The following is a 43,498-nucleotide window of genomic DNA, read 5'->3' on the forward strand; positions in this document are numbered from 1 at the left end:
TTTAGTGAATCGTGGGCTCAAGAACGTACCGTATCGGGTAAGGTGACTTCCGCAGATGATGGAAGTAGCCTCCCTGGCGTGAACATAGTGCTAAAGGGCACTACTATAGGAACCGTCTCGGACATTGACGGTAATTATCAAATCTCTATACCCCAAGGTGGAGGTACGCTAACCTTTTCTTTTATTGGAATGACAGAGGTGACAGAGGTAGTTGGCAGTCGCTCAGTTATTAATGTGAATATGATTTCTGATGCCACACAATTATCAGAAGTTTTAGTTGTAGCATATGGTGAGAGTACAAAAGAAGCATTTACTGGTTCAGCCGATGTTATTGATTCTGAGATTCTGCTTACTAGAAATGTGACTTCACCGATTTCTGCCATTGAAGGTAACGCAACTGGTGTACAGTTCACTTCACCAGCAGGCCCAGGCGATTCTCCTGGCATCGTAATTAGAGGTGTTGGAACTTTGAATGGTTCGTCTACTCCATTGTATATTGTTGATGGAGTACAATATAACGCGCCAATTAACACTCTAAATCAAGATGATATCGCATCATTCACTGTTTTGAAAGATGCAGCTTCAACTTCTCTTTATGGTTCTAGAGCCGCTAATGGGGTAGTCATGATTACAACTAAAAAAGGAAAAAAAGATGGAATAAGAGTCAATGCTTCAGCACAAACTGGTGCGGTATCTAGAGGTCTTCCTTTTTATGATCAAGTTTCACCTGGGCAGTATTACGAGGGTATGTGGGAGGCACTAAGAAACACAAGCGCGGCCGGTGGAGATGCACAATATGCGACAGATAACATTTATGGACAATTAGGTTACAACCCTTTTAATGTTCCAAATGATCAAATTGTTGGGACTGATGGCCGTCTGAACCCGAATGCTAATGTTATTTACAATGGTTTAGATTGGTTTGATGCATTGCAGCGCACAGGAGTTAGAACAAATTATAATGTAAATGTTGCGGGTGGTGGTGAAGATCACTCGGTATTTTTCTCAGCATCGTATTTAGACGATGAAAGTTATGCAGTACGTTCCGGATTTGATCGATTAACCACACGATTGAAAGCTGAGTACAATATTAACGATCGTTTTACCATTGGAGGTGGTGCCAATGTAGCACTTACCGAAACCAGAGGCCCTAGTTCAGCGGGAACAGGTAGTATTGTAAACCCATTTAGTTTCTCACAAAATATGGGGTCCATTTATCCTGTTTTTGTAAATGACTTGCAGGGAAATATCGTGTATAGTTCACCTGGTGTTCCTGTGTATGATAATGGTGAGGGATATTCACAATATAATATTGGTTCTAGACCTACAAACCAGGGACGTCACGCCATTCAAGAGTTAATGTTAAACAATGAATATGATCAAGATAACACCTACGGTTTCAGATTCTTTGGAGATGTTGAAATTATTGATGGACTTAACCTGAGAGTTAACTATGGTGGAGACTTTGTTGATTATTTTGAAAATGAGTACGAAAACCCAGTAATTGGAGATGCTCAACCTGATGGGAGACTAAGTCAGACAAGAAGACGAGTTGCATCTACTACCTTCAACCAGATTCTGAGTTATAGCAAAACTTTTGGAATACATAATTTAGAACTTACGGCTGGACATGAAAGTTACGAGGTAGAAGATTCAGATATGAGTGGATTAGCTACTGTTCAATCTGCTAATGGCATTTACGAATTTGCCAACTTCTCTAATATTGTTCGTCTTAACGGGTCAACATTCGATAGGGCACTTGAAGGTTACTTTTTTAGAGCCAACTATGACTATGATGGCAAATATTATATCAGTGGATCTGTTAGAAGTGATGGATCTTCAAGTTTTGACTCAGAAAATAGATGGGGTACTTTTTATTCAGTTGGTGCATCTTGGAGATTGGATCAAGAAGCATTTATTAGTGATATCAGTTGGATAAACAAGTTGAAGTTACGTGCTTCTTATGGTGAAGTTGGTAACGATAACTTAGGGAATGACGCTAATGGAAACCCTCAATGGTATGTATCACAACCATTATTTGGTATTACTTCAAATGCAGCAAATCCTGCTATTTTGCTTTCTTCTATTGGTAACGCAGCTTTACAGTGGGAGACATCTTCAAATTATGACGTAGCCTTAGAGTTTGGTTTATTTAATAATTTTATAGATGGTTCTATTGAATATTATAGAAGAAACTCTACAGATCTTTTATATCAACTTCCAATAGCCCCAAGTAATGGAATTAATGAAGTTCCAGTTAATGCGGCTTCTATGTACAACGCTGGTATAGAGATCGGATTGACAGCTCATGTACTTTCTAAAGGAGATTTAAAATGGGATGTTACGGTACTTGGTAGCACATTGAAAAATGAGATTACCGACATACCTTCACCTTTTATTAACGGAAGTAAAAGATGGGACACAGGAAGATCGAGATATGATTTCTTTCTATACGAATCAGCAGGTGTAGATCCGCAGACTGGAGATCAGTTGTATTATCAATATGATTTTGATGAAAACAATCAGAGTGTACCAGTTCTAGATGGCGATGGTAATCATGCCACTACCACAGATTGGTCAACCACACAAAGAGGATATGTTGGTGCTTCTTCAGTGCCGGATTTTCTAGGTTCTATTAGTAATAGATTAAGCTACAAAGGTTTTGATTTAAGCCTATTAATCACTTATGGTATAGGTGGTGAAATATTGGACAATGCCTATGCTGGTATGATGCATTCAGGTAATTATGGTCGTTCATGGCACCCAGATATCTTGAAGGCATGGAAACAACCTGGTGATGTAACTGATGTTCCTAGATTGGAAAATGGAAATCCAGACTTAGTTCAAACACAATCAAGTAGATTTATTACTGATGCAACTTACTGGGCTGTTAGAAATGCAAGTTTAGGTTATAATTTCAGTCCTAATATGCTGGAAAAAATTGGCCTTAATAGTTTAAGACTCTCTGTTACTGGTGAGAACTTATTCGTGAAAAGTAAAAGAGATGGTTTGGATCCACAATATAGCTTGGCAGGTACAGCACCTGGAGATGACTTTGTGCCAGGCAGAATCCTTTCTGTTGGTTTGAACTTGTCATTTTAATCCATAAAAAATATTTAATTATGACACATATATTAAAAAAATCGTTTTTGGTGTTTTTTATCTTTGTCTTGGCATCATGTCAAGAGGATTTTCTTGAAAGAACACCCACAGATGCAATTTCTGCAACTTCTGCACTATCTAGTGTAGAAAACATGCAGCTAGTACTTAATGGGGTACATAGAGGTTTATACTCCCAGTCTCAAACTGTATTTCCAGGCGGTAATACCGCAAGAGCCAATAACCATTATTGGGTACCTCTTGGTGATAATATGACAGGGATTCTTATACATACTGCCAATGCTAATAATTTAGGATGGCGAGATGCTATGCAGTGGAATGAGCATACAGTTCCCACTTCACTTACTAGTGAATTAATGTGGTATCACCGCTATAATATCATTGCACATGCTAACCTTCTAATCAATGGTATTACTGAAGGTGGATTTACAGAAACTCCGGAATTATTTGAAGTTTTGGGTCAAGCATATACCTACAGAGCTTATGCCTATTTAGAATTGGTGCAGCATTATGCTCGAGGCTACTTGATAGGTAATCCTGCGTCAGACCCTGGTGTTCCATTGCTATTTTCAACAGAATCTCCTTTTACTAGTCAGCCAAGATCTACAGTTCAGGAAATATATGACCAAATAGAGGCTGATTTAGATGACGCTATTACTGCCTTTGCTTCCGGAACTGGAAGAACTGGTAGTGGTGCTGAAGCTAAGTCTCAATTGAGCGTTAATGTTGCTCATGGCTTAAAGGCTAGAATGGCTTTATCAATGGGCGACTGGGCTCAGGCAGCTGAATCAGCTATCGCTGCTAGAGACGGATTCCCTTTAATGGGAGAAGCGGATTGGCTTTCTGGATTTAATTCGAATACATTATCAGAGGTGATCTGGGGTAGCAATGTAATAGGTGCTGAAACTACATTCTTCCGTTCTTATTTCTATTTGGCGAGTAATACCTTCAATGGTAGTCAAATAAGAAATAATCCTAAAATTGCAGATCGAAGAATGGTTGATCGTATACCTGCTACCGATTTTAGGGGGCAAGTATTTCTTCCTGATGCACCAAATACCAACTCATCTGCTGCTAATGGTGAAGGTGGATGGGCTAATAACACAAACCCACTCTACACGACTGAAGAAGAATTTGATGCTGCGGAAGCAGCCATCAAAGCTCAATATGGTATGGTATCAGGTCACAACACCCACCCTTACCAGGCTTTTAAGTTAAAGCAAGCTAATCCAGGATCTATTGATCCTGACGATGTTATCTATATGCGCTCGGCAGAGATGTATCTGATAGAGGCTGAAGCTGAAGCAATGCAGGGTAACATTGCTGCTTCACAAGCGGCTCTTCAGGCGTTAGTTGGTACAAGAGATACAGGATTTGACGCTACTGCGTATGGTACTCAAGCCGCTTTAATGGATGAAATCAAGTTTCAAAGACATTTAGAGCTTTGGGGCGAAGGTTTTGGTTATACTGATCATATACGTTGGGACGAAGGTGTTGACCATGCTGCAAATGGTGGTTCAGGAGCTGCTGAAGTATTATATCAAAATGCTTTCCAGATAGAAAGACCTTCTGTTAATGACGAATGGATTTTCAAAATTCCACAAGCGGAGATTGACGCTAATCCTAACTTGTCAGGAGCCGATCAAAATTAAGAACTATCTTAATAAATCTAAAAAGAGAGGCTATTAGGCCTCTCTTTTTTTTATGATTCTTTAAAGGCAAACTGCAGTAGGTTAGGTCAATTTAGCCATCAGAATACTCCTAAACCCACTTTGACTTTATTTCTTTGTATCTGGTTCTGCCAATTGGAAGAAACTCACCGCTGTTAAGTTCAACTTCATATTTACTACCGGATTTTACTATGATCTCTTTTACCTCAGACATCTTCACAAGGTAAGATTTGTGAATACGCTCAAAAGTAGGAGACAGGAGCTGTTCTAATTTTTCAAGAGACTTATCATGCAGCTCCTTATTTCCATTCATTAGATAGAGCTCAGTATAGGCACCAGCACCTTTTATGTAAAGAATGTCTTCAACTGGTACTAGTTGGATGTTTCCTCTTTTCTTAACCGCTAGAAATTTGATAGAGCTGGCATCTGTTTTTTCCTGTGAAGTAACTCGCTCAAAGGCTTGCTCTAGTCTTTCTATGTTGAATGGTTTAGGTACAAAATCCAAAACCCCGTATTCAAAGGCAGTAATGGCCTGGTCCTTATAAGCTGAAATGATAATGGTATGAAAAGATTCAGAAACAGCTGATTTAAGCATATCAAATCCATTCTCACCGTTAAGGTTTAAATCAAGAAGAACAAGATCCAATGGGTTGTTTTCAAGAAACTCCATAGCTTCTTGGAGTGTGTTAATATGCCTTAGCGATTGAATAGCATTACCTAAAATATCTCGCGTCATGCGTTCAATTCTTTTGGCAATTCTAGATTCGTCTTCTATGATTAAGATATTCATCGTCCTCAATAATAGATTATAATCTCATTTTTCCAGCCACTGTCAGTCGCTTCTGAGGTAAAACTCCATTTTGACTGATAACTCTCTTCTAATCTGGCCTTTACATACTTAATTCCAGTACCTTCAATGGGCTCTTTTTTACTATTTTCTTTAGCAAAGGTCAAGAAAGTATATCTTCTGAATTCATTGTTGGCATCGTAACACAACTTAAACATTATAATATTATCATCCTGAGGTAGGCTATGGGTAATACCATTTTCAAGTAAAGTATGCAGTATGCCGGGAGGGATTTTTTCTGACGAATCTATTCCTTCATCTTCCCATACATAGTTTATTTCCTTGCGGTATTCCATTATCTCCAAATGCGTTTTACAGAGCTCAATTTCCTGATTAACAGGTATCAGCGTGTGGTTTTCCATCTGATTAACAAGATCAAACTCTTTGGCAAGAGCCTCAATAAATAAAACGCCTTTTTTCGGTGACTCCTCAACCCAATCTATCAACGATGTTAGGGTATTCATAAGGAAATGAGGCTGTATATTCTTTTTAAGCAACTCTAGCTGAAGGCGTGTAGATTGAACCAATGAGTTTTCATAAGCCAATCTTTGGTCTTTAATTCTTAGCGCCACTAAGTACAACATACCTAGCAGAATCAGGCCCAAGCCAGCATACAAACTGATAACAAAGCCAAAAGTCAGAAAGATTATCATTGATAAAAGTAATGTTGCGAGAACTAGTCTTGCACCTTTTATATGATTGTAAGCTCCATAAGTTACTACACAAAACGAAAAACACCACATACTTAACACCATACCAACGGCTTTGAAATCAAAAGCATCATGTCTGAATAAGAAAATGAATACTAAAACGGCAGCATATAGAATTAGCAACAACCTCTGCCTGGGATAGGGAAATTGCATACTAAAGTAGAGAGGAATCAAAAATGAAATACCTAACAAAAATGAGCTGATAATCTGTAATCTGATGACATGTACACTGTAATGTATGGGTATATAATCTGTGCTAAAAACTGTCAATGCTAGCGCAAAAATCAAGAAGCAACAGATGCTAAAAATGAGTGTAGGGTACTCTTTCTTATTATTCAGAAAAAGGAAAAGAAAATATAATGAGATGATGAGAAAGGCGCCTGCAAAGACATGCATGTATGAATTTTGAATTAGGCTATCAGTTAGTAAATTATCATAATAATCTAAGTTCAGACTCCATATACCTGTATGATCAGGAAAATAATAAAGACTCCCGCGTATGGCCAACAGATGTTCACCCTTTCTTGCCTGGTGTTCAGGAATGATAAAAGTAGCCCATATTTTACCTTCGGGTGCTCGTGTTGCTTCTAGTCCGGGGTTTCCATTTTTTCCAATCAAAATACCATCCCAAAAAACCTCATACTCTCCATAGATTTCTAACCTAATGCCATATGGGTTTGGTCTTTCAGGGTCTTGCAGAATATCGATTGGTGTTCTTAACCAGAAAACTCTACCATCATCTAAAATTGGATCTCCCTTTTTCCAGTCCTTATCATCCCAATCTTTTGAGGCCCATGTCTGTTGATCACCTATTTTATAGACCGTCTCATATTTCTTAAAAACAGGTGCTTTAGCACATGATATCATTAAAAATATCAAACTGATGTAATGAAAAAGCTGTCTAAGTCTAAAGTTCATTTAATAGGTTTTACTGATGCAAACTAACCATTATTAATGGTTTCTTGGAGCAGTTCATTTATATATAGAGCAGTTGGCAAATTAAACGATACACTTCCAAAACTTCCATAATAATATTGGTGTATAACTTCCAACAACTCAAATACAGTTTATGACAACTACAGTTCAACAAATCAAAAATGTCTATAAAACAGGATTGATAATCAAAATACTATTACTAATTAATCTCACAGCCTCTGGACAAGAAAATACAGAAGCTGATATCACATTTCCTCTGTTAGAAGGTCCTTATATGGGTCAAAAACCTCCTGGTAATGTTGCAGAGCCATTTGCTCCAGGCATCATCTCTAAAGAAGGCTGGGAGCTGGAGGGTGTATTTGCTCCAGATATGAAAGAGTTTTACTTCACTACTTCTCAGGAGGAGCCTTTCAGTCCAACAGTTATAGGCTTTCGCCAGGAAGGTAAAATCTGGAAGAAGTTTACAGAATATAAACGCAGAGGAGAAACCGCATTTTCACCTGATGGCAAGCGCATGCACACGGCTGAAGGGTTTAGAGACCGAATAGGAGATGGCTGGTCAGAGCGCAAAAGTCTTGGGCCAATGTTTGACCGTGAGGACTGGGGAATCATGCGTTTGACTGCTTCGGCAAAAGGTACCTATGTGTTTGATGATTATAAAAGTGGCGATACTATCAGAATCTCTACAGTTGTAGATGGTAAGCGCCAAGAACCGGTTAAAATGGGACCTGTTGTTAACTCTGGTAAAATGACGGCACATCCATTCATCGCTCCAGATGAAAGCTATTTGATTTGGGATAGCGAGCGAGAAGGTGGATTTGGTGACTCTGATCTCTATATCAGTTTTAAACAAAATGATGGCTCTTGGGGGTCAGCCATTAATATGGGCGCAGCAGTTAATACCGATAAGTGGGAAGCCTTTGCAAGTGTAACGTCCGATGGCAAATATATGCTATTTAACAGGGGAGTAGATTTAGAAAATGATAACGTAGATATCTACTGGGTGGATACAAAGGTTATTGAGGAACTGCAATATGAATCTAACCGGCCACCTTTAAAGGATCGCTATCTTGGACAAAATCCCCCAGGCTTGACTCCTGAAGTATTTGCACCTGGACTTGTTTCTACAGAGTCATATGAACTTTTTAGTGCATTTTCACCCGACATGAAAGAGTTTTATTTTGTCAGGAGAGAGGAGAATAATAAGTCAAGCATGAATGTTCTCAAATTTCAAGATAATCAATGGCATGAGTCTACAATAGGACCAAGAGTTGGAGAACCATTTATCTCATTTGACGGTAAGATCATGTATTTAGGTAAGCGCTACATGGAGAGAATTGATAATGGCTGGTCTGAACTAAAAAGCCTTGATAAACCCTTTAGTGAGTTCAATATTATGCGACTTACTTCCTCTTCTAATGGTACCTATTATTTTGATACGATTGGCGAAGAACCTATTCGCTATTCAAAATTAGTCGATGGTAAGCGAGAAGAGCCAAAAAAGTTAGAGGTGGACTTGGGAATATATAACGCTCATCCATGGATTGCTCCAGATGAGTCTTACTTGTTATGGGATGATCAAAGAGAAAGCGGATATGGCAAGGCAGATATTTACATCAGTTTCAAGCAAGAGGATGGCTCATGGGGACCAGCGATTAATATGGGTGATAAAATCAATTCTGAAGGAGGAGAATCATATCCAACTATCACACCAGATGGCAAATATCTCCTTTTCAACAAATCCATTGATGAAAGTAAGGCTGACATCTACTGGGTAGATGCAAAGATTATTGAGGAGCTGCGATATGAATCTAATCGGCCACCTTTAAAGGATCGCTACTTTGGAGAAGAACCTCCTGGTCTAACCCCTAAGCCTTTTGCTCCTGATTTTGTTTCTCCCGATGGACTTTTTGAAGAAGGTTCTTATACACCGGATATGAAGACATACTATTTCACCAGAAAGAATAAAACTTATGATAAACGTAAATTCTTTGTTATTCGATATGAAAATAATAAATGGGGTAACGAGTCTGAGACTGAAATAAGATGGCCTAATTTCTCAGAAGATGGCAATACGATGTATCTTGGAAAGGAGTACAGACAAAGAACCGAGACAGGGTGGTCTGAACTCAAGAGTCATGGAGATTTCTTAAAGGATCAGGCACATGGTATGGCTGTTTCACCTAAAGGAACCTTTTATTTTGCTGTTTACAAAGAGGAAGACGAGGGGATTAATGGTTCACTTTATTATTCTCGTTTTGTAGACGGTAAACAAGAAATACCAGTTAAAATGAGCTCTGAGATTAATACGGGTATATACATTGCTCACCCTTACGTATCATCAGATGAATCCTATCTGATTTGGGATGTTGAGAGGAAGGAAGGCTACGGACAATCGGATATCTACATCAGTTTTCGAGATACGGATGGCAACTGGCAACCAGCCAAGAATATGGGCCATCTAATAAACACGAGTATACAGGAAAGCAGTCCAAGAGTTACTCCTGATGGTAAATACTTCTTTTTTATAAGGGGTGAGTGGAAGGAGAGAACTGATGGCAGCACCTATTATGTAGGAAAACAGCATTGGGTTGATGCCAAGGTAATTGAGAACCTCAGGCCTTAGGATTAATAGAAATATGATCAGAATATTCATATCAATTATGCTACTAAGTGTCCTTTCAAGTGGTACAGTCTTCGGGCAGGAACCTAAAACAATTCCGGAGAGAATTAATTTTGTGTTACCGAAGATTCAAGTAATCCCTATAACAGATGCACAGCATGGAAGAAGTTATGACTTATATGTTAAACTACCAGAATCTTATTCAGGTGGTGAGGAATTAAGATATCCTGTAATCTATTATACAGACGCACTATGGCACATTGAAATGCTATCCGGCACCACCGAATACCAAATGGAGAATGTCATTCTGGTAGGTATATCATGGCAAAAGGATTTGGATAATAAGTTGTTGAAAGAAGCAGGAGCTCATGTAAGCAGATACAGAGATTATTCAATAAAACCATCGAGTAATCCTGAATATCAGGAGAAATACCAATTTGGCCATGCAAAAGATCATCTGGCATTCATTCGAAATGATGTGATACCTTATATTGAAAGCAATTATAGAACAGCGCCAAACAATAGGACATACTTTGGCTATTCTCTCGGAGGGGAATTTGGAGCCTATGCATTATTGACACAACAAAATACTTTTAACAATTACATATTAGGTAGTCCTTCACTCAAAGGAGAAATACCTTTCCTTTCTGAAATTCAACCTGTTAGCACATTGAGTCAAAATGCTTTAAAAGCCAATATTTTTGTTTCCTATGGTAATCTTGAAGATGAGTTAGGCAAACATACTGATGCATTTATTAGTCTCTTAGAAAATAAAAATGATGCAACACTATCACTAACCCATGAAATTATTGAAGGTACGCATCAGACGGCCTTTCCTTTAACGGTAGTGCGCAGTATAAGCTGGCTGTCCAACCTGATGAAAGAGTAACTACAATGGATAAGTAACCGATATTGATAGCAATTCGGATTGTAGAGAATGGAGGGCATAAGGTCCGGTTTCTGCTGAATGAAAATCTAATTCATCTAATGATTCAAGCTTAAGCTGTAGCGCATAAAAATATTTTTTAGTAATATGCATAACAAAGTACCAAGTAATACATTATAATAAAATGAAAAGAGCAAAAATTCAAATTTTATTTGTCCTAGCAGTAGCTATATTCCTTAGCAGCTGCCAAGGCAATGGCGAACAACACATAAACAAGGGAAAAACTGTAAGTAATAACAGCTCCTTTAACGCTTCAAAACTTGATAGTCTGTTCGATATACTCGATCAACAAAACAAGTTTATGGGAACCATATCCTTATCACATCATGGGAATGTTATTTATTCCAGATCTGTAGGATATGATGATCTTGAAAGTAATAAATTATCTACATCCGAGTCCATATATAGAATTGCTTCAATCTCAAAAATGTATACGGCCACTTTGGTTTTTAAGGCCATAGAAGAAAACAAAGTGAATCTCCACCAAACCATTGAAGAATTCTTTCCAACTATTGAAAACGCAGATAAGATTACAGTAGGTAATTTATTAAATCATAGAAGTGGTATCCACAGTTTCACCAAGGATAAGGCATTTTTTGAGTATCGCACAGAGCCCAAAACTAGAAAAGAGATGATTGAAATTATTGCTAACTATCCTATCGACTTTGAACCTAATAGTCAAAGTGAATATAGCAATTCCAATTATTACTTACTTTCAATAATTCTCGAAGAATTATATGACACGAATTATGAAAATATTCTTTCAGAAAAAATCATTTCTCCTTTAAAGCTTAATCAGACCTACTACGGAGGCAAAATAAAGTTAGATAACAACGAGGTAAACTCTTACAACTTTTCAGATACATGGGTAAAGCAAAAACCAACAGATTTATCTATTCCGATGGGTGCGGGTGCATTGGTGTCCTCTGCAGGCGATCTTAACAAGTTTATTGAGGCCCTTTTTGATGAAAAACTAATCACAAAAGAAAGTCTTGATTTGATGACTAACATAGAAGATAACTTTGGAATGGGAATGATGAATTTTTCCTTAAAGGACCATGTAGGTTACGGGCATGGTGGAAATATTGAAGGATTTAATGCCAAATCCCTGTACTTCCCAAAAGAGGATTTAGCTGTAGGTATAGTTTCAAACGGTATAAATTACGATATCAATAGACTGACAGTAGAGGTACTAAAATGCTATTTCAATGAACCATTTGAGCTTCCTAATTTTGAGCAGGTAGAAATAACTGCAAGTGAATTAGGAAAATACGTTGGCATATATGCAGGCGAAAGTTTACCAGGGAAATTCATAATATCTCAGGAAGGTAATATATTGTACGCACAATTAAATGACTTACCAAAAGAACCTTTGGTATACAAAGGGAAAGATAAGTTTACCAATGAAGAGATCGGAGCAAACTTTTTATTTAATCCTGAGAAAAACCAGTTAGGTCTGGAGCAAAGTGGTATTCCTGATATTTATATGTATACGAAGCAGTAAGTGCGCACAAAAGTTTAATGAATAAATAAAGTTCTGCTATTGAGGATTTTATTATTATAATATCCAAAAATGACATCAAAGTCTTCCATTAAAATATTAATAGGACTCACAAGTTTGACCATCCTATTTCATATCGCAATCTTGCTGGGTATCATGTCCCCAAAATTGGTATGGGGTGGCAGGGTAGACCTTGAAAGGGAATTATATATCATGGAAATCATGTCCCTGCTTGTAAGCCTTTATTTCCTAATTATCTTATTGATCCATAGCGGCTTTATCCGACCTATGCTCAATACAAAAGTGATCAGGGTTTCGCTCTGGGTTTTTCTCGTTTTCTTCAGTCTAAACACTCTCGGAAATGTTCTAGCCACCACAAACATTGAAAAGCTATTTGCGCTCCCTACATTAGTAATGAGTATTCTACTATGGATAATATTACGAAAATCATCGAGAACAGGATGAAATAGTATGTTTAATTGGCAATACAGTTCTTTTATTAATATTTTCAATTTTAATCAGAGTGGTTTACCATGTTCGGATTTTTCAAAATAACACCACGGCCTAATTACAATCTTTTTAATACAGAAATTGATAAGTATAGACATCTAATCAATTGGATTAAAATCAGCCTGGATAAGCACATGCTGGTTTATCATTTTGATAATACACAAAATGAGGCGGAGCAGCTGCTTAAAGCAGCTCAATTAGAGTATTCAAAGGATATAAACTCTGGAAGCAAGGTATTACTAATTGATGCTGAATCACTTTTAAAAGGAAGCTGGCCTTTGGACTATTGGGTAATAGTGCTGGAAATTTATCCAGTGACAAACCGTGAACAAACTTTGATGCAGCGTGCTAAGGAGCATTCCCATTCATTGGAATTTTATGCTGCCATTGACAGCCCCTTCTTTAAGCTTTTTGGTGGAGAGCAGCATGCAGCCTTCATACAAAAAAATAATGCTGATAAAGACGAGGCAATGAGTCACCCCTTGATTAATAGAGCCATAGTCAAATCCCAGAAAAAAGTAGAAGATAAACTTCAACTTGAAGTTACCGAGCGAGAGAGCATTGAGCAGTGGATTCAGGTTAATGGTATTGATAGGGAGTAATACGCATTAGCACCTTCAACTTGCTCATCTACATTATGATCACTGAAATTGCGAAAGACATCAAATGCTAAGTCAGGTAGATATAACTCAATTGTTTCCATTGGACCATCTCTGCAACGGCTAATCAAGGCAAGACAAAAGAAACGGACAAAGACTATATAGCTCTTACAGATATAGAGAACAGTTTAATCTCGGTTAAAGCTAATGTCTGATCAATTTAACGTACCTAAAGAATCAAGACATTTGTCATAACGGACATTGATCATCCTCATAAAATAGGCATCAATCATTATGTATTTTTGATTCACACCCAAATCAAAAGTCATGGATATTAAAACTGATTCAAAACACAAAATCGCTGAAGAATTCTTCCAGAAAGCTAGCGAAGGGTTATATAAGCCAGAAGAAGACGTTGTAGCTTACAGCGTATGTAAGAACGCATTTTATGCAGCAAAAAACTACCTCATTAGTTTTCTTGAAGAGCAAGGAATAGAAAATAGCGAAGACGATAGCCTCGAAGAATTGCTTAATAAGTGCAGGTCAGTGAATGATAAATTTGCAGACCTTCATTTGTCACCTATGTATCATCCTACTGATACAGAAGATGTTTGGATGAACGTGGATGCAGCTAGCGATTATGTAAAAATGGCTGAGAATACACGTCAGGTAATTCTAAAAAAATAATCCAGAATTCAATTCTAATGGACAAACCTAATAAACCCAAATACCCTGGTGTGCGCTCAGCATTGGATGGTAATACTGCTGCCATCATGTGTGAACGAGAATCATCAGATGCAGCTGGAGCCTATCCTATAACACCTTCTACACAAATGGGTGAATACTGGGCAGAAGAAGCAGCAAAAGGTCATTTAAACATCTCAAATAGGCCCCTTATCTTTATTGAACCTGAAGGAGAACATGCAGCAGCAGCGGTAACAGCTGGTTTATCAATGACAGGACTACGGTCTTCTAACTTTTCATCTGGTCAGGGTATTGCCTATATGCACGAATCATTATATGCAGCCGTAGGGAAGCGACTGACCTATGTATTGAATGTTGGAGCCCGGGCTATGACGAAGTCTACCCTAAATGTGCATGCAGGGCATGATGACTATCATGCCATTGATGACACAGGTTTTTTTCAAATGTTTGCAAAAAATGCTCAGCATGTAGCTGACCTAAATGTTATCTCGCATAGAATTGCTGAATTGGCCTTGACTCCTGGTGTAATAGCACAAGATGGTTTTCTTACCACACACTTAATAGAGTCACTTTTAATTCCTGAACGTGAATTGATCAAAGAGTTTTTGGGAAGACCTGATGATATAATTGACACGCCAACACCTGCACAAAACATAATTTTTGGAGAAAAACGCAGAAGAATACCTGTAATGTGGGATGTGGATAATCCAATGATGACTGGAATAGTTCAGAATCAAGATTCTTACATGCAGAGTGTTGCGGCTCAACGGCCCTTCTTTTTCGATCATATAAAGGAATTAGCAGATCAGGCTTTTAAAGAGTATGGGGAACTAACCGGACGATATTACAACCGTGTATTGTCCTATAACGCAGATGACGCAGATTATTTAATTGTTGGACAGGGTAGTGTGGTTACAAGTGCTGAGGCTGTGGTAGACTACCTAAGAAAAACAAGGAAACTCAAGGTTGGCGTCATTGATTTAGTAATGTTCAGACCATTTCCTGATGACTTTATCGGGAAGCTATTGAAAGGAAAAAAAGGGGTAGTGATTCTTGAGCGATTGGATCAGCCACTAGCCACTGACCTACCAATTGCTAGAGAGATTCGATCTGTTATATCTAAATGTGTGGAGAATGGGGCATCACCGAAGCACCCATCATATCCAGCACTACCAAGTTACGCTCCTAAGGATATACCGGCCATCTATTCCGGTTCTTTCGGTATGGGTAGCCGTGACCTTCAGCCAGAAGGTATTATAGGTGCTGTTGAGAATATGTTGCCAGATGGAAAACATAAAAAGCAATTTTATTTGTCTATAGATTTCATTAGAAACACGGCATTTAATCCGAAACAAAAACTTTATCAGGAAACTGTAGAAGAAGCCTATCCTAAAGTAAAGGAATTGGCAATTCGAGGTTCCGAAAACCCTGATCTTATGCCAAAAGGTGCTACCACAGTTCGGTTTCACTCGGTTGGAGGTTGGGGTGCCATGACTACTGGTAAAAATCTGGCAATGACCCTCTTTGATTTGTTAGGGTACGATATTAAAGCCAATCCGAAATATGGCTCGGAGAAGAAAGGGCAACCTACAACTTACTACTTGGCTGCAGCTCCAGAGCCTATAAGAATGAATTGCGAATTTTTCTTCGTGGATGTGGTACTCTCACCAGACCCGAATGTATTTAAGCATACTAATGCTTTGGCTGGATTGAAAGAGAACGGCTGTTTCATTATCCAAAGTGATAAAGGTAGTCCTGAAGAAGTATGGAAGGACATACCAAAGCAGTATCAGAAAATTATTATTAAAGAGAATATACAAGTTTACTTTATTGACGGTTTTAAAATAGCCAGAGAAGAAGCCACCGACCCTGAATTACAATTGAGGATGCAGGGCATTGCCTTTCAAGGGGCCTTTTTTGCTGCTTCACCATTAATGAAAAAGGCAAACCTCACTGATGAGGGTTTATTAAAAGCAATAGAAGATCAATTAACCCACAAGTTTGGAGGAAAAGGACAAAGGGTTGTTGATGATAATATGAGAGTGGTGAAGCGTGGCTTCACAGAAGTTCGTGAAATTACCATTAAAGAAATTGACAACACGGCTGCTTCGAAATCCAATGGTACGGTAGGGGTACCTCTTCCAGAAATGATGAAACGCTTGCCACAGAGTAAATCAAACCTAAGTGACATACATCGCTTTTGGGAACAAACAGGTAATTTTTATGCACAAGGGATGGGGAATGATAACCTTACAGACCCATTTATTGGGTTAAGTGTTATGCCTGCTGTTTCCTCTGTTTTTCGTGACATGACAGGTATTCGATTTGAACACCCTGAATGGATTCCTAATAATTGCACAGCTTGTGGCAAATGCTATACGGCCTGTCCGGACACTGCCATACCTGGATTAGTAAGTGAATTGACGGATGTATTAGATACCGTAGTTAAACGAGTACGAAAAAATCATGATAAGATTTCAGTGCTGCCTAAGGCAGTACGAAAGATGGAAGGCAAGATCCGTACACTTTTCAAATCATCAACTAACGGTGCCACAGTCAACAGCCTTATGCATGATACTATATACCAAATGCTGGCTGAGGATAAGGACAACAAAGAACTTGCTGAAGAATTCGGATGGTTTAGAGACGAGTTGGGAGATTTTCAGTTTGCATTAACCCGTCCATACTTCGACTTGCATGAGAAAAAGTCGCCAAATAGCGGAGGTTTATTTAGCATTACTATTAATCCAAACACCTGCAAAGGGTGCAATGAGTGCATTGCTGTATGTGAAGATGATGCGTTACGCCCAATAATTCAAACAGAAGGATCAGTAGCGAAATTGAGGGAGGATTGGGATTTTTGGAATGACCTACCCACAACTCCTGAAAAATTCAACCGCATTGATGATTTAGAAGAAAAAATAGGCCCGTTAGAAACCATTTTATTGAATAAAGAAGCATACCTGAATTTTGCCAGTGGTGATGGGGCTTGTTTGGGTTGTTCAGAGAAATCAGTTGTTCATTTATTTACTGCTACTATAGAGTCCCTGATGCAGCCACGGATCAAAAAACATGTGGCACATATTGAGAATCTTATTGAAAAGCTACAGCAACATATGCAGGCTAGACTGATAAGCTCAGTTCACATTGATGATACTGATGCACTATCAAAAATCCTAAGTGAGACAATGGATACTGACCTGACCATGTCAGGAATCACCAGCAAACTCGAAGCACAACAGGAAATCGAACCGATAGATCAGCACTGGTTAAAAGAAATAACCCAGCTAATAGCTCAGCTAAAACAGTTAAAATGGAATTATACTGAAGGTGTTACTGGCAAGGGTAGATCCTCTATGGGTATGACCAATGCCACAGGTTGTACCTCTGTTTGGGGCAGTACCTATCCTTATAACCCGTATCCTTTTCCTTGGGCCAATCACTTGTTTCAAGATTCTACTTCTATGGCCATGGGTATTTTTGAAGGGCACATGTCAAAAATGGCCGATGGTTTCAAAGCTATTCGTAAAGCTGAATTGGAACTGCAAGGAAAATATAAGCCTCAGGAACATGATGAGTTCTTTACCTACTTCAATTGGCACCAATTTACCGATGAAGAATGGTTGCTTTGTCCTCCTGTTGTAGCGTTAGGTGGTGATGGCGCCATGTACGACATTGGTTTTCAAAACCTTTCAAGAATGATGGCTTCTGGCAAACCTATAAAGGTTATCGTAGTCGATACGCAGGTGTACTCCAATACTGGTGGTCAAGCCTGTACTTCTGGGTTCATAGGTCAGATTTCAGATATGGCTCAATATGGTAAGGTATGGAAAGGAAAACCAGAGCCAAGAAAAGAGATCGGCCTCATTGCTATGGCACATCGCAATACCTATGTGCTACAGGCGACTTTAGCTAATACCAGCCAGATGATTGAAGGGTTTATTGACGGCCTCATGACTAAACGTCCAGCGTTATTTAACCTTTATACTACCTGTCAGCCAGAGCATGGCGTAGCAGATGATTTAGGAGTACATCAGGCTAAACTGGCGGTAGAATCACGTGCCTATCCAATATTTAAGTACAATCCGGATGAAGGCATTAAAACACATGAAGCATTAGATATAACCGGAAACCCTGCCATAGACCAATTATGGCCAACCTACAAATTAAAATATGTGGAAAATGGGTCAGAAAAAACAATGGAAGTGCCCATGACCTTTGCTGATTTTGCGATTACTGAAGGAAGATTTAGAAAACATTTTAGGAATGCACCTCCAAATACCTGGAATGATTCAATGGTGCCATTAACCGATTTTCTAGAAATGGATACTTCTGAGCGAGAGGATAAATTTCCATATATCTGGGCTGTAGATCGAAAGCAGCAATTAACGAGAGTGCTGGTAGCTCAGGAAATAGTCGCTTCATGTGAAGAAAGAAGAGATTTCTGGATCATGCTTAGAGACCTGGCTCGAGTAGAAGAAGGAGGTAAAGAGGATGTAAACATTGAACAAAAAATCAGGAAAGAGATTGTTAACAAAATGGCTCAAAAGCTGATGTCAATCGCTGGAGGGAATGGCAACAGTCCTTCATTTTCTATGGATCCACTTTCAACAACCAGCAGTGAGCAAGAAAAACCTTCCGAAGCACCAAGTGGTGATGGAATGGCTCCCTGGATTGAAACTGACGAGTGCACGTCTTGTGATGAATGTATTAACATAAACCCTAGGGTATTTGCCTATAATAACGACAAGAAGGCCTATATCAAAGATCCGAAAGCTGGGTCTTATAAGGAGCTGGTTATGGCAGCAGAAAAATGTACTGCTCAGGTAATTCATCCCGGGCTTCCGGCAGATAAATCTGAAAAAGATATAGAAAAGTGGATTAAAAGAGGCGATAAATACAACTAAGCAAGTGCTGAAACTGCATCGACATACCTTCAAACATGGTGTTCATCCTCCGGAAAACAAAACAGAGACTAATGGCCAGCCTATTCGCCAGTTTCCTTTTGCTCCATTACTTATTTTACCTATTGCACAAAACATTGGAGCTCCTTCTAAAGTAATTGTTAAAGAAGGTCAGGAAGTAGTACGTGGGCAGCAACTGGCAGAGGCAGACGGTTATCTTTCTGTTCCTTTACATTCCCCGGCTTCAGGTAAAATTAGAAAAATCTCAAATGTGCCTACAATCTCAGGCAAGATGACGTCAGGTATCTATTTAGAGCCTTTTCCATCTTCAACTCAGGAAGTACAGGAAGGCACCCCTATAGATGTAGAATCAGCAATACCTGAAGAGATTCTTAATGGCATTCAAAATGCCGGAATTGTAGGATTAGGAGGTGCAGCATTTCCAACACACGCCAAACTCAAAATACCCGAAGGAAAATATTGCGATGTATTGATTATCAACGGTATAGAATGCGAGCCTTACCTCACTACTGACCATCGTGTGATGCTCGAACAACCTGAAGATATCCTACTAGGAATCAAGTACTTATTAAAAGCTACTAAAGCTAATCGTGCAATTATAGGCATTGAAGCTAATAAACAGGATGCTGCTGATTTTCTTAGCAATTATCTAAAATCTGAAGACTTAATATCGGTAGAAGTAGTACCAGTGAAGTACCCCCAGGGTGCTGAAAAAATGCTGATCACTTCACTTTTAAACAAAGAGGTGCCTTCAGGAGGATTACCTATAGATGTGAACGCTGTGGTGGTGAATGTTGCTACTACAGCTGAGATAGGACGTTTATTACCACATGGTCGTGGTATACAAGAGCGTGTAATAACCATTACTGGCTCAGGAGTAAAGAAAAAAGGCAACTATCTAATACCTATAGGTACCCCACTCAGGTATGTGTTAGATCAGGTTGGTGTGGAAGAGTCCATAAGCGAAGTTTATATGGGTGGACCAATGATGGGAGTTGCGGTATCCAATTTGGACATCTCCATTGTCAAAGGCACCTCCGGTATAGTAGTATTTAACAATAACCATGTAAAAAGGGCTGAGCGGATTTATCCATGTATCAAGTGCGGTGCTTGTGTAGATGCCTGTCCTTTATCTCTAAATCCGTCAAAACTGGGTATTTTGGCCAAGTTTGAGGAATACGATCAGATGGCTGCCGATTACCATCTTATGGACTGCTTTGAATGCGGTTCGTGTTCTTATGTATGCCCTTCACACATACCTCTGGTTCAATATTTCAGACTATCAAAATCCATAGTCAGGAAACGAAAAGCAGCAGCATGTTAGGCAAGACACTAAATATTAGCACCTCACCACACCTAACAAAAGGTATAAGTGTGGAAGTCATCATGCGAAATGTTGTATATGCCTTAATGCCTACAGCTCTCTTTAGTGTTTATTCTTTTGGCATAAATGCCGCATTGGTATTGATCACAGCTGTTACATCCAGCTTACTAACAGAACACTTCTTATGTCGCATTACCAAAAAATCCAGTACTGTTTCAGATTGGTCAGCCGTTATAACAGGCTTATTGTTGGGATTGACACTCCCTCCAATCTTTCCGCTATGGATGACCTTTTTGGGTGGTATGGTGGCCATTGCAATGGGAAAATTCCTTTTCGGTGGACTTGGCTATAACGTCTTCAACCCAGCTTTAGTAGGTCGAGCAGTGTTGCAGGCTGCCTTTCCGGTTGCCATCACTACTTGGTATGCAGGATTTATGGATGATCGCTTTTCAACCATCCATTCTTCCATTTTAACACTTCCTTTTATGGAGCCTATTATTGATGGTTTTTCAGGTGCAACACCCTTGTCTGCCTTCAAATTTGATGGAGTAACTACAGATACTACAGATCTAGCTTTAGGACTCACAAGTGGATCAGCAGGTGAAACCAGTGCTGTTTTGATCCTTTTAGGAGGTACTTATCTGGTTATCAGAAATTTTATGAATTGGCGAATACCGATAGCCATTTTGATAACAGTGCTTCTTTTTAGTGGCATCCTTTACTGGATTGATCCTGGCCAATATCCATCGCCATTCTTTATGCTTTTCTCAGGAGGATTAATGCTTGGAGCTGTATTTATGGCTACAGACATGGTTGCTTCACCAATTACATCAGCAGGAGTGATACTCTATGGCGTTATTATAGGGGTATTGGTGGTAGTGATCCGTATTTGGGGAGGTCTTCCTGAAGGTGTGATGTATGCCATTTTATTGGCTAACGCAATGTCTCCACACATTGATCGTCTGATACAATATCGGGTATATGGCACAAAAACAAAAACCTCATGACGAATCAGGAGACCATACCGACCGCCAATAGCTTTCACATGCTTCGTGCCATGGTGGGTATAGGAACACTTTGCGGATTACTGATTGTATTGACCTATGAAGGCACACTCCCCAGGATAGAGCAACTGAGGGCTCAAGCATTGCAAGAGGCAATTTTTAAGGTATTACCCGGCATTTCTGACACTCGTGCATATGCATACAAGGATGGTGCTTTTCAATTGGCAGCTGATGATGACCAAGTGATTGTCTATGCCGGCTATGATGATACTGGCACTTTCAAAGGAGTAGCAATTGAAGCCAGCGGTCAGGGATATGCAGATGTCATTCGGATATTATATGGATATAGTCCAGACAAACTGAAAGTTGTAGGATTTTATGTACTGGAAAGCAAGGAAACACCAGGTCTTGGGGATAAAATTGAGATCGACCCTCAGTTTCTTTCCAATTTTTCGGCACTTGAAGTATCTCTCAATAAAGGATTAGATGCACTTGAGAATGCTGTGATTACAGTTAAAAGTGGTACTAAAGTCAATCCATGGGAAATTGATGGTATTACTGGTGCCACCATTTCATCACGGGCCATTGGTGAAATAATGGGTAGGAGCACTGAGGAATGGGTGCCAATTATTTATAAAAATCAAGAGGTTTTTAAACTAAAAGCTAATGAGTAACCCTAGCGATAATGCAGCCCAGAACAATCTAGCACCTTCATCAACCGATGAGTTTATCAAAGGGTTGTGGCGTGAAAATCCAGTGTTTGTTCAGGTACTTGGTATGTGCCCGGTATTGGCGGTCTCTAATACAGCATTAAATGCTCTGGCCATGGGCCTGGCCACGGCATTCGTATTACTTATGTCCAATATACTGGTATCCCTACTGCGCAATTTTATCCCAAAGGAGGTAAGAATTGCCTCCTACATTTTGATCATAGCCACATTTGTAACAATGATAGATTATGCCATTCAAGCTATCAGCGTGGATTTGCATAAAAGTTTGGGTGCTTTTATTTCACTCATTGTAGTGAACTGCCTGATACTAAGTAGGGCAGAGGCCTTCGCTTCTAAGAATACTGTGGGAAAATCGATTTTAGATGCATTGGGCATGGGTATAGGTTTTACCATCGGTCTTTTCAGTCTTGGAGCCATTAGAGAGGTACTCGGTAATGGCTCATTCTTCGGGTATAGTCTTTTTCCTGTACAATTTCAGGAGTGGGTTGTAATGATACTACCAGCAGGTGGCTTTTTCACACTAGCTGCATGGTTGCTCTTATTCAATGTAATTAAGAAGAAAAATTCAAAGGCATGAATCAGGCATCACTTACCCAAATATTTATTAATGCCTGTCTGGTTAATAATTTCGTATTGGCTTATTTCTTAGGTATTTGCCCCTTTTTAGGTGTTTCAGGTAAGATTGACACGGCAAGCAAAATGGGAGGAGCTGTCACCTTTGTAATGCTAATTAGCTCTATGGCCGCTTATGGCATAAATAGTTTGCTGATAGCCATCAATGCTCCCTTTCTACAGCTAATTAGCTACATTGTTGTCATCGCTTCAACGGTACAACTGGTAGAAATGATGGTAAAAAAGATGAGCCCGTCACTCTTTAGGGCTTTAGGGATTTTCCTGCCATTGATAACGACTAACTGTGCTATCCTGGGGTTAGCACTATTTCAAACCAATAAAGGATATGATTTCATCCAAAGTATAGTGTATGCATTAGGTGCAGGGGCGGGCTTTACTTTAGCATTAGTACTTATTGCGGGGTTTAGAGAGCAACTGGAGCTTGCTGAAGTTCCTGAGGTCATTAGAGGAACAGTTCTTACCCTTATTGTTGCAGGCATCTTGTCGCTGGCATTTATGGGATTTTCAGGTTTAGGAAGTTAAAAAGTATTGAATGATGGAAAAATATGCAATTGGGATACTTGGAATTATAGGAATGATGCTTATCTGGACAGTAGTCCAGCGCGCATGGAAAAAGGCCTTTCCAGATCATCATATCAATGAAGATGTGTTGGCTGGAAGGTCGGATTGTGGTAGTTGTGGTTGCACTACAAAATGTATAAATAAAAATTCAGAATTAAGGAATAAAGGATAACGCCATGGCACATTTATCAGATTACGATATCAGGAAACAATATTTTGCAACGGTAAAGAAGACAAGAAGGCTAAGCCCTGAAAACACTGAGGAAGTACGGGAGATCATCATAGAATTGAAAGACCCAGCCTTTGAATGCGAAATAGATCAGAGCTTTGGTGTATTACTAGATCATAAAGATGAATTTGGTAATACGCTTCATCACCGGCTATACAGTGTGGCCGATTTACCATCTAAAAGTAAGAACAAAACCAGAATTACGATGCTTGTAAAGCGTTGTAATTATGTAGATGCATTTAGTGGTGAGCAACAGAAAGGTATTGCCTCTAACTATCTATGTGATCGGAAGGTGGGTGACGAAATAAGGATCACAGGACCTTATCCACTTCCCTTTTCTGTTCCTGAAGATAAGGAATCAAACCTCGTCCTTATTGGAATGGGAACAGGCATTGCACCATTCAGAGCTTTCATAAAGCATATTTATAATAATGTGAAAGACTGGAAAGGCAGGATCTTACTGTTCTATGGAGCGCAAAGCGGTCTTGAACTTCTCTATCAAAATGAAATTGATGATGACCTCACCAATTATTATAGTGAAGAGACGTTTAAGGCGATTCATGCATTCAGTCCCCGCCCATTATGGCATGACCCGGTAGTGCTGGAACAAACAATTGAAGAAAGGGCTGAAGAGATTGCAGAAATGCTTGAGGTACTAAACACTTACATCTACGTTTCAGGTCATGAAAAAGTTAAAGAGGGACTTGATAAAGCCTTTGCACATGTAATGGGTTCCCAAGAGAAATGGGAAGTACGCAAAGCAGAATTGATAGCAGGAAAAAAATGGGTTGAGCTTATTTACTAATTAATGAATAGATGTCAATATTAATTGCGGTAGCTGCACTCGGGGGACTGACCCTTTTACTGGCCATCATGTTAGTGATTGCTCAGCGAAAGCTGTACGTCTATGAAGATCCTCGCATTGATGTTGTCGAGGATTTATTGCCGCATGCCAATTGCGGTGCTTGTGGATTTCCTGGCTGCAGACCATTTGCTGAAGCATTGGTGAGTGGTGAAGTGTTGCCAGGCAAGTGTACCGTTAGCTCGGATGAGGGAAGAGAAAATATTGCTTCCTACTTAGGTGTTTTGCTCGGCAGTGAAGAAAAACAAGTAGCCAGATTGGCCTGCGCTGGCGGTACCAATGTAGCTAGAAACAAGGCTAACTATAAAGGATTAGAAACATGTACCGCTGCCTCACTGGTTTCAGGAGGTGGTAAGGGATGTTTTTGGGGGTGCCTGGGGATGGGTGACTGTAAGACCGTCTGCGATTTTGATGCCATTCATATGGATGAGCATTCACTACCAGTGGTAGATATTAATAAATGTACCGCTTGTGGTGATTGTGTAGAAGTTTGCCCTAAGGATCTATTTTCAATTCAGCCAGTAAGTCACCAATTATGGGTGGCTTGTAAGAACCTTGAAAAAGGCGATGAGATTCTGGAAGAATGCCAGGTAGGATGTACTGCGTGTGGTCGTTGTGCCATGGATGCTCCAGGAGATCTCATTACTATGATAAATAACCTTCCGGTGGTCAATTACACCCTTGAGCATCAAAACCAAATGCCTATTGAAAGATGTCCAACCGGTGCCATAGTTTGGTTGGATAAAAAATTAGGAGCTATTAAAGGTAAAGAAAGCAAAAGCATTATTCGTAAGGGAGAACGCGAGACCGGTTATTCTTAAATAATTGTGTTGCGAGAAGTTGATTCATAAATGACCTTAACAAAAAGGGGAATTCACTCAAAGAAAACTATCGCTACCGAGTTGACATAACTCTTTCTATTAACTGATTTTCATCACCTAAATAGAACAATATACTTCGTTATTTAGTTGAGCACAAAGAATTTATCATGCAAAGCACTTCCAACACAACCACAACAAAAACGGATATAATCTTTGATCGTAAAACCATTAAAGAAGCAGTTGTAGAAATTGTGAGTGATTCCGGTGAGGGAGCTCAAAAGTGCGGCCAGAGCCTTGGTGCTATTTCTGCTAAAATGGGCAACGGAGTCTGGACGGTTGAAATTATTCCAGCAGAAATTCAACCTCCGGCAAGGTCTAAAGCCGGAGCCTCAGGTATCAGGGTCAGGATGGGCAGCAACAAAGTAACCAATATGGGCGACCATGCAGATATAGTTGTTGCCTTAAATGAACAGGTACTTTATGGTAGAATTGATCAAAATGCTTATAAATCAGGCACTTATCTTCTTATAGAGAATAAATGGGCTACACATACTCCAGAAACTCAAAAGGCATATGAAGAGTCACTAGCACAATTCAAGGAGCTCGGCTATATCATTCATGAAATACCTATGGAAAAGGAATGCCTTAAGCATGTAAGTGATGCGAGAAAGGGCAAGAATATGTGGGTATTGGGCTTGCTCTGCAATATTTATGATAGAGACCTTGAAATTGCAGCTAATCAAATAAAATATGTATTCCGCAAAAAGAGCGATAAAATCATCCAGAGTAATCTGGATTTGTTACATGCCGGTTATGCATGGGCTAATGAGAATCTGCCCATGCACTTCACGATACCAAGCCGATTGAGTGATGAAGATTTTGTTGTGATGAATGGAAATGAGGCCCTTAGTTTAGGGGTTATGGCTGCTGATATAGAGGTATGTTCAATGTACCCAATTACACCAGCTACCTCGGCTACACATGCTATGGCTGAAACTATTGAATCTGCCGGAGGCATTATTCATCAGGCTGAAGATGAAATAGCAGCGATAGGTTTTGCAATTGGCGCTTCCTATGCTGGAAAAACGGCAGTGACAATAACCTCAGGACCAGGAATAGCTCTAAAAACGGAATTTATTGGTTTGGCCGTTATGGCCGAAATACCACTTGTAATTATAGATGTACAGCGAGGCGGCCCATCAACTGGCCTGCCAACCAAGGTGGAGCAGGGTGATCTATTGGCCGTACTGTATGGAGCTGCAGGAGATGCTCCTAAGATTGTTTTGGCACCATCTACTATTGAAGAATGCTTTCACTATATCATCCTTGCAAGAAAACTGGCTGACTCTTTTAGATCACCGGTATTTGTACTAACCGATGCTAACCTGGCTACCGGTGTTCAGCCATTTCCAAGACCAACTATTAAACCAGATTGGTTTACTGGCCCCGCAAATCAGGCTCCATGGAAAAAAGGAGTAAAAGCATATGATTGGGATGCAGAAACCGGACTTAGTGATCGCCCTATTCCAGGCCAAAAAGGAGGGATGTATACCTTAACTGGCTTGGCGCATGATGAGGAAAGTCATGTGGCCTATGACCCTTCTATTAATCAGCGCGCAGCAGAAAGCAGAAGTAGAAAGCTGGCGGCATTACATAAGACACTTAAAGTACCAGTAGTTAATGGAAGCGAAACCGGGGATTTATTACTTGTTGGCTGGGGTTCTACACGTGGGGCCATAGAAGAGGCTGTTGAACGGGCGAGGGAAAAAGGCGCTAATGTAAGTAGTCTGCATTTACACTTTTTAAGTCCAATAGAACCCGGGTTAAAAGGCATATTTTCAAAATTTAAAAAGGTAATGACTGTGGAAATCAACTACAGTGATACTATTGGAAACCCTTTGATCACCGAAGAAAACAGGCGTTATGCTCAATTAGCATGGTACCTAAGGGCACATACCCTTATGGATGTAGACTGCTTTAGCAACGTTTATGGGCAGCCACTTAGCCCTATACAAATATTGAAAATGATGGAGAAGCAACTCGATTTAACTTTAATTGATTAACAGATGATTGCCTTACAACCAGATTTTTGTGACATCGCACTTCCAGAAGGAGAGCATTATAGTATAGAAGACTATGCAAGTAGCAAGGCAAGATGGTGTTCCGGATGCGGTGCGCATACCATATTAAACTCCGTTCAAAAATTATGTAATGATAAGCAATTGCCACCCGAGAAGACTGTTTTCGTATCAGGAATCGGCTGTAGTAGCCGTTTTCCTCACTATATGAAAACCTATGGCTTTCATGGTTTACATGGGCGTGCATTTCCTGTAGCATGTGGTGTGAAGTTCAGAAGACCTGATTTAAACGTATTCGTTATAACTGGTGATGGCGATTGCTGCTCTATTGGTGCGGGCCATTGGGTGCATGCCATTCGTTACAACATGAAGATGGTAGTATTGCTCTTTGATAACGCTATTTATGGATTAACAAAGAAGCAAACTTCACCTACTAGTCCTTTTGGCACAGTTTCAAATACGCATCCCGCGGGTTCGGTACTTCCACCGATCAATCCTATTCAGGCCACACTAGGCTTACCAAATGTATCTTTTGTAGCACAAACCGTGGACTGGAAACCTGCCCACCTGAACGCTACTCTTAAAAAGGCATTCGATCATCCTGGACTTGCGTTTGTCAGAATTGTGCAAAGGTGTCCTATCTGGATGCGTGACAGCTACGAGCCGACAGTTAAAGACCCTGATGCCATCACGGTGCTGAATCATGAGAATGGTATTGTGCTGGATGAAAAGGCATTAAAGAAATTCCGTCATGTGAATGAGCATGATCCTTCAGACATACTTAAAGCACGTGAAGCAGCTGAAATGGTCAAGGAGACTACACCCATTGGCCTTTTCTATCAAAATAAAGAAGCTATCCGATATGATGAATATGGAGCACATAATCTGGGTACAGCTGTTGAAGATCGTATTGGGGCAATTAATTCAATGATGGACAGATATGCAATATAATAAATGCTATAAAAGTGCAATCAACAGATAACATAACGCAAGCTAATTCTTCTTTCCTATGGGAAAGAAATGCACCTGCCTCTGAAGAAGAGACTCAACTTTTCTGGAAGAAATTAAGACATTTCTATCGGACTGGTGAGCATTCAAATGATCAGGAAGGCCCTATGTCTTCTGCATTGCTGTCTTTGCTGGATAATGGCGAACAGGCCTATCCATTTATGTTAGGTGGTGATGGTGCTCAAAGTGTTATTGAATTAGAAGAAAAAGCACCTGTTCACATCCTAAACTCGCTTCTCAAAGCACATCATAAAGAAAGTAGAAAGTCATTTAAAACTCAATTATCGTCACTCATAGCAGGATTAAATCAGCTCTTGCAGATAGTGGATAAACCAAAAAAGGTAGAAGAGCTTAAAGGAAACTTTGATTTTGCCAATGAGCTGATAGCCTTTGATAAAATGGTTGATCTTATCCCTCAAGGTGCTACTGAAATGCTTTCAGCCGAGCGAACAGCAAGGTTAAAAACTATCTTATCAAGCCTTCAAGAAGGGTTAAAACTTTTTAATGAACAAGAAGGAATTCTGGTGCTAGAAAAAGGATTGAAATTTGCTGCAAAGCAAAAATCACTCTTTGAAAAGGTTCTGATTATTGAGACGGAAAACAATGTTTTTGAGGATACTCAAAAACTCTTTGCTCAACAAGTAAAGTCATTTACCGCACTGATCAAAGCATACAGAATAGCAAAACTGGAAATTGATGACGAGTACAATGAAGCTATCCATGACGAATATTTTGAACACTTTACCTGGTACAGGCTATCACCTGATGAGTTAAACCTTTTCCAACCAGTAGTATTATTAGTACGCCAACAACATCTATTTGAGAATTTAGACTCTTTTTCAAGACTCATGGCCTCGAATCAACCGGTTAATATATTGGTATTGAATCATGAGCTCATTTCCACTCCAGATAATCAAATGAGCTGGGAAGACGCCAGTCATCAGTTCAGGCAAGAAATAGCCGCTTTGGCCATTGCTCATCGTAATGTATATACTTTCCAGAGTAGTATGGACAAGCCATTAGCCGTTTATGAAGGCTTGACCAACTGTCTTAAATCAACTGCTCCTTCCATATGCCATCTGTCTGTTCCCAAAGATGAGACAGAGACCGTGGCAGACAAGGCACTGATCGCAAAAGCTGAAAATGCCAGCAGATACTTTCCCAGGGTTTTGTACAACCCTGCAAAAGTGAGCGATTGGGGTGGAAGATTTGACCTGACAGACAATATCCAACCGCTTGAAAAGTGGCCTGCTTATACACTTGATGCCGCAACTTCCGATCACACAGAGGTGATGATAGATGTTGCTTTCACTTATGCAGATTATAAAGCTATCTATCCAGAAAAGGCAAAAGAATTAATGATTGTGCCATCAGCGTATTATACTGAACATCTGATTCCCCTCAATGACTATTTGGATTCAGACCAGACCAACTTATATGGCAAGATTCCATACATCTGGTTGATTGACAAAGACCATAAGTTACATCGTGCTGCTGTCCCTAATGTTTGGGTAGTTTCTTGTCAGGAACGATTGAATTATTGGCAATTCCTTCAAGAGTTGGGTGGGCTAAACGGCTATAAGGCTCAAACAGATCTTAAGGAAAAGAACCTGGAGATGACTAAGAAAATAGAAGAGGAGCGGGCGCAAATGAATACAGAGCGACAACAAATTATTGAAAGTGCCCAAAAAGAAGCGATGGCTCAAGCTGCTGAAAAGCTAATTGCGGTGTTATTGGATGATGAAGAACTGACATTAGATGAGGTAAGCCCAACCAAACCAATAGTAGAACCGAAAGTAGCAGTTGCACAACAAGAAGAACAAGCACCAATTGATAAGAAAGAAACCCCTCCAGCAACTGTGGCATCAATTTCAGAAAAGGCGTGGGTAGAGAGTGAAGAATGTACCACCTGCAACGAATGTATTGATAAGTATCCCAACCTTTTTAAATACAACGGGGAACAACAGGCTTATATAGAAGACCCCGCCAAAGGCACTTTCGAAGAACTGGTAAAGGCTGCCGAAAAATGTCCTGCAGCATGTATTCACCCGGGCATGCCTTTGAATACATCTGAGCCTAATCTTGACAAGCTGGTCAAACGAGCCGAGAAGTTTAATTGAAACCTCAACCAAAGCAATTGACTATTTTATTGAACGGTTTCTTCTATCTTCACTTAATCATTGTTAGCGCTGTATAAACGCCTGCGCTTTACTACCACATTGGCCTGTGGCAGTGCCTAGTATTGGGGTAAAAAACTTTTTACTCTAGTCTCTTCAAAATCGATATAATGGCCGACAATGAGACACCCCCTGAATAATAGAGCCATAGTTAAATCCCAGAAAAAAGTAGAAGACAAACTCCAACTTGAAGTTACCGAGCGAGAGAGCATAGAACAGTGGATTCAGGTGAATAAAATTGACCGAAAGTAAAGCAATGTTTCATGGCTCGCGAATGGTAACGCATCATCTATACTATACATTAGCGGTTTTAACCATTTTAAATCGCCAGTAACCAGCAATAACGGCTATATATTCCAAACCGATCAGCCAAAAACTGATATCACTAAAAAACGATAAGTGATCACCACCCAACGGGATAATAAATACAGGGACAGTGATAACTGCATCAAGAATGATGGCCATTAGAAACATAAAACAGCCCAAAATAAGACCATTGGTTTTAGGTCCTTTGCGGTAGTAAAAATGTGCTGCAAAATAAGCTGCTGGCAACATAGCCGCCATCAAAGCCAGGTTCGCCTGAAGGTCAGGGTCTTTTAATATGGGCACATAAAATGATCCGATAAAGACTGGGATCAACAGCACATAAACTATTATAGAACTAATGATAGCACGTTTGATATTTAGATTTTTCATAATATTTGAATTTGGGTTTTAGTTGTTTTAAATGGTGATGTAGAAAATGTCCGTAATCTCATGTGTGTTTTTGTGAGATACCTGCCTTTGCCGGCAGGCAGGCCAGATAAAATCAGCTTTATAGAAAACTAAAGCTGATTTTTCCGGCAAGTACGGAGATCAGGTATGACGTTCGTTTTTATTAATCGAATTCAGGTTTACAGCACTCCTGAATTTACATTATTCCAAACCCCGGATTTAGCGGTTTCTTCAGCATATTCGCTAAAATCCTTTGGCTTCCTGCCCAGCACCTTTTCTATGTCTCCGGTAATGACATTATTACCTTCAGCATCCAACACTTCAGTAAACAGATAGTTGATCAACCAGATATAATCATCAGATACATTGGCTTGCTTCAACATGTTGATATAAGCATCCATTGAAATAGGTGTGAACTGTATTTCACGACCTGCAGCAGTGGCTATTTCTGTTGTTATTTCCTCGAAAGTAAGTACGCGTGGGCCTGTCAATTCATAAAGCTGTCCATTATGCTTTTCATTGGTTAAGGCTTCTACTACCACATCTGCAATGTCATCAGTATTCACATAAGGCACTTTGGCCTCAGCTTTGGGCAACGCTACATGTCCTGCTATAATAGGATCCAAAAAGAAACTCTCACTAAAGTTTTGCATAAACCAGCTGGCGCGCACTATGGTATAATCCATTCCCGAATGGATAGCCACCTGCTCACTGAGTTCTGCTTCCCGTTCGCCCTTACCAGAGAGCAATACGGCCTTTTTTACGCCACTTCTTTTAGCCAGCTTGATCATTGCCTCAATGGCATCCAAAGCGCCAGGAACTGCCAAATCAGGCTGATAGGTAATGTACATCTTTTCTATTCCCTCCAAAGCATTCGCCCAGGTGGTTTGATCGTTCCAATCGAAGGACGGAGAGGCACTTCTTGATCCTACACGCACAGGATAGTCCAGTGCTTTTAATTTTTCTACTACTTTACGGCCGGTTTTTCCCGTGCCACCAATTACTAAAATGTTGTTTTTCATAATTATTATTGATTAAAATTTGACTTTGAATTCATAAAAACTGCCACCAAGGCCAGAGCAAAGGATAGTACCGAAAACACGGTCCTGATCATGTGCAGCCTGTTCCATGGGGTTTCGTATTCTCTTCTGATGATCGCTAGTTCTTTGAGGCTGAACTTATCCAGTTTAAGCGCCTCCAAAGCATCATTGAGAGGCACATTGCCCATGCCCGTAACGCCAATGGTTCCTATCAGATAAGTGACGGTAGCCGCCAGCAATACCCAGAAGATGATCCCTGACTGATAGTGCTGCGCAGTGCTTATGCCTAGCAACACCACGCTACCAAAGAAGATGATCATAAAGGCCGGGTTGATGATGGCCTTATTGATGGACTGCATGGTTTCCAGATATGCTAAATCCGTAATCCTGCGGGTGCCCGGTATGACAGATACTGCCCAGGCGTAAAACAAACCTGCCGATAGGCCCGTAAGTAAAACCCCGATAAACAGGGTGATTTGTTTAGTTGATAGTTCCATATTTATTTTGAGTTAGTTGTTGTAATCCATTTTTTCAGGGTACTGACTTCACTTTCAGTCAGCTGAATTTTATTGCCTTTGGGCATTCTCTTTTTCACAAAAACCTGTTCATAGATCTTTGCGGCATAATCAGCCATATTACTTTCGGTGAAAACCTTGCGGGGATTCCGCTTTTGGTGACAGCTATTGCATTTGTTTTGCAATACTTTCAAAGCCTCTTCTTTGACGCTGAAGACCTCAACAGGCCAAACCGGTGCGTTGCTGATCTCTTCTGAGTGATATTGGAAGGAAAACAGGAAAAGACCCGCGACAGCCAGGGCTATAATGGTGCTCGTTTTTGAATTTAATGGTCTCATGCGCTCTTTGTTTAAGATGATGAGACAAAGCTGGGGCTTATCCTACCGTTTCATTTGTTTGAAAAGGAGCATGATTTGTTCGAAAAGGATTAGTGTTTTATTTCGCTGGGGCGGAAGCCGAATTTCTTGGCAAAGGCATTGGAGAAAGAACTTAAACTATCATAACCCACATGCCAGGCGACTTCCTGAATGGAAAGTTTATCGTTCTTTATAAGATGGTGCGCTGTGGTTAACCGCTCATTTTGGAGGTATTTGAAGACCGGCACACCAAACAGCTCCTTAAAGTTCTTCTTGAGCTTAAAGGTATTAAGGCCAATTTCCCTGGAGAGTTCAGAAAGGGAGGGAGGGTTGTCTAAATTACTGGTAAGTATCTCCTTGGCATGTTGGAGCCGCTGCCTTTCATCTGCCGAAATGGTCTCCTCGCTCAAAATAGACAGCTGACCAAAGAAGTGTGCCAATAGTGATGTGATCTGACTTTTAAAGAACAGCATCTTGGTTTTACCCTCATACCGATTGTTAAATATCTGATCAATGATGTTCTGCATCTCGGGAGACATAAAGAAACTGGGGCCTTCTACATAAGGTGCTTTGGGGTTAACGAGCTGCTGAAGCATTTCACTAAACAGCTCACCTTCCTGATTGGGCAGCTTGTCCAGGCTTCTGATGGAAGTAGCTATAACAATGCACTCCAAGGGCTTATGGGCAGAGACGGTGTGAATAAACTCCACCTCATTACTGGCATAGAAAGCCAGTGCCAGTCCTTTGGTGTAGTTATAAGCCTTTTGCTTGTTACCATACTTTACAGTTAGGTCAACATTGCCTGACCCGTAAAAAGCCACTGCGATTAAAGGCTCATCAAAAAAGCATGAGTCTACCGTTTCCTGTTCGGCATTAGCCGTTTCCACCAAAATGGTAAAGTCATTAATATCTATGATGTCTCGGGTCATAAAGACTATTTGCTCACCTTAACTTACTGTAATTCCTTAAAATATGTTCGATTTTCAGCAAGGAGGGAAGGTAAATAATGACCCACCGCCTGTGTTTTGTAGTAAATTAATATAATTAAAACAAGATTATATTAAATATAACAATGAATACATAGCCATTAACGCAATTTTTAGTATTTTGTGAAGTGAGATGTTATCATCAAAACACCGTATCGATTAAAAGAGAAAATAATTTAAAATCTAAATCATAGGATAACTACTGAGGAGCTAATAACAAAAATATAAGATTAAAGTTGAACTAGAAGTTTTGGAACGCAAGAGCATAGATCAACAGATTCAGGTGAATACTAACTTCATGAATGAAGTCAAATTTTCATGTTTTTAAACGGTACATTTTATTAATTCAATCGCACCCTAAAGTTTTAGCTTCATTATTTATATACACTTGAAAGGGTTCTGAGTTTGAGTATTGATAATATAAATGTGTAGACCCAAGTCCAGTATCTATTACTTTAAGATAAGAGCTTGTAAAGTGCTTTTGAAAATATTCTTGCAGTTTGATAGCTTCATCATTACAATTGCAACCAAGTGAAGTGTTACCATGTTTTGTTGAACCCGGGCCAAAACCATACAGCTTTTTTTTAAGCACAAAATCATTTTCATTGTAAAATACAGTAAGGTAATAGTTATCCTTTTCTTCAAAATCAAATGTAGTATTTCTATTATAATAGTCCTTAAAAGGCTCATTATTAACAGCTGGGGCAAGCATCGCAATTTTTATTATTGGCTGTGCAGGGGTAAGGAGTCTTTTATTTACTAAATCGCTTCGGTATTCATAGGTATTGGTAAGTGCAGACAAGAGTACTTGGCTTCCAAGACTATGTGTTATAATGGAGTATTCATCACGAACTATTTCAGGCAGAATGTTCCGTAGTCCATAACCAACGCGAGTTGCATTCATCAATGCTTCATTTTCATATAATTTAAACAGGTTGGCATTACGTTTGAATTTTAGAAAGCCATAAGGTTGATGAAATAATCCATCCCAATAAACTTCTACAAATTTAGCACTATTCTCACCTTGTAATTCATTTATGTTATGTGCTACCTTGGCAAAGTCGCTAGTAGCATCGGCATAACCTTTACGAAAGCCATGTATCAATATATATAATGGTTGATTTGGATCAGTGCTATTAACTTCATCTACTTTTTTTTTGAATAGATAATCTTTAAATTCTTTATAGTTATTTTCTGTATAGCTGCCAATTTCTAGGCCCTCCATAGCTGCAGCCTTAATAAAATCAGCTTCATATAGTTCAAAGTATTGCATGAGGCTAAAATCAGCACTTTTTAATTTTTCAGAAGATATATAATAGTCAGGATAGATATCGCCATTTTTATCCATATAGATTTTGATGGCATGAGGGTTGCGCTCACCAAAAGTGATATTATGTTGAGCAGAAATATTGAAATGGATCAGTATGAATAAGAAATTTAATGAACATCTCATTTGAGTAATTATTTTATTCTTAACAGTGGTAAGTCAAGTGCAATGCCTAACAAAAGCCGCTTGGGGTTTATTTGACCTCCAGCGTTAATACTAAAAGGAAATCTCTTTGAAAGTCCGTAGCTGACCATAAGCCCTGGTGAAATGATCTGGTTGAATCGTATTTCATCCCCTGATTCCCCCTCTGAAAATCGATAATTTATAACATTTCCAATATCAAGTATGGGGATAAATATAGACCATGACTGTTTTCTTTTCTTAGTTCCAAAAGACCAGTCTATTCCAATAGGTGCGGATATTACGGGGCTAAAATCATTATCACTCGTGTAATAAGCAGCACTACCACCAAAGTAAGCATTGATCATCAGGTTGTTTTCAATATTATCACGCTTTATTCGGTAACTAGCTACTGGCAGAGCATGCTGATGGATCAGGTTTTTAATATCATCCGCAGAATTTGCTTCAGACACTTCTCCAGCAATTGCCATGAGTTGTTTGACCCTTCTGTTGAATTTTTTATTGTATTCAGAAGTATTGGGTAAAAGATCTGGAAGAATAGGCATTAATAGTGCAAAGGCTTTAGAATAATCTTCTTTTCTTATTCTAAAATAAGCCTCAATTGTGGTTTCTACAATTCGCTGTACTTTACTAATTTCTTGGTTCAATATATCACAGTTTGATTGCATATTGAAATGTGCAATAAGTTCGGAACCTTGAACAAATAATTGAGTTGCTGATTTTATTACAGTTAAGGTCAGGTTTTCTCGATAGGCTAAAAAGGCACCTAAGTCATTTTTGAAATTTACTAGTTGCTCTAACTCTTTGTTTAAGTGTTCCACTTGGTTTTTCACCTGTTCATATTGCTCATAAAATTTTATAAGCTTGCCAGTAATTAGTTCAATATTCTGGACAGGTAATTGACTGTTGCTATTTGCAAAAGAAATTGTAATGATCTTCGTGAAAAGTGTGAGTTTTTCGAGATCCATTTCTTTAAAAGCTTTAATCAAATCATGATCTTCCATATACATGGCCAACTCAGTAGTAAATAATAGAGCCACACCAAGAGGTTTAGAATTGTCTATCAAACCCTGTTCTTTGATAATTTGATTGGCTTTCTTAAATGCATCTTCCAAGTTGCCTTGTGTACTCATTGTTTCAAACAGTTGAATAGCGAATTGAAGGGCAATCAGTGCTTCATCAGCTTTGATTTTGGGATGCTTTAATAAATTCTGTGGAAATTTATCAAGATCAGAAACAATGGCCTCTTTTACCAGAATGAGGCTTAAATTTTCAGTATGATTATCCAGAAGGTGCGCAAGATGGTAAAAAAGTGTTTCACGCAAATATTCGTTTTTAACAAATATTTCCTCTCTTAATACATCAATAAGGATGAAAATTACCTCATTCTCAGAGCGTTCAATTAAGTAATTGGTCAAACCTAATATAATGGACTCTTGCAGGCTATTCCAGTCACGAGGCTGTTCATTGGTTATAATATCAGTTTCTGAAAGCTTAGGGTAAGTATCTACTGCATAGATTGGGACATATGTATAATTACTACGCATTATAACTTGCAATGCACTATCAACTTTTTTAAGATTGAGATCCGATGCAATTAAATTATCTATCTGATTAGCTATCCTATGAATTTCTGCTTGGGATACCGACCCTGACAGAGTATCCAACTGATCTCCTAAACTTTCAAAATCATTTAGCAGTTTGACTAATTCAGCATCTTTTTCATATAGTGTCGTTGCTTTTTTTGACTCGGCTGCCATCTCCTTTTGGATATGCGAGAATTGCTGGGATAAAGAGGTATACCTTAAAGAATTCTCAATAATATTTTTATCGTTTGACCTAATAACTGGATAACCCGAATTAATTATAAGCGATTGAGCCCCAATAAGGAATTGGTTATACGCACTATCAATTTCTTGATAGTCATTTGAACCCAAGTCTTTTTGTCCATCTACCCAAAAAAAATCATCAGATGAAATAAAATTGGCTCCATGAGTAAAATGCTTTTTAAATGGCAAAAAATCATTCACTGGCAAAGGCGAACTTTGAATTATAAAAACTGGTTTATGAAGATTTTTTAGCTTAAGTAGATTATCTTGAACAGATTCTAAATATTCTTCAATACTAGGCTGTATGCCACCATATTGATCCTTAAGACCTACTTCATTTATATCACCTGCTTTTAGTTGTCCGTCAGTGATGATAAATATCCCAAAAGTCTCGTTGATAAACTCTTTATCACTCAGTATTCTGCGGAGGCTGCTATTTAAATGTGTAAAGTCCTCTATGTTTTCTGATTTTTTATATGCATTGATCAATTGTCTAATTTTATCTTTTTGACCGTGTTGGGTACTCTCCAGGTCATATCTATCCACTTGAGCGTATTCATTGTCAATATTTTCTCCTATAAGACTAAGAGTGAATGCAATTGGACTATTCAGATTCCCACTATTATGATCTATTATACGATCGAGAAAGAAGTCAAGATTGTTATTTCTATCCATTGAGTTAGTACTACCTGAAATATCATATAGAATATGATATCGCACTCGATCAGCTGACTGCGCAAAAATTTGGTGATTAATAAACAGTAATAGTAAGATAAATAGAGTTCGAAAATTGAGTAGATATTGCATTTTCACTTAAGTTTATTAACACAAATACCGAATAATTCCATGAGGGATCAATACCCAACCTTGGGTATATTTAGATTACTGCATTATTTGGAGACTTGATATTCTTAGGCTCTTCTAATTCCGCCATAAGCCATAATAAGAATTGTTCGTCCGATGATCAACTTTTCACGAGTGTGTATACTATTGATACCCACAGAAAAAATATGCTAAAAATACTCGGGCTACATGGTAATGGTGAATTACTCAGATATGCCTTGGAAAAGAAGTATGATTTCGGTTAAAATTAAAAGCTGAAAATCTGGGACATTAACGCAGAAAGCCTAGAGTGTGTAATTACTTGCAGAAATGGTGTTATCAGAGCTTAAATCAACCTTCATCATATTGTGGTATAAACACGTCAAAACGTGTACCTAAGCCAAATGTTGACTCTAACGAAATAGTAGCGTTCATTTGTTGAATAGCATCTTTAACGATGTACATTCCTAATCCTGTTCCCTTATTTGTGTTATTAGTAACAAAAAACATATTATATACCTTCGATTGGTGTTCTGCTTCAATACCAATCCCATTATCCTTAACAGTAATTAGTGTTCCGCCTTTTTGCCGTTTACTATAGATTTCAATTTTCGGCACTTTTTTGTCATCCCGATACTTAACCGCATTTGAAATTAAATTGCTCATAACAATTTTCAACCGATTTTCATCAGTAACCACATTATCAGGCAAATCAACTTTTATTTCTACCTTATCCATTCCTTCATAATGAATCAAATCTTTCAAGATATCATCAACAACCACCGAAAGCTCAACTTGCTTAAAGTCATTGACCATTCTTCGGTTTCGGGAATGAATTAAAATGTTTTTAATGTAGTCGTCCTGGCGGTTGAGGCTGTCAATCATCATATTTAAATAAACAGGCAATTTTTCTTGTTCATCTTCTCGCTTTAGTAAATCCACCAATCCTTTAAGAGAAGAAATAGGAGCCCGTAAATCGTGTGACACGCTGTACGCAAATCGGTCAAGTGCAATATTAACTTCTTCAAGTTTTCTATTATTTTCCAAAAGTTCCTTTTCAGAGTTTTCAAGTCTTTTTATAAGTACTATAAAATATGTTCCTGATCCTCCTACAATCAAAATCACGAATATCACATTGGCTATTCTAAGCCATCCTTCAACCTTCCTACTTGTGTTGCTCAGCACATCAGAAAATGAATATTCAATTTTTGATAATTCCTGATTAATGCGAATGATTTCACTCTTAACTAAACTAAGATCCAATTCATTTTTCTCATCCTTTGCTATCATAGCATGGCAATATTGAGCTATGCTATCTAATTTTTCATTGTAATGATCACCTCTGGTCCATATAGCAACAGCCTCTTGCATAAAGGGAAAATGACCAAAATTCTTATACAGCCATATATAATTGTCCAGATCATCTGGATGGTTTCTTCCTTGAAGCAAGGCCCTATGCATCTCCGCTCTCGAACTATCATTCAGTAGTGCCAGGCGAAAATCCCTTGGACCAAAAGGAATAAGCATGTTTTTTTGATAGAGCTTCCAATCAGATTCAGATTCAGACTCCAAATACTGCAACAAGTATTTTGAAGCATCCTTTTGCCCCTTAGAGTAGTTAGACTCACCATTGATATAGCCTCGCGTGCTTGCCGTGATTTTAATTACATAGTAATTGAAAAAAATAAGGGCCATACTACTTAATGCAATGACCGACAATAGTACAATGCTACTTTTATTAATATATTTTTTCCAATTCATTATTACACTTTATCAACACAATATACTCAAAGATGACACGATAACAAGTAAAACATCTAATTGTAGATGGGTTGCATTTAACTTCGAATAGAGTTTGCTGCTTGGCATAAGAGGGAAGCAGCGTGGAATGGCGAATGTGTGTGGTTAAGAGTCAATTAAATTAGGTAAAGAATCATTTCTCTTTACTTATTAAGCTCTTTACATAGCAACCCAATGATGGTAAAAGAAGTCTTTTGTAAAAAACTAAATAATGAAAAGACAACTTTTATTCTGTGGTATTATGCTGTTGGTGATATCACATGCTGACGCTCAGCAACATTGGAAATTTGGGGTTTCTACAATAAAAGCATCCCTTTTTTATCCTTCAATAAAAAATTTTTCTGGTCCTTACCATCCTGGGTTCTCCTTCTTAGGCGAAAGACTAGTAAAGACTCGAAAAAATAGTAATAAGATCATTTCATTTGAAGGAGGATTCTATCATCATGAATATTTTCAAAATGGCATATTCTTGCTTGGAGGTATCAATTATGAGTATCCCATTAAAAGCAAATTAAAACTCAGCTGGGGTCCAAGGCTGGGCTACCTACACACATTTTCCCCAACAGGTAAATATCAACACATCGATGGAGAATTTAAACAAATAAAAGACTGGGGCCGACCTACAGGCTTGGTGGGTTTGGCCTTAGGAGTTGAGTATCCAATGATAAATATTAAGGATAGTCAAAATTCGGTTGATTTATTTTTCAATTATCAAGTTTTAGTTGAGGGACCTTTTGCTCCAGGTGCTGGAGTACCGGTAATTCCTCATATTTTCTCATCTCTCGGTATTAAAGTAAAACTATTTTAATCATGAAAACATTTCTTTTATTACTGTTGGTAGTATCAATAATTTCTTGTACTAATTATGAGGAATTGAAACCGGAAGACTATACTTGTTTTACCTTACCTGCCATAGCTCAGGATCATCCACGAGCTGATGAGTTCCAAAATTTTGTAAATGCTAAAGTAAGAGAGGGCTTACCCGGACTTAACATGATGGTAAGAACTAATGATGGTCGTGCGTGGTTTGGTGCGGCCGGAAAAGCAGATATCCATAACAACATTACTTTGTCACCATGTCACAGAATGATAATAGCCAGTGTATCAAAGATAGCCACTGCCGCAGCGGTATTTAAACTTGTAGATGCTGGCAAAATTGACATCAATAATAAGCTTTCTGATTACCTGTCTGGAGAGTACATGGACAAAATCGAAAATGCAAAAGAAGTAACTATAGAGCAATTGCTGGATCATACTAGTGGGCTGTTTGATTATTTGAACCCTACCAAATGGGAGCTTACAAGCATAAATGAACCTTACAAATCAGAATCACCAGCAGAGAAATTGAAATTTGCCTATGGTAAATCTCCTGATCATGCGCCAGGTGAAACCTATGCTTATTCAAATACCAACTATGTTTTACTAGGGCTTTTAGTAGAAAAAGTTTCTGGACAAACTCTTGCTACATTTTTAGCAGAGCAGATATTTATTCCACTTGGATTAAATTCCGTATTTGTTGGCGATGAGCAAACGCACCTTCGCAATGGTACCCCAAAAGGATATTTAGATATCCATGGTAACGAAACACTGATAGAATCAGAGTTTTGGTATCACTATGATCTAGCAACAGGTGATGGAGGAATAATTACAACCATGTATGATCTCGGTATTTTCATTGAAGAATTGCTCGCTGGAAACGTAATCTCATCAGCATCATTAGCTACAATGAAGGATGACTTCGAATTGCCTGAAGATTGGAAAGGTTTCTATCACGAAAGAAACGGGCATGGATTTGAAATTTACGAAACACCCTATGGGACTGCTTACGGTCATACCGGTGCAGTATATGGATTTCTGACTATAGCATGGCACTTCCCTGATTCAGGAGTAACTATTATACATTCTATAAATGGTGTAAGCGATAAGATCTTTGACATCAGAGAGCAGCTGACGGACGACCTTATGAAAATGGTTTTTGAAGAATAAAAATTACTAACTCCCTGTTTAGAACTCTTTTTAACCCAATATCAACCTTGATTGGGATTAGCATTAGTTATGAAGGAAAAAACAATTATTCTTTACCGTTACTTAAAAAAGCAGCATTAAAGTGTCAAGCCTGGGCAATATATTTAATAGCCAGAAGTGAATTGTTAATCAAGCAATGTAATAGATAATGGTGATTATGATTAGAATAGATAAAATCACAGTGGTAATAGTAAAAGCAGTTTTGATCTTGCTATTTTTTAGTTATTCAAGCATTCAAGCCAAGGAAATTGATGCTACTACCACTCAATTAAGAAAGGCAGCTCAAATTTGGGGATTTCTAAAATATTATCATCCAGCTGTAGCAGAAGGAAAATATAACTGGGATAAAGAGCTCATTGATGTTCTTGGCAAGCTCAATAGAAATTTTAGTCAGAAAAAGACCGATCAGATATTTTTCGATTGGATACAGAGACTAGGCGATGTCCCATTGTGCTCAACGTGCAGAGAAGAAAGTGATTTAGAAATTTTCGACAAAAACTTTGATTTAAAATGGCTACAAAGCTTCGACAAGGATCTCTCAGATAAACTAGAAAACATAAGAAAAAATAGGTTTCAGGGAGATCATGCATATTTTACGCAAAGCGAGGAAAATTTTGTAATCAACTTTATTAATGAACCAGAATATGACCAAGACTTATGGAAAGACCCTAATTTAAGGCTGCTTACACTCTTTAGATACTGGAATTATATCGAGTATTTCTTTCCACATAAGTATCTCTTAGAGACATCATGGACATCTACATTGGATGCATTAATCCCCAGATACCTTGCAGTGAAAAATGAAACAGATTTTCATTTATTACTATTAGAAACGCTGACACTAATAGAAGATAGTCACGCCTTTTTCAAATCAGATCTTACAAAGGACTATTTCGGCAAAAAGTCACCGCCCTTTCGGGTTAAATTTGTAGATAATTCAGCCGTAGTTGCAGAAATTTATAATGATTCCCTTTGCAACATTGACGATATAAAACTAGGAGACATTATCACGAAAGTGAACAGTATTTCCATAGAGAATTTGCTCAATGAGAAATTAAAGTTCGTACCTGGGTCCAATAAGTTAAGTAAACTTAGAGATGCAAAATCGGTCGTTTTCAATGGGTCTGCAGACACTTTAAAAGTCTCATTTAGAAGAGGGGAGTCGTTATTGTCAAAGTATATTAAACGCTATGATCTTTCATTAATTGATTTTGATAAAAAGAACTTACAAAGCTGGGAGATTATGGACGGTAATGTTGGTTATGTCAACATGGGCCTGCTAATTCCGGACATGATCGAGACCATGATGGATAGCTTTGCGAATACTAAAGGAATTATTTTTGATTTAAGAAATTATCCTAATGGTACGTTTAACACATTATGCGGTTATCTGAATAATGAACCAAAACCATTTACTAAAATA

Annotated in this window: 33 protein-coding genes; 23 read left to right on the top strand and 10 right to left on the bottom strand. The window is 38.8% G+C overall.

Annotated elements, in window-relative coordinates:
- Both E1140_RS19235 and E1140_RS19240 read left to right on the top strand, forming a co-directional pair.
- Positions 1 to 3,102, top strand: a 3,102-nt coding sequence (locus tag E1140_RS19235; RefSeq protein WP_155188101.1) for a SusC/RagA family TonB-linked outer membrane protein, incomplete at its 5' end; no start/stop codon positions are given.
- Between the two features lie 20 nt (positions 3,103 to 3,122).
- Positions 3,123 to 4,772, top strand: a complete 1,650-nt coding sequence (locus E1140_RS19240; RefSeq protein ID WP_155188019.1) for a RagB/SusD family nutrient uptake outer membrane protein — start codon at positions 3,123 to 3,125, stop codon at positions 4,770 to 4,772.
- Between the two features lie 109 nt (positions 4,773 to 4,881).
- Here the strand turns inward: E1140_RS19240 and E1140_RS19245 are convergent, their stop codons facing one another.
- Positions 4,882 to 5,580, bottom strand: a complete 699-nt coding sequence (locus E1140_RS19245) for a LytR/AlgR family response regulator transcription factor (protein WP_155188022.1) — start codon at positions 5,578 to 5,580, stop codon at positions 4,882 to 4,884.
- Between the two features lie 5 nt (positions 5,581 to 5,585).
- Positions 5,586 to 7,265 (bottom strand): histidine kinase, encoded by a 1,680-nt coding sequence (locus E1140_RS19250; protein WP_155188025.1) that lies wholly within the window; start codon positions 7,263 to 7,265, stop codon positions 5,586 to 5,588.
- Between the two features lie 151 nt (positions 7,266 to 7,416).
- Between E1140_RS19250 and E1140_RS21585 the strand changes: the two genes are divergently transcribed.
- The 18 genes from E1140_RS21585 to E1140_RS21965 all read left to right on the top strand — a co-directional run bounded on the left by E1140_RS21585 (position 7,417) and on the right by E1140_RS21965 (position 30,772).
- A complete protein-coding gene (locus E1140_RS21585; RefSeq protein ID WP_185153682.1) occupies positions 7,417 to 9,909 on the top strand; it encodes a TolB-like translocation protein in 2,493 nt (830 codons plus the stop codon).
- A 13-nt stretch (positions 9,910 to 9,922) separates the two neighbouring features.
- Positions 9,923 to 10,795 carry an alpha/beta hydrolase gene (locus tag E1140_RS19265; protein ID WP_155188028.1) on the top strand — a complete coding sequence of 291 codons (873 nt, stop codon included), beginning with the start codon at positions 9,923 to 9,925 and terminating at the stop codon, positions 10,793 to 10,795.
- Between the two features lie 181 nt (positions 10,796 to 10,976).
- Positions 10,977 to 12,356: a serine hydrolase domain-containing protein gene (locus E1140_RS19270; protein ID WP_155188031.1), complete on the top strand. Its 1,380-nt coding sequence runs from the start codon at positions 10,977 to 10,979 to the stop codon at positions 12,354 to 12,356.
- A 530-nt stretch (positions 12,357 to 12,886) separates the two neighbouring features.
- Entirely contained in the window at positions 12,887 to 13,465 is a 579-nt protein-coding gene (locus E1140_RS19275; protein ID WP_155188034.1) for a hypothetical protein, read from the top strand.
- 324 nt (positions 13,466 to 13,789) lie between these two features.
- Positions 13,790 to 14,149, top strand: coding sequence for a hypothetical protein (locus E1140_RS19280; protein ID WP_155188038.1), 360 nt, complete (start codon positions 13,790 to 13,792; stop codon positions 14,147 to 14,149).
- 17 nt (positions 14,150 to 14,166) lie between these two features.
- A complete protein-coding gene (locus tag E1140_RS19285) occupies positions 14,167 to 19,074 on the top strand; it encodes a 2-oxoacid:acceptor oxidoreductase family protein (protein ID WP_155188041.1) in 4,908 nt (1,635 codons plus the stop codon).
- Between the two features lie 4 nt (positions 19,075 to 19,078).
- On the top strand, positions 19,079 to 20,416 hold the full coding sequence (gene rsxC, locus E1140_RS19290; protein ID WP_185153683.1) for an electron transport complex subunit RsxC: 1,338 nt from the start codon (positions 19,079 to 19,081) through the stop codon (positions 20,414 to 20,416).
- Entirely contained in the window at positions 20,410 to 21,423 is a 1,014-nt protein-coding gene (locus E1140_RS19295) for an RnfABCDGE type electron transport complex subunit D (RefSeq protein ID WP_155188044.1), read from the top strand. Before rsxC ends, E1140_RS19295 begins: the two co-directional genes overlap by 7 nt.
- Positions 21,420 to 22,094 (top strand): RnfABCDGE type electron transport complex subunit G, encoded by a 675-nt coding sequence (locus E1140_RS19300; RefSeq protein ID WP_155188047.1) that lies wholly within the window; start codon positions 21,420 to 21,422, stop codon positions 22,092 to 22,094. The genes E1140_RS19295 and E1140_RS19300 overlap by 4 nt, the downstream gene beginning before the upstream one ends.
- Complete coding sequence (rsxE, locus tag E1140_RS19305; protein WP_155188050.1) at positions 22,087 to 22,728, top strand: electron transport complex subunit RsxE; 642 nt, start codon at positions 22,087 to 22,089, stop codon at positions 22,726 to 22,728. Before E1140_RS19300 ends, rsxE begins: the two co-directional genes overlap by 8 nt.
- On the top strand, positions 22,725 to 23,306 hold the full coding sequence (locus tag E1140_RS19310; RefSeq protein ID WP_155188053.1) for an electron transport complex protein RnfA: 582 nt from the start codon (positions 22,725 to 22,727) through the stop codon (positions 23,304 to 23,306). Before rsxE ends, E1140_RS19310 begins: the two co-directional genes overlap by 4 nt.
- 13 nt (positions 23,307 to 23,319) lie before the next feature.
- Positions 23,320 to 23,517, top strand: coding sequence for a hypothetical protein (locus E1140_RS19315; protein ID WP_155188056.1), 198 nt, complete (start codon positions 23,320 to 23,322; stop codon positions 23,515 to 23,517).
- A 4-nt stretch (positions 23,518 to 23,521) separates the two neighbouring features.
- Positions 23,522 to 24,379: a ferredoxin reductase domain-containing protein gene (locus E1140_RS19320; RefSeq protein ID WP_155188059.1), complete on the top strand. Its 858-nt coding sequence runs from the start codon at positions 23,522 to 23,524 to the stop codon at positions 24,377 to 24,379.
- 11 nt (positions 24,380 to 24,390) lie between these two features.
- Complete coding sequence (locus E1140_RS19325; protein WP_155188061.1) at positions 24,391 to 25,257, top strand: RnfABCDGE type electron transport complex subunit B; 867 nt, start codon at positions 24,391 to 24,393, stop codon at positions 25,255 to 25,257.
- Between the two features lie 167 nt (positions 25,258 to 25,424).
- A complete protein-coding gene (locus tag E1140_RS19330; RefSeq protein WP_155188063.1) occupies positions 25,425 to 27,320 on the top strand; it encodes a 2-oxoacid:acceptor oxidoreductase subunit alpha in 1,896 nt (631 codons plus the stop codon).
- Positions 27,321 to 27,323: 3 nt separating this feature from the next.
- Positions 27,324 to 28,286, top strand: coding sequence for a thiamine pyrophosphate-dependent enzyme (locus tag E1140_RS19335; protein ID WP_155188065.1), 963 nt, complete (start codon positions 27,324 to 27,326; stop codon positions 28,284 to 28,286).
- Positions 28,287 to 28,300: 14 nt separating this feature from the next.
- Complete coding sequence (locus tag E1140_RS22065; RefSeq protein ID WP_155188068.1) at positions 28,301 to 30,463, top strand: 4Fe-4S domain-containing protein; 2,163 nt, start codon at positions 28,301 to 28,303, stop codon at positions 30,461 to 30,463.
- Between the two features lie 177 nt (positions 30,464 to 30,640).
- On the top strand, positions 30,641 to 30,772 hold the full coding sequence (locus E1140_RS21965) for a hypothetical protein (RefSeq protein ID WP_281350438.1): 132 nt from the start codon (positions 30,641 to 30,643) through the stop codon (positions 30,770 to 30,772).
- Positions 30,773 to 30,814: 42 nt separating this feature from the next.
- On the opposite strand, the gene E1140_RS19345 is transcribed toward E1140_RS21965, so the two are convergent.
- From E1140_RS19345 to E1140_RS19380, 8 genes are all read right to left on the bottom strand, one after another.
- A complete protein-coding gene (locus E1140_RS19345) occupies positions 30,815 to 31,216 on the bottom strand; it encodes a DUF5367 family protein (protein WP_155188071.1) in 402 nt (133 codons plus the stop codon).
- 197 nt (positions 31,217 to 31,413) lie between these two features.
- Entirely contained in the window at positions 31,414 to 32,256 is an 843-nt protein-coding gene (locus E1140_RS19350; RefSeq protein WP_155188074.1) for an NmrA family NAD(P)-binding protein, read from the bottom strand.
- Positions 32,257 to 32,261: 5 nt separating this feature from the next.
- Complete coding sequence (locus E1140_RS19355) at positions 32,262 to 32,771, bottom strand: anthrone oxygenase family protein (protein ID WP_155188076.1); 510 nt, start codon at positions 32,769 to 32,771, stop codon at positions 32,262 to 32,264.
- Positions 32,772 to 32,773: 2 nt separating this feature from the next.
- On the bottom strand, positions 32,774 to 33,127 hold the full coding sequence (locus E1140_RS19360) for a hypothetical protein (RefSeq protein WP_155188079.1): 354 nt from the start codon (positions 33,125 to 33,127) through the stop codon (positions 32,774 to 32,776).
- Between the two features lie 89 nt (positions 33,128 to 33,216).
- On the bottom strand, positions 33,217 to 34,074 hold the full coding sequence (locus E1140_RS19365; RefSeq protein ID WP_155188082.1) for a helix-turn-helix domain-containing protein: 858 nt from the start codon (positions 34,072 to 34,074) through the stop codon (positions 33,217 to 33,219).
- 403 nt (positions 34,075 to 34,477) lie between these two features.
- Positions 34,478 to 35,584, bottom strand: a complete 1,107-nt coding sequence (locus E1140_RS19370; RefSeq protein ID WP_155188084.1) for an alpha/beta hydrolase — start codon at positions 35,582 to 35,584, stop codon at positions 34,478 to 34,480.
- A gap of 8 nt (positions 35,585 to 35,592) precedes the next feature.
- Entirely contained in the window at positions 35,593 to 38,103 is a 2,511-nt protein-coding gene (locus E1140_RS19375; RefSeq protein WP_155188087.1) for a hypothetical protein, read from the bottom strand.
- 498 nt (positions 38,104 to 38,601) lie between these two features.
- Complete coding sequence (locus tag E1140_RS19380; protein ID WP_155188090.1) at positions 38,602 to 40,011, bottom strand: sensor histidine kinase; 1,410 nt, start codon at positions 40,009 to 40,011, stop codon at positions 38,602 to 38,604.
- A gap of 250 nt (positions 40,012 to 40,261) precedes the next feature.
- Between E1140_RS19380 and E1140_RS19385 the strand changes: the two genes are divergently transcribed.
- The 3 genes from E1140_RS19385 to E1140_RS21590 form a co-directional block, all read left to right on the top strand.
- Complete coding sequence (locus E1140_RS19385; RefSeq protein ID WP_155188093.1) at positions 40,262 to 40,858, top strand: hypothetical protein; 597 nt, start codon at positions 40,262 to 40,264, stop codon at positions 40,856 to 40,858.
- A 2-nt stretch (positions 40,859 to 40,860) separates the two neighbouring features.
- Positions 40,861 to 42,036: a serine hydrolase domain-containing protein gene (locus E1140_RS19390; protein WP_155188096.1), complete on the top strand. Its 1,176-nt coding sequence runs from the start codon at positions 40,861 to 40,863 to the stop codon at positions 42,034 to 42,036.
- A gap of 196 nt (positions 42,037 to 42,232) precedes the next feature.
- A partial coding sequence (locus E1140_RS21590; protein WP_185153685.1) for a S41 family peptidase occupies positions 42,233 to 43,498 on the top strand: 1,266 nt, incomplete at its 3' end.

Source organism: Fulvivirga lutimaris (assembly GCF_009711525.1).
Lineage (GTDB): Bacteria > Bacteroidota > Bacteroidia > Cytophagales > Cyclobacteriaceae > Fulvivirga > Fulvivirga lutimaris.

What these genes read in the sequence shown, in the direction of transcription:
- E1140_RS19270 (WP_155188031.1), top strand. Translation starts at nt 10,977, where the DNA reads ATGAAAAGAGCAAAAATTCAAATTTTATTTGTCCTAGCAGTAGCTATA.
- E1140_RS21585 (WP_185153682.1), top strand. Translation starts at nt 7,417, where the DNA reads ATGACAACTACAGTTCAACAAATCAAAAATGTCTATAAAACAGGATTG.
- E1140_RS19245 (WP_155188022.1), bottom strand. Translation starts at nt 5,580, where the DNA reads ATGAATATCTTAATCATAGAAGACGAATCTAGAATTGCCAAAAGAATT.
- rsxE (WP_155188050.1), top strand. Translation starts at nt 22,087, where the DNA reads ATGAGTAACCCTAGCGATAATGCAGCCCAGAACAATCTAGCACCTTCA.
- E1140_RS19325 (WP_155188061.1), top strand. Translation starts at nt 24,391, where the DNA reads ATGTCAATATTAATTGCGGTAGCTGCACTCGGGGGACTGACCCTTTTA.
- E1140_RS19345 (WP_155188071.1), bottom strand. Translation starts at nt 31,216, where the DNA reads ATGAAAAATCTAAATATCAAACGTGCTATCATTAGTTCTATAATAGTT.
- E1140_RS19250 (WP_155188025.1), bottom strand. Translation starts at nt 7,265, where the DNA reads ATGAACTTTAGACTTAGACAGCTTTTTCATTACATCAGTTTGATATTT.
- E1140_RS19360 (WP_155188079.1), bottom strand. Translation starts at nt 33,127, where the DNA reads ATGAGACCATTAAATTCAAAAACGAGCACCATTATAGCCCTGGCTGTC.
- E1140_RS19385 (WP_155188093.1), top strand. Translation starts at nt 40,262, where the DNA reads ATGAAAAGACAACTTTTATTCTGTGGTATTATGCTGTTGGTGATATCA.
- E1140_RS19240 (WP_155188019.1), top strand. Translation starts at nt 3,123, where the DNA reads ATGACACATATATTAAAAAAATCGTTTTTGGTGTTTTTTATCTTTGTC.
- E1140_RS19355 (WP_155188076.1), bottom strand. Translation starts at nt 32,771, where the DNA reads ATGGAACTATCAACTAAACAAATCACCCTGTTTATCGGGGTTTTACTT.
- E1140_RS19390 (WP_155188096.1), top strand. Translation starts at nt 40,861, where the DNA reads ATGAAAACATTTCTTTTATTACTGTTGGTAGTATCAATAATTTCTTGT.
- E1140_RS19280 (WP_155188038.1), top strand. Translation starts at nt 13,790, where the DNA reads ATGGATATTAAAACTGATTCAAAACACAAAATCGCTGAAGAATTCTTC.
- E1140_RS19350 (WP_155188074.1), bottom strand. Translation starts at nt 32,256, where the DNA reads ATGAAAAACAACATTTTAGTAATTGGTGGCACGGGAAAAACCGGCCGT.
- E1140_RS19380 (WP_155188090.1), bottom strand. Translation starts at nt 40,011, where the DNA reads ATGAATTGGAAAAAATATATTAATAAAAGTAGCATTGTACTATTGTCG.
- E1140_RS19265 (WP_155188028.1), top strand. Translation starts at nt 9,923, where the DNA reads ATGATCAGAATATTCATATCAATTATGCTACTAAGTGTCCTTTCAAGT.
- E1140_RS19320 (WP_155188059.1), top strand. Translation starts at nt 23,522, where the DNA reads ATGGCACATTTATCAGATTACGATATCAGGAAACAATATTTTGCAACG.
- E1140_RS21965 (WP_281350438.1), top strand. Translation starts at nt 30,641, where the DNA reads ATGAGACACCCCCTGAATAATAGAGCCATAGTTAAATCCCAGAAAAAA.
- E1140_RS19315 (WP_155188056.1), top strand. Translation starts at nt 23,320, where the DNA reads ATGGAAAAATATGCAATTGGGATACTTGGAATTATAGGAATGATGCTT.
- E1140_RS19375 (WP_155188087.1), bottom strand. Translation starts at nt 38,103, where the DNA reads ATGGATAGAAATAACAATCTTGACTTCTTTCTCGATCGTATAATAGAT.
- E1140_RS19285 (WP_155188041.1), top strand. Translation starts at nt 14,167, where the DNA reads ATGGACAAACCTAATAAACCCAAATACCCTGGTGTGCGCTCAGCATTG.
- E1140_RS19275 (WP_155188034.1), top strand. Translation starts at nt 12,887, where the DNA reads ATGTTCGGATTTTTCAAAATAACACCACGGCCTAATTACAATCTTTTT.
- E1140_RS19300 (WP_155188047.1), top strand. Translation starts at nt 21,420, where the DNA reads ATGACGAATCAGGAGACCATACCGACCGCCAATAGCTTTCACATGCTT.
- E1140_RS19295 (WP_155188044.1), top strand. Translation starts at nt 20,410, where the DNA reads ATGTTAGGCAAGACACTAAATATTAGCACCTCACCACACCTAACAAAA.
- E1140_RS19370 (WP_155188084.1), bottom strand. Translation starts at nt 35,584, where the DNA reads ATGAGATGTTCATTAAATTTCTTATTCATACTGATCCATTTCAATATT.
- E1140_RS19335 (WP_155188065.1), top strand. Translation starts at nt 27,324, where the DNA reads ATGATTGCCTTACAACCAGATTTTTGTGACATCGCACTTCCAGAAGGA.
- E1140_RS19365 (WP_155188082.1), bottom strand. Translation starts at nt 34,074, where the DNA reads ATGACCCGAGACATCATAGATATTAATGACTTTACCATTTTGGTGGAA.
- E1140_RS19310 (WP_155188053.1), top strand. Translation starts at nt 22,725, where the DNA reads ATGAATCAGGCATCACTTACCCAAATATTTATTAATGCCTGTCTGGTT.
- E1140_RS19330 (WP_155188063.1), top strand. Translation starts at nt 25,425, where the DNA reads ATGCAAAGCACTTCCAACACAACCACAACAAAAACGGATATAATCTTT.